This is a genomic window from Acinetobacter sp. yr461, from assembly GCF_900110445.1.
GTDB classification, from domain to species: domain Bacteria; phylum Pseudomonadota; class Gammaproteobacteria; order Pseudomonadales; family Moraxellaceae; genus Acinetobacter; species Acinetobacter calcoaceticus.
In genome coordinates this window covers 1-57671 of the sequence record NZ_FODU01000017.1, presented here as the reverse complement: position 1 = coordinate 57671, position 57671 = coordinate 1, and the positions used below count along the sequence as shown (strand labels likewise).

General features: G+C 39.3%; 53 protein-coding genes, 4 tRNA genes and 1 pseudogene (1 of these 58 running past the window's edge). 16 read left to right on the top strand and 42 right to left on the bottom strand.

From position 1 onward, the window contains the following. From BMW38_RS16885 to BMW38_RS16875, 3 genes and pseudogenes are all read right to left on the bottom strand, one after another. The coding region annotated (locus tag BMW38_RS16885) for an ABC transporter transmembrane domain-containing protein (RefSeq protein WP_092710210.1) crosses the window boundary (this coding region is incomplete at its 3' end): on the bottom strand, positions 1–1162 show 1162 of its 1418 nt. 256 nt of the annotated region lie to the left of the window's left edge. Then, positions 1159–2691 carry a TolC family outer membrane protein gene (locus tag BMW38_RS16880; RefSeq protein ID WP_199991526.1) on the bottom strand — a complete coding sequence of 511 codons (1533 nt, stop codon included), beginning with the start codon at positions 2689–2691 and terminating at the stop codon, positions 1159–1161. The genes BMW38_RS16880 and BMW38_RS16885, both read right to left, overlap by 4 nt. Positions 2692–3302: 611 nt before the next feature. Further along, a pseudogene (locus BMW38_RS16875) lies at positions 3303–4195 on the bottom strand (PhzF family isomerase). A gap of 224 nt (positions 4196–4419) precedes the next feature. Here BMW38_RS16875 and BMW38_RS16870 point away from each other — a divergent pair. Further along, complete coding sequence (locus BMW38_RS16870) at positions 4420–5280, top strand: LysR family transcriptional regulator (protein WP_092710207.1); 861 nt, start codon at positions 4420–4422, stop codon at positions 5278–5280. Between the two features lie 25 nt (positions 5281–5305). Here BMW38_RS16870 and BMW38_RS16865 read toward each other — a convergent pair whose 3' ends face one another. Then, complete coding sequence (locus BMW38_RS16865) at positions 5306–5905, bottom strand: TetR/AcrR family transcriptional regulator (RefSeq protein WP_092710205.1); 600 nt, start codon at positions 5903–5905, stop codon at positions 5306–5308. A gap of 121 nt (positions 5906–6026) precedes the next feature. On the opposite strand from BMW38_RS16865, the gene BMW38_RS16860 reads away from it, so the two are divergent. Next, the gene (locus tag BMW38_RS16860) at positions 6027–6356 is read left to right on the top strand and encodes a darcynin family protein (protein WP_092710203.1); all 330 of its coding nucleotides are present in this window, start codon (positions 6027–6029) and stop codon (positions 6354–6356) included. A 250-nt stretch (positions 6357–6606) separates the two neighbouring features. Here the strand turns inward: BMW38_RS16860 and BMW38_RS16855 are convergent, their stop codons facing one another. From BMW38_RS16855 to BMW38_RS16820, 7 genes are all read right to left on the bottom strand, one after another. After that, on the bottom strand, positions 6607–7674 hold the full coding sequence (locus BMW38_RS16855) for a hypothetical protein (RefSeq protein ID WP_092710200.1): 1068 nt from the start codon (positions 7672–7674) through the stop codon (positions 6607–6609). A 103-nt stretch (positions 7675–7777) separates the two neighbouring features. Beyond that, on the bottom strand, positions 7778–9292 hold the full coding sequence (locus BMW38_RS16850) for an SIR2 family protein (protein WP_092710198.1): 1515 nt from the start codon (positions 9290–9292) through the stop codon (positions 7778–7780). Between the two features lie 290 nt (positions 9293–9582). Continuing rightward, positions 9583–10134, bottom strand: coding sequence for a TetR/AcrR family transcriptional regulator (locus tag BMW38_RS16845; protein WP_213031190.1), 552 nt, complete (start codon positions 10132–10134; stop codon positions 9583–9585). Positions 10135–10815: 681 nt separating this feature from the next. Then, the gene (locus BMW38_RS16835) at positions 10816–11307 is read right to left on the bottom strand and encodes a flavin reductase (protein WP_092710192.1); all 492 of its coding nucleotides are present in this window, start codon (positions 11305–11307) and stop codon (positions 10816–10818) included. 187 nt (positions 11308–11494) lie between these two features. After that, the gene (locus BMW38_RS16830) at positions 11495–12538 is read right to left on the bottom strand and encodes a methionine synthase (protein ID WP_005048816.1); all 1044 of its coding nucleotides are present in this window, start codon (positions 12536–12538) and stop codon (positions 11495–11497) included. Between the two features lie 21 nt (positions 12539–12559). Next, a complete protein-coding gene (locus BMW38_RS16825; protein WP_092710189.1) occupies positions 12560–13546 on the bottom strand; it encodes a DUF1852 domain-containing protein in 987 nt (328 codons plus the stop codon). Positions 13547–13913: 367 nt separating this feature from the next. Then, positions 13914–14786: a LysR family transcriptional regulator gene (locus tag BMW38_RS16820; RefSeq protein ID WP_092710186.1), complete on the bottom strand. Its 873-nt coding sequence runs from the start codon at positions 14784–14786 to the stop codon at positions 13914–13916. 255 nt (positions 14787–15041) lie between these two features. Between BMW38_RS16820 and BMW38_RS16815 the strand changes: the two genes are divergently transcribed. Then, entirely contained in the window at positions 15042–15650 is a 609-nt protein-coding gene (locus tag BMW38_RS16815; RefSeq protein ID WP_092710183.1) for a LysE family translocator, read from the top strand. A gap of 90 nt (positions 15651–15740) precedes the next feature. Here the strand turns inward: BMW38_RS16815 and BMW38_RS16810 are convergent, their stop codons facing one another. Continuing rightward, positions 15741–16766: a fatty acid desaturase gene (locus tag BMW38_RS16810; protein WP_092710217.1), complete on the bottom strand. Its 1026-nt coding sequence runs from the start codon at positions 16764–16766 to the stop codon at positions 15741–15743. A 216-nt stretch (positions 16767–16982) separates the two neighbouring features. Here BMW38_RS16810 and BMW38_RS16805 point away from each other — a divergent pair, with 216 nt between their 5' ends. Beyond that, entirely contained in the window at positions 16983–17990 is a 1008-nt protein-coding gene (locus BMW38_RS16805) for an AraC family transcriptional regulator (protein WP_092710182.1), read from the top strand. A gap of 61 nt (positions 17991–18051) precedes the next feature. Here the strand turns inward: BMW38_RS16805 and BMW38_RS16800 are convergent, their stop codons facing one another. Both BMW38_RS16800 and BMW38_RS16795 read right to left on the bottom strand, forming a co-directional pair. Continuing rightward, entirely contained in the window at positions 18052–19419 is a 1368-nt protein-coding gene (locus BMW38_RS16800) for an amidohydrolase (protein WP_092710179.1), read from the bottom strand. A 33-nt stretch (positions 19420–19452) separates the two neighbouring features. Next, the gene (locus tag BMW38_RS16795; RefSeq protein WP_092710177.1) at positions 19453–20838 is read right to left on the bottom strand and encodes a long-chain fatty acid transporter; all 1386 of its coding nucleotides are present in this window, start codon (positions 20836–20838) and stop codon (positions 19453–19455) included. A gap of 297 nt (positions 20839–21135) precedes the next feature. Between BMW38_RS16795 and BMW38_RS16790 the strand changes: the two genes are divergently transcribed. From BMW38_RS16790 to tcuB, 6 genes are all read left to right on the top strand, one after another. Then, positions 21136–22065 (top strand): LysR family transcriptional regulator, encoded by a 930-nt coding sequence (locus BMW38_RS16790; protein WP_092710174.1) that lies wholly within the window; start codon positions 21136–21138, stop codon positions 22063–22065. Positions 22066–22343: 278 nt separating this feature from the next. Next, the gene (locus tag BMW38_RS16780; RefSeq protein ID WP_045437610.1) at positions 22344–23654 is read left to right on the top strand and encodes an MFS transporter; all 1311 of its coding nucleotides are present in this window, start codon (positions 22344–22346) and stop codon (positions 23652–23654) included. A gap of 86 nt (positions 23655–23740) precedes the next feature. Beyond that, positions 23741–24535: a substrate-binding domain-containing protein gene (locus BMW38_RS16775; protein WP_017392363.1), complete on the top strand. Its 795-nt coding sequence runs from the start codon at positions 23741–23743 to the stop codon at positions 24533–24535. A gap of 131 nt (positions 24536–24666) precedes the next feature. Beyond that, positions 24667–25596, top strand: a complete 930-nt coding sequence (locus tag BMW38_RS16770; protein ID WP_092710171.1) for a LysR family transcriptional regulator — start codon at positions 24667–24669, stop codon at positions 25594–25596. Positions 25597–25699: 103 nt separating this feature from the next. Further along, the gene (gene tcuA, locus BMW38_RS16765) at positions 25700–27106 is read left to right on the top strand and encodes an FAD-dependent tricarballylate dehydrogenase TcuA (RefSeq protein ID WP_092710168.1); all 1407 of its coding nucleotides are present in this window, start codon (positions 25700–25702) and stop codon (positions 27104–27106) included. Next, positions 27096–28229: a tricarballylate utilization 4Fe-4S protein TcuB gene (gene tcuB, locus BMW38_RS16760; RefSeq protein WP_092710166.1), complete on the top strand. Its 1134-nt coding sequence runs from the start codon at positions 27096–27098 to the stop codon at positions 28227–28229. Before tcuA ends, tcuB begins: the two co-directional genes overlap by 11 nt. A gap of 78 nt (positions 28230–28307) precedes the next feature. On the opposite strand, the gene BMW38_RS16755 is transcribed toward tcuB, so the two are convergent. Continuing rightward, complete coding sequence (locus BMW38_RS16755) at positions 28308–28841, bottom strand: HPP family protein (protein ID WP_033846700.1); 534 nt, start codon at positions 28839–28841, stop codon at positions 28308–28310. 99 nt (positions 28842–28940) lie between these two features. Here BMW38_RS16755 and BMW38_RS16750 point away from each other — a divergent pair, with 99 nt between their 5' ends. Further along, positions 28941–29489 carry a TetR/AcrR family transcriptional regulator gene (locus BMW38_RS16750; protein WP_092710163.1) on the top strand — a complete coding sequence of 183 codons (549 nt, stop codon included), beginning with the start codon at positions 28941–28943 and terminating at the stop codon, positions 29487–29489. A 14-nt stretch (positions 29490–29503) separates the two neighbouring features. After that, the gene (locus tag BMW38_RS16745) at positions 29504–30163 is read left to right on the top strand and encodes a VOC family protein (RefSeq protein WP_092710161.1); all 660 of its coding nucleotides are present in this window, start codon (positions 29504–29506) and stop codon (positions 30161–30163) included. Between the two features lie 85 nt (positions 30164–30248). Here BMW38_RS16745 and BMW38_RS16740 read toward each other — a convergent pair whose 3' ends face one another. From BMW38_RS16740 to BMW38_RS16730, 3 genes are all read right to left on the bottom strand, one after another. Further along, positions 30249–31478, bottom strand: coding sequence for a CaiB/BaiF CoA transferase family protein (locus BMW38_RS16740; protein WP_092710158.1), 1230 nt, complete (start codon positions 31476–31478; stop codon positions 30249–30251). Positions 31479–31530: 52 nt separating this feature from the next. Then, positions 31531–32853, bottom strand: a complete 1323-nt coding sequence (locus tag BMW38_RS16735) for an MFS transporter (RefSeq protein ID WP_092710156.1) — start codon at positions 32851–32853, stop codon at positions 31531–31533. 227 nt (positions 32854–33080) lie between these two features. Beyond that, complete coding sequence (locus BMW38_RS16730) at positions 33081–34301, bottom strand: acyl-CoA dehydrogenase (RefSeq protein WP_092710154.1); 1221 nt, start codon at positions 34299–34301, stop codon at positions 33081–33083. 246 nt (positions 34302–34547) lie between these two features. Between BMW38_RS16730 and BMW38_RS16725 the strand changes: the two genes are divergently transcribed. After that, positions 34548–35498, top strand: a complete 951-nt coding sequence (locus tag BMW38_RS16725; RefSeq protein ID WP_092710151.1) for a LysR substrate-binding domain-containing protein — start codon at positions 34548–34550, stop codon at positions 35496–35498. Positions 35499–35593: 95 nt separating this feature from the next. Here the strand turns inward: BMW38_RS16725 and BMW38_RS16720 are convergent, their stop codons facing one another. Further along, positions 35594–36769: a zinc-binding dehydrogenase gene (locus tag BMW38_RS16720; RefSeq protein WP_092710148.1), complete on the bottom strand. Its 1176-nt coding sequence runs from the start codon at positions 36767–36769 to the stop codon at positions 35594–35596. An 11-nt stretch (positions 36770–36780) separates the two neighbouring features. Then, the gene (locus BMW38_RS19730; protein WP_280138567.1) at positions 36781–36906 is read right to left on the bottom strand and encodes a hypothetical protein; all 126 of its coding nucleotides are present in this window, start codon (positions 36904–36906) and stop codon (positions 36781–36783) included. A 265-nt stretch (positions 36907–37171) separates the two neighbouring features. Between BMW38_RS19730 and add the strand changes: the two genes are divergently transcribed. Further along, positions 37172–38167, top strand: coding sequence for an adenosine deaminase (gene add, locus BMW38_RS16715; RefSeq protein WP_092710146.1), 996 nt, complete (start codon positions 37172–37174; stop codon positions 38165–38167). A gap of 194 nt (positions 38168–38361) precedes the next feature. Here the strand turns inward: add and BMW38_RS16710 are convergent. From BMW38_RS16710 to rpe, 14 genes are all read right to left on the bottom strand, one after another. Then, positions 38362–38438 (bottom strand) — tRNA-Pro (locus BMW38_RS16710). Positions 38439–38442: 4 nt separating this feature from the next. Beyond that, positions 38443–38518: transfer RNA gene (locus tag BMW38_RS16705), tRNA-His, on the bottom strand. A gap of 32 nt (positions 38519–38550) precedes the next feature. Continuing rightward, positions 38551–38627 (bottom strand) — tRNA-Arg (locus BMW38_RS16700). Positions 38628–38683: 56 nt separating this feature from the next. Then, positions 38684–38760 (bottom strand) — tRNA-Pro (locus BMW38_RS16695). A 142-nt stretch (positions 38761–38902) separates the two neighbouring features. Continuing rightward, a complete protein-coding gene (gene nadA, locus BMW38_RS16690; RefSeq protein ID WP_092710144.1) occupies positions 38903–39967 on the bottom strand; it encodes a quinolinate synthase NadA in 1065 nt (354 codons plus the stop codon). A gap of 145 nt (positions 39968–40112) precedes the next feature. Continuing rightward, the gene (gene argJ, locus BMW38_RS16685; RefSeq protein ID WP_092710142.1) at positions 40113–41333 is read right to left on the bottom strand and encodes a bifunctional glutamate N-acetyltransferase/amino-acid acetyltransferase ArgJ; all 1221 of its coding nucleotides are present in this window, start codon (positions 41331–41333) and stop codon (positions 40113–40115) included. A 133-nt stretch (positions 41334–41466) separates the two neighbouring features. Further along, positions 41467–41946 carry a methylated-DNA--[protein]-cysteine S-methyltransferase gene (locus BMW38_RS16680; protein WP_092710139.1) on the bottom strand — a complete coding sequence of 160 codons (480 nt, stop codon included), beginning with the start codon at positions 41944–41946 and terminating at the stop codon, positions 41467–41469. A gap of 11 nt (positions 41947–41957) precedes the next feature. After that, on the bottom strand, positions 41958–42278 hold the full coding sequence (locus tag BMW38_RS16675) for a DMT family transporter (RefSeq protein ID WP_092710137.1): 321 nt from the start codon (positions 42276–42278) through the stop codon (positions 41958–41960). A gap of 149 nt (positions 42279–42427) precedes the next feature. Further along, complete coding sequence (locus tag BMW38_RS16670; protein ID WP_213031189.1) at positions 42428–43423, bottom strand: cation transporter; 996 nt, start codon at positions 43421–43423, stop codon at positions 42428–42430. A gap of 28 nt (positions 43424–43451) precedes the next feature. Then, on the bottom strand, positions 43452–44207 hold the full coding sequence (locus BMW38_RS16665) for a copper resistance protein B (RefSeq protein WP_213031188.1): 756 nt from the start codon (positions 44205–44207) through the stop codon (positions 43452–43454). After that, positions 44194–45993: a copper resistance system multicopper oxidase gene (locus BMW38_RS16660; RefSeq protein WP_092710135.1), complete on the bottom strand. Its 1800-nt coding sequence runs from the start codon at positions 45991–45993 to the stop codon at positions 44194–44196. The genes BMW38_RS16665 and BMW38_RS16660 overlap by 14 nt, the downstream gene beginning before the upstream one ends. A gap of 40 nt (positions 45994–46033) precedes the next feature. After that, on the bottom strand, positions 46034–46429 hold the full coding sequence (locus BMW38_RS16655; protein ID WP_003655883.1) for a hypothetical protein: 396 nt from the start codon (positions 46427–46429) through the stop codon (positions 46034–46036). A 104-nt stretch (positions 46430–46533) separates the two neighbouring features. Further along, positions 46534–47355 (bottom strand): Cof-type HAD-IIB family hydrolase, encoded by an 822-nt coding sequence (locus BMW38_RS16650; RefSeq protein WP_092710132.1) that lies wholly within the window; start codon positions 47353–47355, stop codon positions 46534–46536. Positions 47356–47711: 356 nt separating this feature from the next. Further along, positions 47712–48398, bottom strand: a complete 687-nt coding sequence (gene rpe, locus BMW38_RS16645) for a ribulose-phosphate 3-epimerase (RefSeq protein WP_092710129.1) — start codon at positions 48396–48398, stop codon at positions 47712–47714. Positions 48399–48582: 184 nt separating this feature from the next. Here rpe and BMW38_RS16640 point away from each other — a divergent pair, with 184 nt between their 5' ends. Then, positions 48583–48855 carry a DUF2218 domain-containing protein gene (locus BMW38_RS16640; RefSeq protein ID WP_009390654.1) on the top strand — a complete coding sequence of 91 codons (273 nt, stop codon included), beginning with the start codon at positions 48583–48585 and terminating at the stop codon, positions 48853–48855. Here BMW38_RS16640 and fghA read toward each other — a convergent pair whose 3' ends face one another. The 6 genes from fghA to BMW38_RS16610 form a co-directional block, all read right to left on the bottom strand. Continuing rightward, positions 48856–49701 carry an S-formylglutathione hydrolase gene (gene fghA, locus BMW38_RS16635; RefSeq protein ID WP_092710127.1) on the bottom strand — a complete coding sequence of 282 codons (846 nt, stop codon included), beginning with the start codon at positions 49699–49701 and terminating at the stop codon, positions 48856–48858. Further along, positions 49670–51121, bottom strand: a complete 1452-nt coding sequence (locus tag BMW38_RS16630) for a C13 family peptidase (protein ID WP_092710124.1) — start codon at positions 51119–51121, stop codon at positions 49670–49672. The genes fghA and BMW38_RS16630 overlap by 32 nt, the downstream gene beginning before the upstream one ends. Before the next feature lie 136 nt (positions 51122–51257). After that, the gene (locus tag BMW38_RS16625; RefSeq protein WP_092710121.1) at positions 51258–52049 is read right to left on the bottom strand and encodes a class I SAM-dependent methyltransferase; all 792 of its coding nucleotides are present in this window, start codon (positions 52047–52049) and stop codon (positions 51258–51260) included. Positions 52050–52060: 11 nt separating this feature from the next. Then, a complete protein-coding gene (gene tsaB, locus BMW38_RS16620) occupies positions 52061–52726 on the bottom strand; it encodes a tRNA (adenosine(37)-N6)-threonylcarbamoyltransferase complex dimerization subunit type 1 TsaB (RefSeq protein WP_092710119.1) in 666 nt (221 codons plus the stop codon). A gap of 136 nt (positions 52727–52862) precedes the next feature. Beyond that, positions 52863–53390 carry a gamma carbonic anhydrase family protein gene (locus BMW38_RS16615; RefSeq protein WP_092710212.1) on the bottom strand — a complete coding sequence of 176 codons (528 nt, stop codon included), beginning with the start codon at positions 53388–53390 and terminating at the stop codon, positions 52863–52865. Between the two features lie 19 nt (positions 53391–53409). Beyond that, complete coding sequence (locus BMW38_RS16610; RefSeq protein WP_092710116.1) at positions 53410–54039, bottom strand: CoA pyrophosphatase; 630 nt, start codon at positions 54037–54039, stop codon at positions 53410–53412. 114 nt (positions 54040–54153) lie between these two features. On the opposite strand from BMW38_RS16610, the gene BMW38_RS16605 reads away from it, so the two are divergent. Beyond that, entirely contained in the window at positions 54154–54702 is a 549-nt protein-coding gene (locus BMW38_RS16605) for an NUDIX hydrolase (RefSeq protein ID WP_045437523.1), read from the top strand. A gap of 55 nt (positions 54703–54757) precedes the next feature. Here the strand turns inward: BMW38_RS16605 and BMW38_RS16600 are convergent, their stop codons facing one another. After that, positions 54758–56710 carry a putative pilus system protein FilF gene (locus BMW38_RS16600; protein WP_092710113.1) on the bottom strand — a complete coding sequence of 651 codons (1953 nt, stop codon included), beginning with the start codon at positions 56708–56710 and terminating at the stop codon, positions 54758–54760. A gap of 18 nt (positions 56711–56728) precedes the next feature. Next, the coding region (gene filE / locus BMW38_RS16595; protein ID WP_092710110.1) for a putative pilus assembly protein FilE at positions 56729–57671 on the bottom strand (943 nt) is incomplete at its 5' end.

Sequence of the window (57671 nt, the reverse complement as noted above, 5' to 3'; positions counted from 1 at the left end):
GAATCTTTTGGGTCCATGCCATTAAGGTACCGACAATTTTACGTTGTTTCATACCAATATCGGCTGAAACTTCATTCATGTGATTCCATTGGTTTTGGAAACGCGATTCAGCACGTAATAGCTTGATATCTTCAATACCCTGCACCGCTTCAACCAGAATGGCATTCCGGATTGAAGATTCTCTCATGCCTTCTTGTGCCAATTGCGCTAACTTTTTCTGCACCAGAAGACCCGGCAAAATCATAAGCGGCACAACCAGCAACATCACCCAAAACAGCTTTCCGCCAATAATGGCAAAGATGGTCAGGAACAGGAAAAAGAATGGGAAATCGGCAATTGCACTAATGGTGGTAGAAGTCACCAATTCACGAACACCTTCGAGCTCACGAATCTGGGAAATAAAACTACCGGTAGACTTTGAACGATCTTTATTTTTGATACGTAAGGCGTGACCAAATACACGGTCAGAAACAAGTAAATCTGCACGTTTACCAATAATATCGGATAGATAAACTCGGGACACACGTAAGATAAACTCAAAAATAGCAGCAATCAGTACACCACCAGCCAGCACCCATAAGGTTGGAACAGACTGTGATGGCACAACGCGGTCATAGACTTGCATTGAGAAAATAATGGTTGCCAAAGCCAAAATATTGGCAATGAGTGAGGCAAACATAATATCAACGTAGCGTTTCCAGTCTCTTAGTACAATTGACCAGAACCAGCTTGCTTCATAGGGTTTGATATATTCATCAATACGCGCGTCGGGAATAGAGCTTTCAGGACGCAGGATATAGACATTCTTAATGGTATTTTTTAAGACATCTAGGCTTAAATTTTGAGAAAGGCCCTGATCCCCACTAAACTGGATACTGACATTACCTTGGGTATCGGCTTTATCAATAATACCGACCTGTCCGTCATGAAATTCGACCATAACAGGTAGCCGCCACGGATTCAGTAGCTCTAGTGAAAACGGTACTTTACGTAGGTTTAGTCCAACCTGACGTGTCATTAGCTGTAAAACATCATCAAGGTTTTGATTTTGGTTCCAGTCAAGTTGTAAACGGATTCTTTCTTCTGAAGGCTCAATTCGATAATGTTTAGCAATCGTTAAGACCGCCTGTAACCAGGGCTGGTAGTTTATTTTTGTCATCATGGTTGTACTTCGAACCCCTGAATTGAAATATTATTTAGGCCATAGGCTTGGCGCGAACGTCCTGTTGCCGAAATGTACTGAACAATACTGTTGTAGATGTCATAACGTGCAGATTCGAGTTCTGAATTGGCACTATGAATGGCCTGCTCTGCATTCAATAAGTCAACCAATGAGCGTGTACCAAGTTTGTATTGCTCTTGATAAAGTTCACGTGTACGAACCGTAGTGGCTTGACGATTGGTCAGCACCTGCATTTGGCGTTGTTTATTTTCAATTTGCTCACGGCTGGTTCTGATCTGATCGAGAACATCCATATAGACTGAATTGACCTGAGATTTAGCTGCTTCTTCTGCATAGCTTGCCATTTTGACCTGAGAAGAAACGGCCCCACCTTGATAAAACTGACTGGTTGCTTCAAGCATGACCGAGCTATATAAGCCGTCATCTTTATCATTGTTTGGATTTCTGCCATTAATGGCCTGACTTAAGGAACCTTTGACGGACAAGGTTGGATAACGTGTTAAACGAGTCTGTTCTTTTTGTGCTTTAGCCACTTCAACCCCAGCTTGAGCCGCGATCATTTTTGGAATGGTATTAAACTCAGGCTCACTATAGAGACCAGACTGCTTTACCAAATCATCAGGAATGACCCACGCCTTATTAAAAACATCTACTCCGATCAGAGTTCTTAAATGTTGCTGGTACTGGCGTAATAAAGATTGTTGAGCAATGAGTGTCGACTGTGCAGATTCTAAATATGTTTGTGCCTGAACTGGGTCAGCTTGGCTACTAATACCGGCATTTGCACGTAAATTGGCAATTTCCTGAATACGCTGAATCCCGGCAATTTGCTGCTCAGCAATTTTATTTAATTGAAGGTAACGCTGAATATTGACAATCGACTGAGCCACATCGAGTGCAATATCATCAATGCTGACCAGCACATTGGCCTGCTCGACTTGTACTTTGGCTTGCTGAACCGATACACCTGATTTGACTTTGCCAAAATCAAAAAGCATTTGAGTCGCAGATAATGTGAGTAACTGTCTTCCCCGCTCACCACTACTCAAATCACCTGTGGTTATTCCACCTGAAAGCTGGGGATAATAGCCCGCCTTAGCAAAATCAATACCCGCGTTTTGACCAGCTAAAGTGGAAATGGCTTGAGAAATATTAGGATTTCGTTGAACTGCATATTGAATCGCATCAATTAAACTGACTTGATTATTCCACATGGCAGTTGAAGTCGGTAAATAGCTCCCATCATTTCCTAGCCGTTGAAATTGGCTCTGATCAAACCCTAAATTGCTTAATTTTTGGAAATCGACAGATCGGTAGCTTTCATCGGGCGTGGGTTTAAAGAGTTGAGAAACTTTTTTTGTTAAGCTTTTTCCCGAGTTAACAGACGCGGTCTCTGCCTTTGTAATTGATATTGATACACTAGAAGCAATACAAAAATATAAAAAAAACTTCGTACCTGATTTGATTATAAGTTGGAAATCATTGTGGGAAAAAGGCAATTTACTCATTAGAAGATCTAATCTCTTGAAATATTGTAAAACAATCCAAAACTCAGTAAAAAATTATCAAAAATATTAAATTCCATACTTTAAATAAATAATTTTCAGAATAATTTTCTTTGCAAAAAAATAAAGTAAAAAATGATTAGTTTTCAGCACTAGCAACTAAATATTTAATTTTCTTATAATTTAAATTATAAAATTAAGTTTTAAACATACATATTTAAAACCAATTAAATACCTACAAAAAATCTATAAAACTCAAAAATTAGAATAAATAATTCTCATAAAAAAAACCTACCTCTTGGGGAAGCGGCAGGCTATAAACTTTTAAATATGTACATTCAAAAATATATTATTTATTTAAATTCATCAATAATGATTAATTTAAAATAAAATTAAAACATATGATTAAAAACATATTAAATGAATAAAATATTTTCTATTTTTTACAACACAATACGTATGCTCTAGCAGCAATTATTTTATATCTAAATATTTATAAAAATATGTGTTCTTTAAATCAAATCCAAATAACCCAATAAAGTCTTTTCAACTCGCTGCTGTAAATAGAAGAACTGCTTTAAAACTAGCAAGATGTCATAACTTCTTAAATATAATCAATCTTTTCCCGAGTACAAAACTGAGCCAACTAAAACCGCTTGTCCTGCAATGCTAACGTGTAATATTGAATCTGTTTTCTCAACTGTCACTAGAACCCGCCCCGGTTTTTGTATTGCGAGGCCTTGATACCCCCAATAGCTAACTTTCTGGTCACATTCGATTAAATCGTGGTGAACAAGGTATGCTCCTGCTGGACCATTTGCATTACCAGTTACAGGATCTTCATTAATACCGATTGCGGGTGCGAACATTCGACCATACGTAATAGGTTCTTGCTTAGTACCTTCCAAGACAAATGGGAAAAAACCATTGCAACCTATTTCAGCACTAATAGCTTTCAGTTTTCATTGTTTGGAATTAATCCATCAAGCTTACTTCTGCTCAACATTGGCACCATCACCTTGGAATGCCCCGTCGTGACAACTTGTATTGGCAAGTCAGCAAAATCACTTTCACTCACACCCAGCGCATTTGCAAGTTCAGTCCTTTGATTCGCACTAAAAGGTGGTAAAAACTCTACGCGACCTTGAGTCATTTTCACCAATAATTCTTCTGGACTTCCAAATATTGAAACGGGTAAATGACCTGCCCCCGTTTTTGCGATTAATGGATAGTCTGATTGGTGGCCTGTAGTTGCACGTAAAAAATGAGTAGCAATCGTCGCATGTCCACAGATCGGGACTTCATTTGTAGGCGTAAAATATCGAACATGTATGTCATGGCTTTGATCTTTAGCTGACAAAACAAAGGCTGTTTCTGAATACCCTGCGAATGCAGCAATATCTTGCATCTCTTGAGTTTTAAGATGATCAGCATCTAGAACAACCCCTGCTCGATTTCCTGTATTTGGTTGGGTCGTAAATGCATCAACCACATAAATGGTCGTCATGGCACAACTCCTTTGTTATTAACATTGTGATCTTAGAAATAGCTCCCGCCATAACCAGAAAATCTTATTTAGTTGCAGCAACACATATCACAGCTCTAAAAAGTTTATAGTCGACTCATATAATGAGTTTTGAGTCCCTGTAGTGGTTGTTTGAATTGTATAAATCTAAACACTGGGGATACTATAGTTTTTATTGCAAACGCATTTTTTAAATATGGAAAGGTATGAACTGGGACGATACTAAAATTTTGTTAGCTATAGGGCGAACTGGCGGATTAAGCCGCAGTGCAAAATTGCTTGGTATTAGTGTTTCTACCGTACATCGCAGAGCTGCTGAACTGGAGAAAAGTCTCAATGCGATTCTTTTTTCTCGAGACAGTGATGGCTATACACTCACCCACGTTGGAAAACATTTTTTTGCTTTGGCTGAAAAAGCAGAAGAGCATTTAATAGCGATGGAGCGTTACAACGATCAAGGACAGCAATCACTGTTCCGCATTGCTTTACCTGAGTTAATCGGGCAACAGTTGCTCCAATCAAAGCTAACGGCATTACAACTGAAGCATCCAGATTTACAATTAGAAATCTCAACGAGTGTCGTTCCTGTTGATTTTTCCCGACGGGAAGCTGACATTATTCTTCGACTTGTTCGTCCAGAAAGCGGGCGTTACATTATTCGGCGACTTGGACAACTGGAGTATGGACTTTATGGTAGTAAAGATTATCTCGCCAGTTTCACAGAACATACTGAAATGGATGATTTATTGAATCATCGTATAATCGGTTGGGACCGAAGCCTTCAATATACTTTCTTAGCACAATGGATGCGTGAACTCACCCAAGATGCAGCCCCTGCTTTGTCTTTTGATAACATGCACTCGCAATTATTAGCAGCGCTTGAAGGACAAGGAATTACAGCCCTGCCTTGTTTTGTTGCAAAGGCTTCGGGTTTAGTACCCATACTACCTGAGCAAACTTTAAAACAAGATGTGTGGTTAATGCGTCATTTAGATACTAAGGATAGTGACTATTCAACGTTGATTAGTGAAACGATTGAAAAAGAGCTTCAAGAATATTTGTTGTGATAAACATTAGCTTTTATTCTAATCTTTAAGTTAAATCCAAATAACCAAATACAGCTTTTTCAACGCGCTGCTGTAAATAATTTAAATCATTTTCCCCTGCTATGCCTGCCGCGTTGATCATTCCTTTACTTAGAGCAATCACATCTTGTGCGGCTGTCTGTGCATGTGAAACGCCAGAACGTTTAAACAGGTCAGAAATTATGGTTTCAAGTTCGTGTTGAAGCTCATTTTCCTCAGTGTCTTTACCAATGATTTCAGACGCAAACTCTAGAGTTCGTGCCAACTGCGGACGGCTCAATTGATGTTGCACAGCAGCTTGGATGATGAGTTTTAGTTTTTCTTTTAAGTCTGTGGCATCACTTTGCTGTATGGCATCAACTATACGTTTTGCAAGCTCAGCGCGCTCACGTCGAATTAACTCGACTATTAAAGCATCTTTAGATGGAAAGTATTGATATAGGCTACCAATACTTACGCCAGCAAGCTCAGCCACGGCATTTGTGTTAAATCCAGCAAAGCCTAACGACTCTAAAATGCGAGCAGCCGCCTCTAAAATAGCTTCAAATGTAGCCACTGAGCGTGCTTGACGCGGGCGTTTACGTGGGTCTGGAAGTGTTTCTGACATGAGCCGAAATACGAGTATTTAATGTGAGTAATCACTCATATACTGACTGAGTCATTTTGATATGACAAGTAAATGCTGCCTTTTCATTTGAACTAAAACTCGACTCAGTCATGGAGTGGTTATGTCTAGAACCTATACTTTTTTTATTCATTTAAGAGCTTTGCCCGCTTGGTTGGCTGTAGCCCGTGAAAAACGGGCTGAGTTTAGTGCACAGAAGCTTGAGCCTATTTTTAAGAAGTACCCGACTGTAAAAGTTCGATGGTATGACGTTGAAGCATTTAGTGCTAAAGCGAGTGATATTGCTGTGTTTGAGACGACATCTTTGCAAGATTATTATTTTGTGATTGATGCGATTCGAGACTCTGAGTTTTGTACAGTGCCCTACTTTGAGTTTGTAGAGATTATTCCTGCAATTGAAGATGGATATGTGGAGTATGGAAGTTCTTTATAGAGGTTAAGAATAATCTTTTACTTTACATGACCAGCAGATGAGCTGGTCGTGAGCTTAAGCTCTATAAAAATCTTTTTTAATATACAGCTAAATGACTAACAAACTAATGGTGCGTTAAACTAGAAAGTTTAAACTTATAGCAAAAATTATAGCTGAAATTTCTTTGAATCAAAAACCACCTCATAATAGATGATTTTTATTTTTTAAATTTACATAATCCATCACATGATAAATGAGAAACATTATTAAACTAATATTTTTGAGTTTCTCTGTATTCCTTTAACGCTGATTCCATTACCGCAATGCGATTAATTAGCTTTTGATTTTCCTCTTTCACAGATCGCACCTCCTCATCCACATTTTGCTTATTTAATGTGTGAATTTCATTTAAAAGAGTAGATTGCCATTTATCTCCTGATTTATTGTTTTGATAATCCTGATAAACGGATGCTCCAGCTAATAGAGTTGAAATAATTAATGAACCCACTGCAAACCATAACTGTATTTTAGTAGTATTTTTTGCCTCTTTATCTCTTTGATCCAACCTTTCCAATAATGTGGCCGCGGCATTAGCAAGTTCCTGAAGCGTTTTTGCCGACTGAGCTGTCATTTGTCCTGTAAGATGGATCATTTCTCGATCTTGAGCATATTCTTTAGCTCGTATTTTTGCATGTTCAACTAATTTTGAATCTACTTTTAATGTTTCCGTTTTAAGTTCTGAAAACAAAGGCATAGATGGCGAAGCAGTTTTTTTTAATTGCTCGTACTGTTGCCATGATTTACCAAGCTCCAAACTACTTTTACGAACTTGGTCAAAAATTCCCTGCGTTGAAGTGAGGGCTTGAGCATATACTTGATGAAATTGCTTTTGAGCCCTTTTAACTTCTTCTTTAAGTAGCCTATCTAGAAACTCTGTATAACTTTCACCTTCAACACGAACAAATCCATTTTCGGTTTCCGAACTTTCGTGTAGCGGTTTAAATTGACTGGATAACGCATAAACCTCTGAAACTAAATCTATTTCTTTATCAGACAATTGTGCTACCTGATCAGTATTTATTTTCGCTTCACTTTTATCAGATGATAGACTTGAAATTATTGGCAAGAATGTACGAATTCTGTCTATCGCAAATTCCTCATCAATATTCTGATATTTTTCAATAGCTCCAAGTGTTAAAGGAAATAAAAAAATCTTTCCAATATTCGTATCAACATTACTGACGGGCATTCTCGAGAGAGCTTTAACCTTATCAAGGGTTAAGGTGTTTTTAGATTTTTCAGCATTTAAACTTGAGCCATCTTTTTTATTTTTTGACATTCTTTTCTAAACTCTCAAAATATTCCAACCTGCCTAATAATACATAGCAAAGACTATATAAATAATTGTAGTGTTTATTAGTCAACTACTACTTTATATTTACCTAATATCGGGTAACTTCTTCAATTATAAATGGAATATCTTCATAATCTTCATACCATATAATTGTTACACCTAGTTCTCTCATGAGCTCCTCATTAAGATTATGATGTCGTTGCAAAAATTTTTCTGCTCCCTCAATATTTTTGACAACAGGAGTTGTAGTGCTTTTTTTATTATCATAAGCAAAGTTTTCTATTGTTAAACGCTTCATAAAAGCATAATGTTTGCTTTTTTCAATATTCCTTGCAGATATATCTAACAATCTACGAAGATTTGGGTCAGTCATAGAAAGGCCAACCATTAAACAGTTATTCTCTCGAAGGCTATTTAATTGAACCAAATTAGACCAATGATATGTATCTGAATAGATTTGGTGATAACCTTCTTCTGAAAAAACTAAAGTTGAGTTATCAAGTCCGTCATATGTATCTAGATCTTCGGGTAAAAAACCATGCACATGATACACAGGTAATTCATCAGGATCGTAGCTTTCCCGATCAGAATAGATACAACTATGAAGTATATTATTAGCAGTTAATTGTCTTTCCAAAAGATCATCAAAATTATAAGTTATTACTGATCTTACTTTTGCTCCTGTCCTACGAGGTATACACATTGAAGCAATTGCCTTAATTAATCTTGAGTTTATATCAAAATCTAAATCACGAAGTTTATAAAGATTTTTTGTAATAGCCTCTTTGAATTCACGTGCTTCTGTCGAACTTTTTACAAGACCTTTTCGTAAATATCTAGCTGCCATTAAAGCAGATGGTTCATCTACAGCATTCAATCGATCTACTAATTCACTAATATCATCATCCGATACATCAACATCACTATCAAATTCTTGCGTTAAATAAGTTACAAATAATGAGCCCAATAATTTATTCCAATCAGGCATTCCTGCACTACTTGATACACCAGCGCCCAAGAAAAGTGAGAAGTGCCCCTTTTGATAGGATTCTTTTAAATTATTAACAATCTTTTCTCTTTCATATTTCCAATCAAGCGCTGGTTTGCTAACAGCTGACTCTAACCTTAAAGCAAATAGATTATTTGCTATTTCATTTACCTTAGCCCTATGTTTACTCGCAATTTTATTTATTTCATCTGGCCCCCAAATATGTATTTTGAATGGCATTGATATCGGTTCAAAATGCATAAAAATTTTTTTACGTACTTTTTCAGGTATAGGTTTCGCAGAAATTATAATTAAATCCGTTAAACCAACTTCATCAATTCTTGAAGAAATTTGATAGCAAAGCTTATCTACCATTAAAGGAATAGATTGTTTAGCTAGATTGAACTTTATTTCTATTAATGTTGGACCAAAAAAATCATCAAAACCTGCAGGAGCTAAACCATCACCTGCAGAATTATGCCCCAGATTTATAATGAATTTTTTGTTTTGCTTTTCAATATGATACTTCAATAAATGAAGAATAAAGGTTTCAAATGAGTAATAACTTCTAGGACCACCCTCATCAATTTTTTCAATTATATTATCTATGAGCACTTAATTATTTCCACCAAATAGAATGAAACTCAATTTTTACCTATTGGTAATATAGCAAAAATACATCAATTACACTTAAAATCAATTTTTAAAATAAAGAATATATTAATAATTATTTAATATTGCTAATTACCTCTCTAAAGCAAAATAGTACCACTTTTATCAATAATAATATTATAAAAAATTTCCTAAAACTTCATCGCTATTAGGACTTTAATTATTGAGAATAACAGCTAAAATACTATATGAATATTTACTAAAAATTTCTAATTATTCCTCTAAAAATATTACTACCCCCTCCCCCAAAACTTCTCCAACACCACATCCCTTTCATCCACACGATTTGAACTTAAAACCTGTAGCATCAAGCCATCAATTAAGTTTAGAACCATATTAGCATCGGGATTAAATCCATTGGTTTCCAGACTAAAGACCAGATCAAAAAGCTCTCGAAGTAGCCATTTTCGATATTCAACGGCCATGCGGTAAGCCGTTGGATAAAGCTGTTTTATTTCAAAAATGGCCTTAAACAAAAGGTGGTAAAGGCTGTTTACATCGACATGTAAACGCACAATTTCTTTGAGTTTATCGCTTGGTTTTGAGTAACGGTGTGAGTAGACAATTGCCAGAACTTCTTCTTTCAGTCGGCTTTTTTGAAAGCTTATGCATGTTTCAACCAAACGCTCTTTTGAGTGAAAGTAGTTATAAAGCGTGGCTTTCGGAATTTTAGTTTCTTTGGCAATCAGGTCTACGCCCGTGTTGTGAAATCCATAGAGATTAAATAGATCTACTGCGCTATGAATAACTTTTAATTTTTTGGAAGATATTTCTAAAGTTGGCATAGTTTTACCGTTATAAATTCTTGTTGTTTCTAAATGAGATAAAAAGCCTGTGCCCTTTCTGGGAGAAAAAAAAGCACAGCAAAGCCATAAGACAGTGCTTGGCACATCTCAAGTTTTGTTATTGCTAAGTTTTAAGTAAAAAAGACTTAAAGCCTGAAAACCTTATGGCGTTCAAGCTGCTTTAAATTTTTAAGCTGTGTCGTTATAACCTTTGGCACTCAAGGCCAAGAAATAATAGATGTGCATAGCCAACTCCTGATTTTGGAAGTTCTGCCAAAGCATTCATTTGGAATTATGGTGGCAGAACGAAAGAGGGTTGACAGACTGGTTTTCGAGAACCCAGCACGCACAAGGCGTCCCCCTTCCGTCCTACCGCTACAAAAAGGGAGACGAGTGGGTATACATCAAAAAAACAAGTTTTTTCAATGTACTCGAAAAATCAGCCTGTCAAAGCCGGCTGGCAATGTAGGCCAGCAGGCAAAGGATAATCCGAGAGTTGGTAGGTGTCAATGTAGCTTTTATGACAAGTATTTAAATTTATTATTATTTTTCATTAGATTAACTTAATTATTATTTTAGATATTATATTTAATTGTATTTTTAAATTAAAATGAAGCGATCCATGCTTATTCATTTCTATCTTTTAACTTTTAATGTGAGAGTACAAAGTGGAAAGTCGATTTAGACAGTTTCCGTCTGCCCCACTTGGTGATAAGCGCGGTTAAAATAAACCAAACTTTGGTCATGCTGGCTTTGTTTAATCGCAACAATCGGACAAATCAGAATCGTGTGTGTGCCCACTTGTTGAATTTGCTCAATCTCGCAATCGAAACTGACCAAAGCATCGTCCAAAACAGGTGAACCTGTTTCTAACTCAATCCATTCGCCATGTTTAAAGCGTTCTTCTGGCGTGAGTTTAGATGAAAACGCTTTTGAAATATGTTCGTGGTGTGCGCCTAAAACATTCACAGTTAAGATTTTGTTATCTAGGAAATGTGCATGTGAGCTCGCAGATTGGTTCATACAGACCAATAATGTCGGAGGTGTGTCGGTCACACTACAAACAGCAGAGGCAGTAAATCCAAAACGGCCAGACATGCCTGCCGTAGTCACAACACTAACCGCACTTGTGAGTAAAGACATTGCATTTCTAAAGTCTGTTGCTTGAACCATGACATTATTCCTAAATTGAACCGTACCTTGTCCTGAGTGTTTGCTATACCGCCCAACTCCATCAGGAAGGTACTTGATCGACATGCGTTCTGAGTAGAACGACATGTAGTAAGTAAAATGAGGGTTACTTGTTTGATTATCAACTCACATCAAAAAAGTAACCCTTTATACCACTTATTGGTAAATATTAAGCAGAGAGTTCAAAACCCGTAAGTTCTCTACGAACGATTTCTGCACCTGCACTTAAAGCATTTAACTTGCCACGTGCCACTTCACGAGAAAGAGGTGCCATGCCACAGTTTGTGCAAGGATAAAGTTTGTCGGCATCTACAAACTGAAGTGCTTTACGAAGTGTATTGGCAACTTCTTCTGGTGTTTCAATCTGGTTAGATGCAACATCAATTGCGCCGACCATGACTTTTTTACCGCGAATAAGTTCAAGTAAATCGATAGGCACATGTGAGTTGTGACATTCTAACGAAATGATATCGATGTTAGATTTTTGCAGTTTCGGGAAAGCTTCTTCGTATTGGCGCCATTCCGAACCGAGTGTCTTTTTCCAGTCAGTGTTGGCTTTAATACCGTAACCGTAGCAAATGTGGACCGCAGTTTCACATTTTAGACCTTCAATTGCACGCTCTAAAGTCGCAACACCCCAGTCATTTACTTCGTCAAAGAATACGTTAAATGCAGGTTCGTCAAACTGAATAATGTCTACACCAGCAGCTTCTAACTCACGCGCTTCTTGGTTCAAAATTTTAGCAAATTCCCAAGCAAGTTTTTCACGGCTCTTGTAGTGACCATCGTAAAGCGTATCAATCATGGTCATTGGGCCAGGTAGCGCCCACTTAATTGGTTGATTAGTTTGCTGACGTAAGAACTTGGCATCTTCAACAAACACAGGCTTTTGACGAGACACAGCACCCACAACAGACGGTACGCTTGCATCGTAACGGTCACGAATACGAACGGTTTCACGCTTCTCAAAATCTACGCCATTTAAGTGTTCAATAAATGTGGTCACAAAGTGTTGGCGGGTTTGTTCGCCATCGCTCACAATGTCGATGCCAGCAAGTTGTTGTTCGTGCAACGCCAAACGTAACGCGTCTTTTTTACCTTCAATCAGGCCTTCGTTTTCGAGTTTCCAAGGCGACCAAAGCTTTTCAGGTTCTGCAAGCCAAGACGGTTTAGGTAAGCTGCCAGCAGTTGAAGTTGGTAATAATTTTTTCATGATCAATGACCCGTATGTTGATTAATTAGGAGCGTAATTAGCAGACCACTGCTCAAGAATCGCTTGGTATGGTTTGATAAATTGCTCTTCAACAAACTTCCCCTGCTCAATAGCCAAACGGCTACGTTCTTCTCGGTCATACACAATTCGAGTAAGTGAGTAATCTTCATTCTTCAAACTTGGCTGATAAGATTTTCCAGCAACTGAATTTGCGTTGTAAATTTCAGGGCGGTAAATCTTTTGGAACGATTCCATGGTGCTGATAGTGCTGATCAACTCAAGGTTGGTGTAATCACTCAGCAAATCACCCGTAAAATAGAACGCCAAAGGTGCAGCACTGTTTTTCGGCATGAAATAGCGAACTTTTAAGCCCATTTTTTGGAAATATTCATCAGTTAATGAATAGTCTTCTTGCTTATATTCCACACCCAAAACTGGATGTTCATTTTCAGTGCGGTGGTACACTTTAGTGGTTGAAACACTTAAGCAAATCACTGGCGCTTTTTTAAAGTTTGCTCTGTAAGTCTCAGAGTTAATAAAGCTCTTAAACAAATTACCGTGCAATTCGCCAAATTTCTCTGGAGTGCTAAAAGTAGACTGATTTTTATTGTGGTCTAACAAAAGCACACTAAAGTCATAGTCACGTACATAAGACGAGAAGTTATTGCCTACAATGCCTTCAATGCGTTCATTAGTCTTTTTATCAACAATATTGGTTTTCAATATTTCGATTAAAGGAAGCGCACTGTTATGGCTTGCAGCATCAACATTCATTTCAACTGAAATGATTTCAAGCTCAACGCCATAGCGATCGCCTTTAGGGTTGTCCCAATGAGCTAAAGTATTAAAACGATTGTCGATCATCTGTAATGTGTTGCGCAGATTCTCTTGACGGCTCATCCCTCTTGCTAAGTTAGCAAAGTTGGTTGTAATACGCGTATTGTCTGCTGGACGATAGTTTTCATCGAAACAAATACTCTTAATCGTAAATGTAAATTCTTTACTCATTTTGATCAGTACCCTAATTTCTGAGATAAACCTAAAAATATTTCGAACTCTTTTTAAACTTTCCAGCCTTGTCAGATTTGTGCCTTATGGTCTTATCAAAACTGAATGACTAGAACGCTTCAGAGCGTGAATAGATTTATACCGCAATCACAACATGAATAAAAATGATTTAGTCTCATTCAAAACTGAGTTAAATTCATGTTTAGGGTTTAATAAATAAGTATGAAGTTAAATATTTTTCATCTTGAGGAATTTTAGATAGCAAAAAATTCAATATACGGCGCTCGCAAACCACCTTTACAAACTCAAATATTTATTATTACTTTCAATAATTTAAATAATATAACTTTAGATGAAATGCCTAGACTTAAAGTAATTTATGCTGACTCTCATTCATCTCTGCTTTTAGCCATTCTAAAAATATGGTTTTACGTGAATCTTCCTCAAAAGCACTGTGAGAAAGTAAAAAATAGGCTGAACCGTCTTGTACAACTGGTGAATTTTTTTGCAGTAAGTTCCACTCAAGCTCTTTTTCAATCATATAAATTGAGATGACCGTTGCGCCGAGTCCAGCTAAACAGCCTTCTAAACATAGATAAAAATGTTCAAGTTCAACTTTGGTGTAGCCTTTTAAGCTCTGCTTTAACTCAGCAATGCGGCTAACGCTTTTGAAAAAATTCGGTCTAGAGGTCGAGATGAGTACATCTTCGGTTTCAGATGACTTTGTTGCTTGAATCATTGCGATATATTCGTTGGCAATTTTCTCGCTATAGATATGCTCTCCCCATTCAAAATCATTTCTGCGAATCGCGATATCAATATTATCTTTTTCAAAGTCGACTACTCCGCCTGCTGTGAGTAACACCACCTCAAAATCATGACCGAGCTTTTTAAACTTCGATAACCGTGGAATAAGCCATTTCATGGAAAGCGTCGGTTCACACGACAAAACCAGTTGTTTGTTATGAGCTTTAGGCTGGCTTAGCCCTATTAAACACTCATCGAGTTGACCAAAAACTTGATGGCAACAACTCAATAAAATTTCACCCTGCTCAGTCATCACAAGTGTTTTATTTTTTCGATCGAACAAAGCCGTATTTAAAGCTTCTTCTAAATTATAAATCTGTTTACTGACTGCACTTTGCGTCACAAATAATTTCTTTGCAGCTAAAGTGACGCTGCCATACTTCGCCACAAAATAGAAAAATTTTAATGAATTCAGCGATATTCTTTCAATCATTCCAAAAACTCATAAGTGGTTAGTCATTTTTATCGATTTTTATTTTTAGGTTTCTGTTCAAAATAAAAATCATCTTTATTAAACCCCATTTTAGATGATGAAAAACATATTGAATATCGATATCTATCTTCACGAACGTATAAATACAATTTCTTATTCTGAAAGAATAGCTGCTTTAAGCAAAAGATCCTCCTTCTTTAATACATTCCAAAAAGTACAGACCAATCCCCTCGTTTTCAGTGAGGGCACAAGATAATGGCAGAGTTTATTGCAGTTATTCTAATTACGATTTTAGCAGTGGTAAGCCCCGGCGCTGACTTCGCGATTGTCACTAAAAATAGTTATCTATACGGTAGAAAAATAGGTGTTTTCACTTCACTCGGAATATCGCTTGGCGTGTTGGTGCATGTGACCTATACACTTGTGGCTGTTGCGTTTGTGATGACTTATATGCCGCAAATTTTGAATATTTTTAAATATATTGGTGCACTTTACCTGATCTATATTGGCTATAAAACCTTTACTCAAAAACCTGTTTTAGACAATGCTGCTTTAACCGCTATAGGTACTTTTCAAGCTCTAAAGTATGGCTTTTTTACTAATGCCCTCAACCCGAAAACCACGCTATTCGTGATCAGTACTTATACCCAAATTGTGAGTTTAACTACGCCTAAATCGATTCTTTTGGCTTATGGCTTTTTTATGTCATTTGCACATTTTGTATGGTTTTCACTAGTGGCTGTGCTGTTTTCATCAATGCTGTTGAGACAGAAAATGTTAGCCAAGCAAGTGCAAATTAATAAGGTGATTGGTTCAATTTTATGTGCTTTAGGTGTGATTCTTCTTTTTACTCAGTTTCAGTAGAGCCACTTCATTTTTAAGAAACTGTAGAGTATGGAGACTGAGTCCTGTGTACAGAACTCAGTCCATTCAAGCGAGCTAAGAATCTATTTGTTAAGTATTCGATTCAGATAAATTATTTACATTCCAACGATTTGCTCTTTTAAATGTTCCGACATCGTTAAATCGAACACCCATATCACGCATGACTTTATGGGCAACAGGCGCAGTCATTTGTCGAATGTAGAATGGTTCTTTCACCACAAAATGATGAATAGCATGCGTCGAACCAAAGTTAAAGCAAAAGAGTTGGAACGGCATCATCCACCACGGTGTTAACACTTGCGTTTGTTGAATCACATTGCCCAATTCAACATCACCGTAGTAATGCATATTGCTGGTCACAAAGTGCAGGCAGAAAGTACGCAGCACATTCGGTGCAATCCACACCACAGTCAGAATATTAATCACATGCATAACATTTAGGGTTGTAGCTGACCATGCTATCGGTGCATTTGCCAAGCTTGAAACCATATCAACTGCATGGAAGCCTAAGAAGATATACCAATGAGACCAATGAATAATGCCAAGTGGAAAATAAGCTAAGAACGCACGTTTAAAAATAACTTTTCTAACAGTCCAATTGCTTGCAGCAATAATGCGTAGCAAAACTGCAAAGCCATTATCACCGATGGCGATGAGTCGGCGTATGCTCCACTGCTCTCCATTGGTTAGCGCTCTTTCTTCTAAATCGACTTCAGTGCCTGAATTTTTATGGTGATTAAAATGAAGCTCACGGCGTTTCCACGGGTTAATCGTGCTTGGGCGAGCTAACCACACTAAGCCCATCATAAGGTGATGTGCCCATGGTTTTTTTCTAAAATACATCCAGTGAATGAGGTCGTGTTCTAACTCGTGGGTAAGAGATGCAAAAAACGCAATAATCGGAATTGCGAACCACGCTGAAAGCTGATGATTGATATAGAGTACGGCCGTAGCAATCATTCCAACGAGGGAAACAAATAGAATCATCGCCCCTATTGCATTTTGATGGTTCAAAATGGGATGGCGCTTGCGTAAAGCTACTCCTTCCGCTGTGACCACTTTTTTAATGTGTTCCGTTTTTTCGCTATCGCTCATTCCAGCAGGATTTTTATATATGTTGGTCATCCGTTATTCCTCAGTTTTCTCATGCCCCTACTTTATTTATATCTATGTTTGTACGCTTAGCTCGAAACGCCAATCTATTGGCTATGGATGCCAAAATAAAAATATTCAAAACAAACAAAAGTTTTTTTAGTTTTGAATCTTTTATAATGTTCACAGGAATATGAGTCACAAGTTATAGGACATAACATGCCACAGACAGCAACGGCACTGGCTAGCTGGGTTAAAGCGATTCAAAAAGCGCTTGAGAAAGCAGGTGTGGATAGCCAACCTTTATTAAAACAAGCAGGTTTAGATGTTCAGGCATTAAACGATCCAGATGCGCGCTATTCATTAAAACAAACTGCGAATTTATGGAAATTAGCCGTTCAAGCGACTCAAGACTCGTGCTTTGGCCTTAAAGTTGCCAGCCAAGTCAACCAAAATACATTTCATGTGTTGGGGCATTCACTCATTACCAGCACCACACTAAAAGAAATGTTTTTAAGAATTATTCGTTACTTCCGTATAGTGACTGACATTCCTGAACTTGAATTTTATGGAGATGACAAAAATCATTATTTCGTTATTCATGTTCCCGACGAAGTTCAACCCGAATCTATCGATGCATTTATCTCTGTTTTTATTCGTTCAAGCCGTGCGTTACAAGGTTCTGTTTTTTCGCCCTTACGCATTGAACTGAGACGTTCAGAGCCACAAGATTTAGAAACTTTTCAGAGTATTTTAAAAGCCCCGATTGTATTTAATGCACCCAAAGACATGATTGTGTTTGACACAGCCACCATAGAGCAGCCTTTAGATGGTGGGAATCCACACCTCACCCAAGAATATGATGAGATTATTAATCGTTATCTCGCTCGGTTTGATAAAGAAAATATATTGGCTCGTGTGAAAGTAAAACTCATTGAAAAATTATCTACAGGTGACTTTCAACAGCAAGACGTTGCGAAAAGTTTAGGCTTAAGTATACGTAGTCTGCAACGCAAGCTTTCGGCAGAAAATACCTCTTATAGCGAGCTACTCGACAATACACGGCACGAACTGGCTTTGTCTTATATCAAAAATTCAAGCCACAATATTACCGAAATTGCCTATATTCTTGGCTTTACCGATGTGAGTAGTTTTACCCGCGCTTTTCGACGCTGGACAGATTTATCACCACTACACTATCGGGAAAAACATCTGTCTTGTTCTTAAGTTTCTAAAAATTTTAGATAAAAAAAGATGCCTCCATGTGCATCTTTTTTTTATGAGCATCTTATTTTTTATTTAACAGTTCGAGCATAGAGACTGTGGTGACTTTAGCCCCGACCGGCAAGGCTTTTAAATCTACAACATAGTTCGGACTATGCGGAATATAAGGCACAGGTTTGCCTTGTTTTACTGCATTGGCAAACACAACAGGATCTGCCACACCAATGAACATAAAGTTAAACGGAATGTCTTTTTGGTCACCTAAGAGATGATGAACATCTTCAGAACCCATAACGGCGGGATAATCAGTTAGAACATGTTTGTCGCCTAGCAAAGCTTTTAGTGGTCCATTTAAACGCGCAGAGAATTCTTTATTATTGACTACAGGCGTACTTGAACCTTTAAAGGTAAAAGTAGGCAATTGGTCTTTACCCATGCCCTGCATTTCGGCAGCACCTTCGCTCATGGATTTAATATTATTTAACATGGTTTCGCGTACTTTTGGGTCAAACCAACGCAAGTTCATTTTGACCAGTGCAGTAGAAGGAATCACGTTATTCGAATTTCCAGCTTGGATTGAGCCAATCGATAAAACTGCTGCTTGTTGAGGGTCGACTGCGTTCCCCATAATAGTTTGATATTGAGTTACTGCATTTGCCGCCATACTAATTGGATTTTTGGTTAGCATTGGTAATGACCCATGCCCACCCACGCCTTTAAATAAAATATCGAGCTGGTCGGTTCCCGCCATACGTGGTCCCGGTGCATTAATGACGACTCCAACAGGTGCTGGTGTAGTATGCACTGCAAAGAAATAATCAGGTTTTGGTAAATTATATTTGGTCCACAAACCATCAGTCACCATGGCTTTAGCACCCGTTATAGGCTCTTCAGCAGGTTGTGCGACTAAAATAATAGTTCCGCTCCATTCCTTTTTCAAAGCCACTAAGGTTTTTGCCATACTCAGCATCCATGTCACATGCGCATCATGACCACACATGTGTGCAACAGGCGTTTCGGTTCCATCATCGAGTTTAACCCGTACTTTACTTGCATAAGGTAAGCCAGTCGCTTCTTGAACAGTATTGGCATCCATGTCGGCACGGTACATGACCGTTGGCCCATCACCGTTTTTTAAAATTCCAACCACGCCTGTTTTTGCTATTCCAGTTTTAACATCAAACCCTAATGACTTAAGCTCTTTGGCAACAATGGCAGAGGTACGCGTTTCCATAAACCCAAGTTCAGGGTGCTCATGAATATCTTTATAAACTTTACTTAACCATTCTGTTTGTCCATCAATAATCGTTAACGCTTTTTGTGAGACAGTAGGTAAATTAGATGGGGTTACTTCGGCATGAAGGACAGTTCCATAACCTGCAATCAAAGTCGATAACCCTAAAAATATGCCGTTTTTGATGATTTTATTCATGTAATTAAAACCTTATAAATGAATGATTTAATTTTAAAATTTATATCCTATTTTTAAGCCATAGCTTATAGAGTGATTATCCTTAAACTCACCCACATAATAGTCACTACCTGCCTGTGCGCCAAGCTGAGCTTTTGCATCGCCTAACCAGTAATATTTCACACCACCAGAAATAAAGTATTGCGATGTTGGACTGTATTGGGCTCCGACTCCTAAGTTGTAATATCCCTTGGTTGGGCCACCCGTTGAAACTTTATCACCCGCACCAGAGTCCCATCCCACTGACACAGAGCCTAACCATTTAGGTGAAAAACGTTGCCCTAGTCCTAAATTTAAAGCCCACTGGTCATCATCATAACGAACCAAATTAAACCCTTCTGGACGGCTTGGTGTTGATAATCCCCCAATAACTTTTGAAATTTCACCAAAACGGTAAGGTTGTAGTGCCAAATCACTCCAATTTACCCAGCGCAAGCTCCCAAACAATAAAGTTCCTTGGCGTAAACCTGTTTGAAATTCTAAATTCACTGAGTTTGGAGATTTAAATTTGGTTGTGCCAGAGCCTTCGCTATTGGGTAACTCTGAAATAATATGATTTAAATAGTTTTTCTTTTGTTCGGTCATCTGCCCGATAGAAATCATATAGTCGAGATGTTGGCTAACTAAATCGCGTCCTTGCTGAGTCGTTAACATATCAATTAACGGCGCATTTTCAGTTGCGTTTACTTTGTGGGTAATGGCTGAACGATAGGTAAGCGAAACTTTAACGGCCTTTTCAGGAATTTGATAAGCCAGTCCAGCTAACCACCCCCAATCGCCCACAGTTTTAGTTTGAAAGTCATAGCCATTATAAAGACTAAATACATTGCCTCTTAAATTGACCTGACTTTTGAAGGTTTGATAAACCGGTCCTGCAAAAATATTCCAGTTTTTAGTAGGCTGATATCCGGCAATGAAGCTAAAACTTTGAATATCAAATTCCGATTTGGCATTTCCTGTGGGAACTTGACCAGAAGTAGCATTTGCAAGGCTTGTAGTTGTAATACTAGGAAGCATAACTGTATCTTTCGGCGTTGCGACAAAGCCATTTAGTCCTGAATATTCGGTGTCAGCACCAAAAGGCTGATCGTAAAGCAACCCAAATGAATACTGCGGTGCTAACTGTAATTTTAAAGCCGCAGTCGGTCGATAATCTGTATTGGCAATATCAGAAATTGACTGATGGGAAGGGTTAGTACCAGATTCCACTCCTTTTAAATCAGTATCTGTCACACCTAGACTTGCTTCAAAGTAATTTCCCGGTTGTAAAAATGCTGATACGGATTGGCCCGTTTTATCAAATGCCGCAGCATGTAATGCACTTGTACAAATTGAAGCGATTCCCAATACTAATGTTCTATTTCTTACTACAAAAATCATGGATCCATCCTGGATTTTTTTATTTTGATTGTTCACTTTATTTAGATTTTGAGTGATGCGCTTAGCCCCAAACGCCAAATCGTTGACTGTGGATGCCATATTAAAAATTATAAGATTGCCTCTCTGAAATGAGATAAGTCCCTTTGAACTCAAGATTAAAGACAATGATGATTTAAAACTTTCAGATAATTTTTTAAGAAACTTTTGTATTTATTGCTGTTAATATTAAAGCGCATGATAGATTTCCCAATCCTTCATATCTCTATAAATCAAGGATGATGAGCGAATACATTTATTATGGAAATCAAGCAAATAAAATATTTTTTGACGGTGGTTGAAGCAGGCAGTATTGGTAAAGCTGCTCAAAAACTCGATGTCGGTGCGTCAGCAATCAGTCAACAAATTAGCAAGCTAGAGCAAGAGCTAAGCATTCGCCTATTACAGCGTAATGCTTTTGGTGTGACCCCAACTCCCGCAGGCCTCGCCTTTTTAAAACATTCTCAACTGATTTTACGGCAGATTAACTTTGCGGTAGATGCTGCTCATTCGGCACGGCTTTCAGGCCACGTGAGTCTTGGTTTTCCACCCACCATTACCGCGTTGATTGGCATCCCTTTAATGAAATTAATGTCTGAACGCTATCCAGACATTCGCCTAGAAATTGTGGAAACACTGTCAGGTAACCTGATTCAGTCGATTAATTCGCGTCAGCTTGATATCGCTATTATTTTTACAAATGAAATTGACAAGCAATGGTCCATACAACCGCTGGTACGCGAGCAAATGTATTTAATGGCACGAAAAGAAGTGCTCGAAAAATACGGTCTTGCTGAGTGCATCCAAAGCGGCATTATTCGGTCTCAACAAATTGGCGATATTCCTTTAGTGTTGCCACGTCAGCGCCACAGCTTAAGAAAACTGCTTGAGCACAAGATTGGACAACTCAATGTCGTCTATGAAATTGATGGCCTGCACTTGCTGATGGATAGCCTGATTCACCTCGACCTTGCCAGCGTTCGTCCCGGAAGTGCTTGTCTGCAAGAGTACAAACACAAGCTTCAACTACTTAAGCTCATTGATCCTGAAGTTGAGCGAATCAATTACTTAGTCAGCCTTGCCGAAGAGGAATTATCACCTGCTGCACTCGCTGCAAAATCGGCAATTAAAGCGTGTGTGAAAGAATTGATTCAAAACCAAATTTGGCCATGTTCTGAAATTATTTTATAAAGGGTCATTAGTTTTATTAAAGACCTAATTAATTTTGCCCTCTCACTCCCTCCTGCTTTTTAAGATTACATTTTCATCTGAATGATAAGTGAATTTCTGTTTATCGAATTATAGATGTGTAGTTTGAACTGGAAACAAGGCATCACATTTTCTACAAAGGACACCTTTAAATCTTATCTCTAACCCATTTGCTATTTAGGTTTATTGAATGAGTCGATTTAAGGCCCTCTATTGAAGATCGTGAATGTTTCCATTTTGTCAGGCCAAGGAGGTCTCCAATGGATGTCGTGAATAACCGTAGGGCTACTTTTAAAAAAATATTAAATGTAACGAGTGGCAACTTTTTAGAACAGTACGATTTTTTTCTTTTTGGTTTCTATGCCACTTATATCGCAGCAAAATTTTTCCACTCTGAAAATGAATATGTCTCTTTAATGATGACATTTACCGTATTTGCTGCGGGCTTTCTTATGCGTCCTCTCGGCGCTATTTTCTTGGGCGCTTATGTCGACAGAGTTGGGCGACGTAAAGGTCTTATTGTGACCTTGAGCCTTATGGCAATCGGAACTATCTTAATTACCTTTGTGCCGGGTTATGAGACCATTGGTATTATTGCGCCAATTTTGGTGGTGATTGGGCGACTATTACAAGGCTTCTCGGCAGGTGTTGAATCTGGCGGTGTATCCATTTATCTAGCTGAAATTGCAACAGATAAAAACCGTGGATTTATTACCAGCTGGCAGTCTGGCAGCCAACAAATTGCGGTTGTGTTTGCAGCATTACTTGGCTACTGGCTCAACACCATTTTAACTCATGCTCAAGTGGGTGAATGGGGCTGGCGTATTCCGTTCTTAATTGGTTGTTTAATTATTCCTTTAATCTTCTTGTTCCGCCGTACATTAGAGGAAACTGAAGACTTTAAAGCTCAAAAAACTCATCCATCGACCAAAGAAATTTTCAGCACGCTTGCGAGCAACTGGCGCATCGTACTTGCGGGCATGATGATGAGTGCCATGACCACAACAACGTTCTATTTCATTACGGTTTACACCACGGTGTATGCAAAACGTACTTTAGAAATGTCGGTAACAGATAGCCTTTTAGCGACTGTGTTTGTTGGTTTGTCGAACTTCTTCTGGTTGCCAATGGGTGGCTTACTATCAGACAAAATTGGTCGTCGTCCTGTTTTAGTCGGCATTACGACACTTGCCATCTTCACCACTTACCCAGTTTTAAGCTGGTTGGTGAGTGACATTAGTTTCACCAATCTGATTATTACGCTTGCTTACTTCTCGTTCTTTTTTGGTCTATACAACGGCACCATGGTCGCAACCCTCGCGGAAGTGATGCCAAAGCGTGTACGTACAGTCGGCTTCTCTTTAGCTTTTAGTCTTGCAGCAGCTATTTTTGGTGGCATGACTCCAATTGCATGTACATATCTCGTTGAGCATACAGGTAACGCAAGTACACCAGCATTCTGGCTGATGTTAGCAGCGGTATGTAGCCTGATCTCAAGTTTATATCTATGCCGTGGTTCTCAACAGAAAAATACTGACGCAATTGCTGAACCTGTGAAGGTTAGCGCTTAAAACAACAACTTAACCTGAAATTTTAATGAACAGTACGGCGCATGTTGCTGCCGTACTGTGCTCTCCTATCATTAAAGCGAGATACTATGAAAAAGTCCCCTATCTTCATGACCATTTGCCTAGCTGGTGCAGGCTTAGGCTCGACCCTTGCTAACGCAGATACACTCGAAGTGATTAGCTCAGGCGGTTTTTATTCATCTATGGAAAAACTCATTCCAATATTTGAAAAGCAAACTGGCCATAACGTTCATCTCTCGTCTGGTTCATCAATGGGTGCATCGCCAACTGCAATCCCAAATCGACTCGATCGCGGTGAACATTTTGATGTGGTGGTGTTGGCTGCTCCTGAACTAAACAAACTCGCAGAAAAGGGCTATGTAGACCCAAATTCACAAAGTGCTTTGGTTAATTCAAGCATTGGCATGGCTGTTCCAAAAGGGGCGCCAAAACCAGACATTAGCTCTGCGGCAAAATTCGAAAAAGTTTTATTAAATGCTAAGCACATTGGCTATTCAGCAAGTGCGAGCGGCACGCATCTTGAAAAAGATGTTTTCCCAAGCTTCCCGCCTGTGGAATACAAAGTGATTTCTGGTAAAGCTGAAAAAGTAGTAGGTGATCGTGTTGCTAAACGTATTGCCGAAGGTCAGTTTGATATTGGTTTCCAGCAAATTAGTGAAATCAAACCTTTTACTGGTCAATATGGTCAGGTTGATTTAGTAGGTCCAATTCCTGCGCCTTATCAGAAAGTCACCGTGTTTGCGGCTGGCATTGGTAAAAACTCTGAACATGAAAAAGTTGCAAAAGAACTCATCAAATTTGTGAAGTCACCACAAGCAACACAAATTATTGAAGAACAGGGTCTTGAGCAGGTTAAACAATAAAAGCTCTAAAAGGCAACATCTTGAGGTGATGTTGCCTTTACTCTGTTGGTGGTTTACTCAGTGTAATAGAACAAAATGTATAACGATAAACCAGTGTAGAATAATCAATAAAGGTCAATGTAGTATTTGCCGTGGAACTCAAACAATTAAAGTATTTTATTGCAGTGATCGAGTCAGGAAGCTTGGGTAAAGCTGCAAAAAATCTCGATATTGGAACGTCTGCATTAAGTCAGCAAATCTCAAAATTAGAAAGCGAACTTTCTATTCGCCTTTTACAACGTACCGCTTTGGGCACAGTTCCCACCCCTGCCGGTTTAGCTTTTTTTCAACAGGTTCAACTGGCGCTTAGGCATCTAGACCATGCCGTAGATTCTGCTCATTCTTCACGTTTAAGCGGTCACGTCACCGTAGGTTTTTCACCGAGTGTTGCAGCGGTTATTGGTACGCATTTTCTAAAACTCATGAGAAATCGCTATCCCGACATTAAAGTACGTTTAATTGAAGGCTTATCTGGTGATCTCAAAGCCTTGGTTAATGCAAGACAGCTCGATGTTGCAATCATCTTTAGTGACGATGTTGACCCTCAGTGGGCGATACAGCCTTTAGTCAAAGAACAGATGTTTTTAATCTCGCCAAAAGAAGTGCTGAGCCAGTACCACCTTGAAAACTGTATCGACACTCAAACCATTACCCATCCACAACTAAAAGAACTTCCACTGATTTTACCGAGCCAACGGCATGGGCTGCGTTTGTTGCTCGAACAAAAAATTCATCAGCTTAAAGTGGCCTATGAAATTGATGGGCTACATTTGCTAATGGAAAGCATTAGCCAACTTGAAATGGCAACCATCCAACCTGCAGGTGCAGCATTAAACTCTCGGCAAGACTTATGTTTACTGCGCGTTGTAGAACCTGCAATTGAACGGATAAACTATTTAATTAGTTTATCTGAAGAAGAAATTTCGCCTGCCACTTTAGCCACTAAAGTGGTGATTCGTGCCTGTGTAACCAACCTGATTAATGAAAAACGCTGGCCGGGTGCGGAGCTCATAAACACTTAAGCCATTAGTGTTTATTTTTACTAAACACCCATTCAAGCTTAGCCTCTCACTTCACCCTCTCTTTTAAAGCTACATTAGCCCTAGCTGAGAAAGGGAGAAATCCATGCATGATGTGATTGTAATTGGTGGTGGGAATGCCGCACTGTGTGCCGCGCTCACGGCAAAAGAAAGTGGCGCGTCTGTGCTAGTAATAGAAGCAGCACCTAAAGAATGGCGTGGTGGTAACTCACAACACACTCGTAACCTTCGCTGCATGCATGATGCTCCTCAAGATGTATTGGTCGATGCCTACCCAGAAGAAGAATATTGGCAGGACCTACTTAAAGTAACTGCCGGAAAAACCAATGAGCACTTAGCTCGTCTGGTCATTCGTAGCACAGCGACCTGCCGTGACTGGATGCGTAAACATGGTGTGAATTTTCAGCCACCACTCTCGGGTGCTCTGCATGTTGCACGTACCAACGCCTTTTTTATGGGTGGCGGTAAAGCCCTTATAAATGCCTACTATCGTAGTGCCCAAGAACTTGGCATCGAAATTTTATACAACACAAAAATTAAAGATCTAAAGTTAAACCAAGGACATTTTGAAGCCGCAATTGCTGAAGATGGTCGTGTGTTTAAAGCAAAAAGCTGTGTATTGGCCGCAGGTGGTTTTGAGTCAAATCTGGAATGGTTAAGAGAAGCATGGGGACAAAATGAAAACGACGAATGGCCTGCCGATAATTTCATTATTCGTGGTACTCGCTTTAATCAAGGCAACTTACTCAAATTTATGATAGATCAAGGCGCCGATATTATTGGTGACCCATCACAATCGCATTGCGTCGCTGTAGATGCACGAGCACCGTTATATGATGGCGGCATCTGCACCCGTATTGACTGCGTTTCATTGGGTATTGTAGTGAATAACAAAGCCGAGCGTTTTTACGATGAAGGCGAAGACTTCTGGCCAAAACGTTATGCGATTTGGGGCCGTCTTGTTGCCAAACAACCACAGCAAATTGCCTATTCGATTATTGATTCAAAAGCCATTGGTCGCTTTATGCCACCTGTGTTTGCCGGTGTAAAAGCAAATAGCATTCAAGAACTGGCCGAAAAAATCGGGCTAGATGCAAAAACCTTCTGTCATACGGTAGAAGAATTTAACCAAGCCTGCGTACAAGGCACCTTTAACCACACGGTTTTAGATGACTGCACCACCGAAAATATTGTGCCCAACAAAACCCATTGGTCCGTTCCGCTTGATCGCCCACCGTTCTATGCCTATGCGCTTAAACCCGGCATTACCTTTACCTATTTAGGTTTAAAAGTCGAAGACGATGCTGCTGTACGTTTTAATAATAAAGCCAGTCGCAACCTGTTTGTCGCAGGTGAAATGATGGCAGGTAACGTACTCGGTCAAGGTTATACCGCAGGGGTCGGCATGTCGATTGGCACGACCTTTGGACGCATTGCCGGAAAAAATGCAGCCCACTATGCACTTTCACAAGGAGTTGAACATGAATGCTAGTACCAAAGCCCTGATTCCAGTTGTTCAGCTCTCTGACCATGAACAGGAAGTTCAAAGGGCCTTACAGATTTGTAATGCTTGTCGCTACTGTGAGTCATTTTGTGCTGTATTTGCGGCCATGACCAAGCGTCTTGAGTTTAACCAAGCCGATATTCATTACCTCGCAAACTTGTGCCATAACTGTGGCGCTTGTTTACATGCTTGCCAATATGCCCCGCCGCATGAGTTTGGTGTAAATATTCCACAAGCAATGGCACAAGTACGTTTAGAAACTTACCAAGAGTTTGCGACCCCTCAGCCTTTAGGCAGACTTTATAAGTCTGTCGGGATTCCTTTTGTCTCGGCGTTAACACTTATTTTCTTTTTATGCATGTTAGCTGTGGTGTGGCACAAAGGCACCGACCTATTTGCAGGCTACCAAGGTAATTTCTATGCGATTTTCCCGCATAACTTTTTAGCTCTACTTTTTGGAGCGACCTTTACAGTGGCGATTGTTCTGCTCGGCATTGGAATTAGTAAGTTCTGGCGACAAACATCTAAAGTCATTCATGGCAAAGTTGAAAAACCTGATCTTGTTCAAGCTACTCAAAATGTATTAACACTTAAATATTTAGATGGTGGGCATGGCAAAGGATGTAATGAGCAAGATGACCGTTACACACAAATCCGTCGCGTGTTCCATCACCTGACGTTTTATGGCTTTATGCTCTGCTTTGCAGCCACAGGTGTAGCGACTTTATATCACTACTTTCTTGACATACATGCACCTTATCCTTTCTTTAGCTTGCCTGTAATTTTAGGTACTTTGGGTGGGCTTGGCTTAGTGATTGGGCCATCTGGCTTGCTCTATTTAAACCTTAAACGCCATCCATTACATGGTGACCGTGAGCAAAAACCTGTAGACCGAGGCTTTATTTTACTTCTACTGATAGTCAGCGCTTCAGGATTAGCCCTTATGGCTTTTCGTAATTCTCCGTACATGGCACTTTTATTGATTTTCCATTTAGCTACGGTTATGACGTTCTTTATTACCATGCCTTTTGGAAAGTTCGCACATGGTTTTTACCGCAGTGCTTCTCTACTCAAATTTGCCATCGAAGAACGTATTTCTAAAAAATCATAATTTTACTCAAAAGTATTCACTATCTTGGCATAGTGAATACTTTTATTATTTTTCAGCTCAAAATACTTCATGCCTTCCCTACTTTTTACTATTTAAAATTCCCAAGCCATACATCGGCCACTTGGTGCTCGCTTTAATATTATTAATCAGCATCGCCACCAAAACTAAAGAAACGGCGCCAACCAAAACAGGAAAAATTAAGAAACTCCACTGGTAATGTATGCTGCTCGCGGTGAGCAAAATAACCAAAGGATTGGCACCCGCAGGTGGATGAACACACTTAAACACTTGCATAAGTGCAATGGCACAGCCCACTGAAAATGCAATTGTAAAAATAGAAACACCCACAAATTTTAGAAAAAACAAACCCACAAAAGCCGAGATAAGATGCCCAAATATAATATTTCTCGGCTGTGCTAAAGGTGATTGCGACACGGTATAGAGCAAAACACAGGTCGCACCAAACGGCGCCATGATAAAAATATTGTGTGTGAGCTTACTCAACCACAGAAGTATAAAAATACTGACTGTACCCCCAATAAGACTTCTTAAAATATCAATTTTATTGGGCGATGGAGCCAGTTTTTCTTTGCCATAAAAGATCGAGAACATAGGTTTTATTCCTCAAACAAAAAGTTGCTTTTTAAAAAGCATATAGATAAAATCCTAAATAGTACAGATCTGTACTATTTTATTTTTTGGAAAAGACACATGTCAAAATCTGCCTTAAAAATATTAGATACAGCCGAGAAGTTATTTAACGAAAATAGTTTTGTCGGGGTTGGCGTCGACCTGATTCGCGATGAATCCGGTTGTTCCAAAACCACCATGTACACGTACTATAAAAATAAAAATCAACTGGTTCAGTCTGTACTGATTGCTCGTGATGAACGGTTTAAGCAAAGTCTTTTAGGCTATGTGGGAGATGCAACGGGGTTAGAAGCCATCAATAAAATTCTTGATTGGCATACCAATTGGTTTAGGCAAGATTTTTTTAAAGGCTGTTTATTTGTAAGAGCAGTCGCTGAATCTAACCAAGATGATCAAGACATTATTTCTATTTCTAAAGCCCATAAACAATGGATTAAAGTACTGATTGCACAAAACTGCAATATACCCAATGGTGAAGCTTTATCTGAGCTGATCTATACGGTGATTGAAGGCCTCATTAGCCGCTTTTTAGTCGATGGCTTCGATGAGGCCCTTGCAATAAATATGAAAAATTCTATTAATCAATTATTTAATATTCATCAACATTAGCATGAGAACTTAAAATGGAAGTGGACCATATTTTTATTTGTGTACAATCAGGCGCTCCCGAAGCTGAAACTTTAAAAAAATTTGGTCTAACAGAAGGCTCATCCAATAAGCATCCGGGTCAAGGTACAGAAAACAGACGCTTTTTCTTTAAAAATAGCTTTATCGAATTAATCTTTTTAAATAACCCAGAAGAAGCTTCAAGTGATCTAACCAATCCAACCCTGCTCTTTGAGCGCCTAAGTGCGAAAGACAATATCGCATCCCCTTTTGGTATTTGTTTTCGCCCTAAAAATAGAGATGATAACGGCGCAAAATTTCCTCATTGGGTTTACAAGCCAAGCTATTTACCAGCCAGCTTAGAAGTAAATGTTGCTAAAGATTCTGTGGTATCTGAGCCAATGTGGTTCTTCCTTTCATTTGCTTCACGACCAGACCTTGCTGCGAAAGAAAAACAACAACCACTTGTTCATAGCAAAGATTTATCAGAAATAACTTCTATCAAAGTTTCTATTCCAAACCTCGAACAGCACCCTACTTCGTTACTCTTCAATACGCTTGATAGTTTTGAAGTGACAAATGGATCAGAGCATTTAATGGAAATCAGTTTTGATCATGAACCTCAAGGAATGATTCATGATTTCAGACCAGAGTTGCCACTTATTTTTAAATATTAAGGCTCTTATTTTCCAATAAAAAACTGTGATTTATTGCAAATCACAGTTTTCATTAAAATTGAATCACATTAAAAACGGCAATAACTTAAGCAATTTTCCCATCAATAATGCCTTTCTCTTTTAACGTAGCCAGCTCCTCTGCTGTTTTAAATCTCGATAAGATTTGAGCAGTATGTTCACCAAGCTCTGGCGGTGCATGATGATATTCAACCGGAGTATCAGACAGCTTCATTGGTGAGCCAATCGTTTGGAAGTTTTCATTTAAACGATGGGGAATATTGACCACCAAATTACGATGCACAATTTGTGGTTCATCCAAAGCATCTTCAATAGAGTTGATAACACCTACAGGTACTTTTAAAGCATGAATCATCTCAACCCATTCTTTGGCAGTTTTCTGCAAAAAGTACTCCGACAATAAAGGAATCAGTTCATTTCGATACTTTACACGGTCTTGATTACGCACAAATTTTTCATTTTCGAGTAACTCTGGATAACCAATCGCAACACACAAATCTTTAAACTGTTTGTCGTTACCGCAAGCAATAATAAATTCTTTATCTTTAGCCTTAAAAGTTTGATACGGCACAATACTCGGGTGTTGATTACCCATGCGCTGTGGTGCTTTACCTGAGGCTAAATAGTTCATTCCTTGATTTGCCAGTGCCGCAACCTGCACATCAAGTAGTGACATATCAATATATTGACCACGCCCTGTGTGCGAACGTGCAATTAAGGCCGCTTGAATGGCAATGGTTGAATACAATCCAGTTTGAATGTCTACCACAGCCACACCAACCTTTTGTGCACCCCCGCCAGCCACATCATCAGGTTCACCGGTAATGCTCATTAAGCCAGACATACCCTGAATAATAAAGTCATAACCGGGTTCTTCCGCACGCGGACCATCTTGCCCAAAACCGGTAATCGAGCAATAAACAAGATTGGGGTTGAGCTCACTTAATGAGGCATAGTCCAAACCATATTTAGCCAAAGATCCTGTCTTGTAGTTTTCAATTACAACATCGGCAGTCTTAGCAATTTCATAAATTAAAGCCTGACCTTCTGATGTTGTAATGTCCACCGCAACAGAATATTTATTACGGTTGGTACACTGAAAATAGCCAGATTCACGGGTCATGTTTCCGTCTTGATCGGGCATCCATGGCGGCCCCCACATGCGAGTGTCATCACCAACTCGAGGACGTTCAATTTTAATCACTTCTGCGCCAAGGTCTGCCAAGATTTGCCCACACCATGGCCCCGCAAGCACACGACTTAAATCTAAAACTCGAATTCCTTGTAATGCACCCATAACGATACCCTTATCTTTTTAGAAGGTACTCAACGCACCTTCTTGTCATTGTTTATGATTGTTTTTGCGGATCGTACTGACGATCTTTAATAAATAAGCCCGGCAATACACCCGCAACAAAATATGCAGCGCCCATCACAATAAAGGCCATGGTAAACGTACCACCCGATGCCAAGAAACCAATCGTGGCTGGTGCAATCGCGGCCCCAACACGACCAATGTTATAGGCACCGCCAATAGCTGTTCCGCGCACATCAGTTGAAAAACTTTCAGCCATATACGTCGCGTTCACACCGTATGGAATGCCATATAAGAAGCCAAAGGTGATCAATAAATACAAAATATTGTCAGGCGTATTAAAGAAAATAATGATTGGCAAGAACACAGCGCTGGCAATTGTTCCAAACACAAAAACAGCACGGCGGTTAAATTTATCAGCAAGATAACCCGCTAAAATTTTGCCTAGAATCATTGCGGTATATGAACCCACCATATAACTGGTTAAGTTTTTAAAGTTCATATGCACTTCTGTTTCTAAATAACTTGGCATCCAGTTGTTAATGCCGTAATAACCAAACTGCAAGAAGAATGCTGTAGTCATCCACAACAAAAACATTTTACGGTGCTTAAAGTTATTAAAAATTTGCTTATAGATGCTGCTACTTTTGGGTTTCTCAGTCGCTACAATTTCTTGAGGCTGTCTGTTGCCTTGCAAGCTTTCAATTTTGGTGAGCTGCCAAGATTTTGGTTCTGGCACAAATCGTTGTAGAAAAATATTAACAAAAGCAGGCACCACGGTCAGAAAGAACAAAACACGCCAGCCATGATCGGGAATAATTGCACCAGCTAACAGCGTCGCAGCAATATAACCCACTGTTTGGCCAGTCTGTAACGTGCCCAATACGGTTGTACGGTAAGTTGTCGGCACATATTCAGCCATTAAGGTATTACAGGCCATATAGAGTGCTCCGATTCCTAAAGCACCAATAAAGCGTAAAGCCATAAATTGTTCAAAGCTTTGCGTAAAACCCAATAAACAGGTTGCTACTGAAAAGAAGGTCACTGAGTTGGCAATGGTCCGTACACGACCAAACTTGTCACATGCCCAGCCACCTAAAATACCGCCAACGCCCATACCTGCCAAGGAAGCACTACCCAATGCACCTGCTTGAAAGGTACTTAAACCAAACTCTGCCTTTAAACTGGTCAAGCTATAAGACAGCAGCATAATATCAATGCCATCGACCACCATCGCAAAATAGGCAAATAACAACGCCCATTTCCATGTATGAGGTCCGATCTTTTCATATGTTCCAAGATTACTTGGAAATGTATTTCTTAACTCTTTAGATATTACTTGAACGTCATTGTTCATCTTTAGTTCCTCATTTTCCCAAATGAGTCATCGGTAGCCTACTTATGTTTTCTGTATGACTTAATCTTCTATACTTTTCATCATCTTATATTCAATTTTAAGTACACAGAGGGACATCTTCACATGAGTATCCTTACGATGAATCTTGTCATTATCCATAAATTTTTGCGTAAAAATCCCTAAAGGCGCTCTCGAAAGAACACCTCTATCTTTTAAAAATGAATGAGTTAGTTACTAAATGCTGCGATGCCTGTTTGTGCACGACCTAAAATCAAGGCATGAACGTCATGTGTACCTTCATAGGTATTTACGACTTCAAGATTGACCAAATGGCGTGCTACGCCAAACTCATCACTAATACCGTTTCCACCCATCATGTCACGCGCCATGCGAGCAATATCAAGCGCCTTTCCACAGTTGTTACGCTTAATTAAAGATGTGCCTTCAACTGACGCAATACCTTCATCTTTCATGCGTCCGAAACGTAAAGCTATTTGCAAACCTAATGCAATTTCAGTTTGCATATCTGCCAGTTTCTTTTGAATCAACTGATTGGCAGCCAAGGGACGACCAAACTGTTTTCGGTCCATTGTATATCGATGTGCGGTATGCCAACAGAACTCGGCAGCGCCCATTGCGCCCCATGCAATGCCATAACGGGCACTATTTAGGCAAGTGAACGGACCACGTAATCCTCGAACTTCAGGGAATGCATTTTCTTCAGGCACAAAAACGTTATCCATCACAATTTCACCCGTAATCGATGCACGTAAACCGACCTTGCCATGAATGGCAGGCGCAGATAGCCCTTCCCAGCCCTTTTCTAAAATGAAGCCTCGAATATCACCAACATTACCTTCAGCAGAAACTTCTTTTGCCCAGACGACAAATACATCGGCAATCGGACTGTTGGTAATCCACATTTTTGCGCCACTTAAACGGTAACCACCGTCAACTTTTTTAGCACGGGTAATCATACTGCCCGGGTCTGAGCCATGGTCTGGTTCGGTCAAACCAAAACAGCCAATGTATTCACCAGTTGCCAGTTTAGGCAAATACTTCTGCTTTTGTTCTTCGGTACCAAATTCATGAATCGGAACCATCACCAATGAGCTTTGTACACTCGCCATAGAGCGATAGCCCGAATCGACATATTCAATTTCACGTGCGACCAAACCATAACTCACATAGTTCAAACCTGCACCGCCATATTGCTCAGGAATGGTTGGCCCCAATAAGCCAAGCTCTCCCATTTCACGAAAAATAGACGGATCTGTTGTTTCATGACGGAATTGTTCAAGTACACGTGGTTGCAGGCGTTCTTGGCAATAGGCATGGGCCGCATCACGAATCATGCGTTCATCTTCGGTAAGCTGTTGCTCAATTAAAAATGGGTCTTGCCAGTTAAATTGAACTTTTGCTTTTTTTGTTGTCACCATGTGATTCATCGCATCCTCTGCTTGATTTGATCTTCTTTATTTAACTCGATGTTATGCGTGAAAAATGCAGTAATCAAACGATAAATGTTCATGCAGATATGCAACTTACGCATATTTAAAATAAGACGTATCAAATTTAGATATTTAATTGGTTGTATTTCATTAAAAATGGCTTATTTTTAGACTAAACTCTGCTATCTGCATTTAGGTCATATGCTGTTTTGAAATATGACGACAAATAAAAGGATTCTATTTATGCGAAGAAGTATCCCGTCAATTCAGGGCCTGACTTGCTTTGAAAGTGCAGCAAAACATCTAAGTTATACCTATGCTGCGCAAGAGTTATGTATTACCCAAAGTGCAGTCTCGCGCCAAATTCAGCAGTTAGAAGATTTCTTGGGAGTTGAATTATTTATACGTACTCGGCATGGCGTCGAGCTAACTATTGCGGGCCAACAATATTTTAAAAGCATTAAACCCTACTTGTTAGGGCTAGAGAAATGTACAGCCGATGTCATTTCTCATAAAGGTTTAGGTGGAACATTAAAGTTAGGTGTTGTTCCCACATTTGCAACGCGCTGGTTATTACCCAAGCTCCATCTTTTAAATCAAAAATACCCTGAAATTACGGTTCATTTAGAAACCAGTACCAAGCCATTTTTATTCAATGACAATATTTTTGACGCTGCTATTTTTGCAGGTACGCAGCAGCAAATTGACCACTGGCCTGGCATACAAGCGCATTATTTAATGGATGAAGAAATTGTACCTGTTTGCTCACCAGCGCTGATCGAAAAGTATTTTCCAGATGCAGTGATGATCAATGAAAATACCTATGATTTAAGCTCCGAAGATTTACTAAAAATTCCCCTGCTGCAACAAACCACTCGGCCTAGCATTTGGCAAGAATGGTTTCTGACTCATCACATGCAACATCCAAAACCCTTTGATGGACAACGCCATGAGTTATTTTCAATGCTTGCGGTTGCCGCCAGTCATGACATGGGAATGGCTCTAATTCCACAAATGTTGATTGAATCTGAACTACAAAAAAAAGAACTGGTGATTGTTTCTAATAAAAAACTAAAAGGCAGCCGAAAGTATTATCTCATTCATTCGAGCCAAGACATAACTCCAACTATTCAGAAATTTGTTGACTGGATTTACCACGAATTAGAGCAGCTAAAAAGCAACACATCTCTATAGCTATTATTGAACAGCCAATATTGCGATTTATACTCATAAAAAGATTGTGATTGATGAGATCACAACCTTTTTAGTTAAGCGTAAATAGCTCTGAATTAATGACTCATCAATTGAATATCAGAACCACGACGTGTCGGGTCAATCAAAATTTTGGCATGCTGTTCAGGGTCTCGTAACGCTTCAAATGCACTCGTAACACCCTCTAAACCGACAACACCGGTAATCAATGGTGAACAGTTCACTTTACCTTCTGCAATCATATGCAGGGCATCTCGAAACTCAAGCGGCGTATAGCCCAACACAAACTGAATTTCTAACTCTTTATTAATCGCAAGTGCAGGTTCTATTTTGTCACTTTGCATGCACACACCTACCCCAACAATTCGGGAAAACAAAGGTGCACCTTCAATAATTTGCTGTAAAACACCCGGTACGCCCACACACTCAAAAATAACAGGACGTTTTGGCAAAGCGCCTAACTTATCAATCATGCGCCACCCATGCCACCACGGTAAGCGTGTCGCTTGTAACTTATCAAACAGCCCCATGCCCATATTAATTGCATCAGAAACATTACCAAGCAAACCAAACTCTTTCCAGTTGGCAAATGGCGATGTCTCTTTCGGATCTACCACAATATCGGCACCACATTGCTCAGCAAGCTTACGGCGGTTTGGCGAAAAGTCACTAGCAACCACTGTTTTAACCCCAGCCGCTTTAAGCATTAAAATAACACCTAACCCGACAGGTCCACAGCCAATCACAATAGCAGGTTCACTAGTTTTCACACGGCTACGGCGAACAGCATGCAATGCAACCGCCATAGGTTCAGTCATGGCAGCACTATCTGCATTTAAGCCATTCGGTACTTCAAACATCAGGCTCGATTGAGCAAGTACCTGCTCGGCATAACCACCTGAAGCATTTGGAGAAAGCCCTGTAGATAAATAACCATGCTGGTCTACATTCAAAAGAGGCATCGCACAAACGAGTGTATCGGCTTTAAATTTATGACGAGTTTTTGGACCATAATCCAAAACTTTGCCACAAAACTCATGTCCCAGTACGAATGGATCGGTAGATTTTGCTAAACCATTAAACCCGACACGTGCGGCTAAATCATGCATGTGGTCGCAGTGATGTTGCATATGCAAATCAGAGCCACAAATCCCGCATCGAACCACTTCTAATAACACCTGTCCTTTTGTAGGAGTTAATTTCGGTTGGTCCACTACTTCTAATTTTGCTTGATGACAAAGTACCGACTTCATTTGAACGCTTCCTATTTCTTCTTTTCATTTACTTGCCAGAAATAGATTTCTACAGATAAATTAATCGCCTTATCAGTTTGGTCTTTAGCAAGCCTTTGCTCATCTTTACAAGTAATAGGCGAAATACCAATGACCATTCTTTAGCCAATCTATTCTTAAAGAGTCAACAAAAGATAGGCTTAGCGAGATTAAAAACAATAAAAATCTTAGTGCTTGTATCTTACACAGACTGCGTTATCTTCTTAGGCCAGAACAATGTCATCAAAATTAAAACTTAAACGAATATCTTAAGTTCAAAAAACTCCACTAAACCACTTTTCACAAAAACATAGCAAATCCAAACTTTTATCAGTGACCCTAAACAGGCATGATGAATTGATATGAACAGATAAGAAGAAAACTATGATTACAAAAACACTTCCCCTTACAGATATTCATCGCCACCTTGATGGCAACATCCGTATTCAAACCATTTTAGAGTTAGGGCAACAATACCATTTAGATTTGCCTGCCTACGACATTGAATCTTTACGCCCACACGTACAAGTGATTGACAACCAACCCGACTTATTAAGTTTTTTATCTAAACTGGATTGGGGCGTAAAAGTATTAGCGAGTTTAGATGCCTGCAAACGTATTGCTTTTGAAAATATGCAAGATGCAGCACAGCAAGGCCTAAATTATGTAGAACTACGTTTTTCACCGGGTTATATGGGCATGACTCATCAACTACCACTTGAAGGCGTTGTTGAAGCGGTTATTGCTGGTGTAAAAGAAGGCAGTCAGACTTACGGGGTAAAAGCGAATTTAATTGGGATTATGAGCCGTACTTTTGGTCAAGAAGCCTGCGAAAAAGAATTAAATGCTCTACTTGCCCATAAAAATGATATTAAAGCGTTGGATCTTGCTGGAGATGAGATTGGTTTTCCGGGCAATTTATTTATTGATCACTTTAAAAAAGCACGTGATGCAGGTTGGCATATTACGGTACATGCAGGCGAAGCTGCCGGCCCAGAAAGTATTTGGCAAGCTATTGAAGAATTAGGTGCCGAACGAATTGGACATGGCGTTAAAGCAGTTCAAGATTTAAAACTTTTAGATTATTTGGCTAAACATAAGATTGGTATTGAATCTTGTCTCACTTCAAACATTCAAACCAACACAGTACCCTCACTAGCACAGCATCCATTAAAGACTTTTTTAGAACATGGTGTGCTTGCCACTATTAATACAGATGACCCTGCTGTAGAAGGCATTGAGATACAACATGAATATTTAAGTGCTGCCCCATTGGCAGGATTAACCCCTGAACAAATTTATACAGCTCAAGAAAATGGACTTAAAATCGCATTTTTATCAGATAAAGAAAAAGATGAGTTAAGACAAAAATATCAGTAACAGAGAACAGAGAACAGAGAACAGAGAACAGAGAACAGAGGTTATATGTATTAAAAAATACGAGTTCAAATATTGGATTGCGTTTAAATTAAAATTTTTAAATAGAAAACAAAAAAATTCCTTCTATCTATAAGATAAGAAGAAATTCTTTTTAATATTTGGGATATTTTATAAAGCTTGAAAGCTTTTAAATATGGTCGGAGCAGTAGGATTCGAACCTACGACCCCCTGGTCCCAAACCAGGTGCACTACCAGGCTGTGCTATGCTCCGAAATTGGGGTGAATGACGGGATTCGAACCCGCGACAACTGGAATCACAATCCAGGGCTCTACCAACTGAGCTACATCCACCATCAAATAGTTCTATGTACCAAGCTACCGAGTGGCGCGCCTGACAGGATTCGAACCTGTGACCATCCGCTTAGAAGGCGGATGCTCTATCCAACTGAGCTACAGGCGCTTAACCGATGATGCTTATCATGCGATACTTCGCCGATCTTAAAATATTATTTTAAGTGGTCGGAGCAGTAGGATTCGAACCTACGACCCCCTGGTCCCAAACCAGGTGCACTACCAGGCTGTGCTATGCTCCGATCTATCTCAGCTTTTGCTGTATCGCACATCGTGCGGTACGGTGTGCATTCTAGGCGCGACGCCCTCAGACGTCAACACCTATTGTCAAAAAAAGTTAAAAATCCTTATCAAATGTATATTTAACAAGCATTTTGAGGATTTTTAACGCTTTAACGATGCACTAAAGGCTAACATTCGATCTAAAGGCATTTTGGCACGTTCAGCAAGTGCTGGATCTACGTGTATTTCCTGATCGCCCTTTTGTAAAACTTCTAAAATTCCATCGAGTTCATTCATTGCCATCCATGGACAGTGTGCACATGAACGACAAGTTGCACCCTCACCTGCTGTTGGCGCCTCAACTAAAATCTTATTTGGTACAGCTTGCTGCATTTTGTAGAAAATACCACGGTCAGTTGCCACAATGAGTCTTTCATTTGGCAAAGTCTGCGCAGCTTTAATCAATTGAGAAGTACTACCTACCGCATCTGCAATGTCTACAACCGACTCTGGAGACTCAGGATGTACCAATACAGCAGCATCTGGATATAGTGCTTTCATGTTGGCAATGCCACGTGCACGGAATTCTTCATGCACAATACATGCACCATCCCAAAGCAACATATCAGCACCGGTTTTCTTTTGAATGTAACGGCCTAAGTGCTGATCTGGTGCCCAGATAATTTTTTCACCCAAGCTATCAAGATGTTCAACAATTTCAACTGCACAGCTTGAAGTCACCACCCAGTCTGCTCGTGCTTTAACAGCAGCAGATGTATTGGCATAGACAACTACGGTGTAGTCAGGGTGCTGATCACAAAAGGCAGTGAACTCATCAACCGGACAACCTAAATCGAGTGAACACGTAGCTTCGAGTGTCGGCATTAAAATTGTTTTTTCAGGAGACAGAATTTTTGCTGTTTCTCCCATAAATTTAACACCTGCCACAACCAGTGTAGAGGCGGCATGATCTCGTCCGAAACGGGCCATTTCTAAAGAGTCAGAAACACATCCACCTGTTTTTTCGGCAAGCTCCTGTACTTCAGGGTCGCAATAGTAGTGTGCAACAAGGACAGCATCACGTTTTTTGAGCTCTGCTTCGATCTGAGCAAACTTTTGTTGTTTTGCTTCTTCACTTAAGCTGTTGTCTTTTGGCTCACCTAAACGGTCTAAATGCGCTTGTACAATGTTTTTTGCATCGTTGGCAATTAAAGTCGCATCACTCATAAAAACGTCTTCTCTATCCTTCATGCTGGCATACCTGCTCGCATATAACGTTACTGCTTAAATGATTACTAACTTGAATCATTTAATATCAAAAGATGGGGCTAATAAAAAAGCCTCTTTGTCGAGGCTTGATTATAACTGATATTTAAGAACGGTAATCAGCATTAATTTTGACATAGTCGTAAGATAAGTCACAGGTATATACCGTGTCTTTGGCCTGACCGCGTCCTAAATCAACTCGAATGGTAATTTCTGTTTGTGCCATAACACGCGCACCCGCCTCTTCGGTATAGTCCTCGGCAGCTCCACCATCCTTACAGATTTGTACGTCATCTAGCCATACCTGAATTTTAGATACGTCTAAGTCTTTCACTCCAGCATAGCCAATTGCCGCCAAAATACGGCCCCAGTTCGGGTCAGATGCAAAAAGTGCAGTTTTGACGAGTGGTGAATGTGCAATGCTATAAGCAATATCACAACATTCTTGTGTGTTGCCACCGCCTTCTACAGCAACAGTAATAAACTTCGTTGCACCTTCGCCGTCACGTACAATTAACTGTGCTAAACGATTCATAACACGAGCCAGTACTTCTAACACCTGAGCGTAGCGTGCATCGTTAATTGAAGTAATTTCAGCTCCACCTGCCTGACCTGTTGCCACAAAAATACAAGAGTCATTGGTTGAGGTATCACCATCAATCGTAATACGGTTAAATGAATGCTCAACCGTTGTCTTTAATAAGCTTTGTACTAAATCACGGCTAATAGGTGCGTCTGTAGCTACAAAGCTCAACATGGTTGCCATGTTTGGACGAATCATGCCAGCGCCTTTACTAATACCTGTCATAGTATAAGTAATGCCATCTATCTCGAATTGTTCAGATGCACCTTTTGGTACTGTATCTGTGGTCATAATGCCAGACGCTGCATCATACCAAGCAGCCTCTTGCAAAGTATTTAATGCAGGTCGAAGTCCAGCAAGTAAACGCTCCATTGGAAGCTGCTCACCAATTACACCTGTAGAAAACGGTAAAATTTCTGAGCTGTTTACCCCAGCAATCTCAGCTAATTTTGCGCAAGTATCTTGAGCATTTTTCAAGCCTGTAGGTCCAGTACCTGCATTGGCATTACCCGTATTAATCACTAAATAGCGAGGATTACCTTGGGTAAGATGGGCTTTAGAGACATGAACAGGTGCAGCACAAAATGCATTTTGGGTAAATACACCTGCAACATTTGAACCTTCTGCAAACTCAAAAATAACTAAATCTCGTCGGTTTGGGTAACGTACATATGCTTCTGTTGAGCCAATTTTTACACCTTTTACCACATGCATTTGTGGCATTGTTACGTCACCGACAGCCATTTTTAGAACATCCAGAGTTTGTTATGAATAAGATTAATATTTCAAAAAAGCGATGCAATGAAGCACCTTCTTCATGAAATATCATTTTTGACAGCTTAGTAGAAAAGTCTAAAAAAATCGAGCGCAAAACGGCTCATTGTTGCTCTAGCTTTAATAAAATATCTTTCTTATCAAGACCACCAGCAAAACCAACTAATGCCCCACCCGCACCGATAACCCGATGGCACGGCGCAATAATCGAAATCGGATTTTTCCCATTTGCAGCGCCCACTGCTCGTACAGCTTTTTCATTACCAATTTGAATTGCGATTTCTTTATAACTTCTTGTTTCCCCATAAGGGATGGTGAGTAACGCAGCCCATACCTGTTTTTGAAATGCGGTTCCTTCGAAATCTAGTGGCAAAGAAAACTCACATCGCTTGCCTTCAAAATATTCTTCTAATTGTTGCTCAGTCTTTAATAAAACTGGATGTTCAACTTGTTCGACCAGCTCAGCCAGCCGAACACGTTTTGGATTTTCATTTTCCCAGAGTACTGCCACTAAAGCATTTTCATTCGCAACCAGCTTTAATTGCCCAACAGGCGAATTGATATACTTATAAGACAGCAACATAGTTTATTCTCTTAGGACGGCGACGAAATTTTCATTAAAACCAAACCTGACACAATCAGTACAGCGGCAATCATTCGCATAGCTCCAATTGGTTCATTGAGAAAAAATATACCAACTAAAAATGATCCAATTGCGCCAATTCCTGTCCAAACCGTATAGGCAGTGCCAAGAGGTAAAGTTTTCATTGAAATTGAAAGTAGAATTACACTCAAAATCATAAAAACTACAGTAATAATACTAGGGGTTAAGCGTGTAAAACCTTCGGACATTTTCATAGAATATGCCCAAATGATTTCAAATACACCTGCTAAAATTAAAATAGCCCAAGCCATAACATTCACTAATTTTTATATTGTCAGGTCGTCCTGACATGATGACCCATTATGGGGGAGGTCGTTCCTCCTTTATGTGAAGGCTCAGTTTACTTTAAAATAAAAAATGAAGGCAAACCCTATCTAAAGCTAGCCTGTCTTAGAAAATCTTATTGGTTTTTTAACTGTAAAATTTTTCGGGCACTATTTAAAACAAATAAAACAATAATCAGCCCAATAATTAAATCAGGATAAGGAGAACCTGTAATGGCAACTAATATTCCCGCAACAATAACACCTAAGTTTACAATGACATCATTTGCAGAAAAGATATAACTTGCTTTCATGTGTGCCCCACTCTCTTTATGGTCACTCATTAAATAAAGACAACTAATATTGGCTGCAAGCGCTAATCCACCAATTAAAATCATTAAAATTGAAACAGGTTCACTGCCATATATAAAGCGACGCAGCACATCAATTAACACAATGATGGCTAAGCCGAACTGCAACCAACCAGATAAATGTGCAGCCTTTAATTGAGCATTAAGATTTTTACCTACCACAAATAAGGCAATGCCATAAATTGCAGCATCGGCAAACATATCAAGCGAATCGGCGATTAACCCTGTCGATGAAGCAATAATGCCTGCCATAAACTCAATGACAAACATGACCCCATTAATGAGTAACAACCATTGTAAAACTTGCTTTTGTGCTGCATTCATTGAAGAACTGGCTCTAACCTTTTTAGGTTTTTCAACAGGTTCATAATGTGGCTGCGTTTGTTGTAACTCGGCTCCTAATCCTAAACGTTGTAGGCTTTGGGTAATCATTTCAGCTTGAGCACTGTGATAAATCGCCAAATGGCGTGCTGGTAAATCAAAATTAAGTTCCTGAATATCGTCAGCGTAAGAGGCTAAAGCCATCCGTACCATTTGCTCTTCGGCTGCACAATCCATGTGAGGAATATGATAATAACTCACCCATTGGCTCTTCTTAGCCCCGCGTTCACTAGGCGTAGAATACTCCTGAGAAGGCATGCTTGAGCACCCGCAGCTAGAACTACTTTTACTTAAATGTATTTGATTCTCTTGTTTTTCTAAAGCCATCTGTGCACCATAACTGACACAAAAAACAATGCCATTAGTATAAACCAATGGCATGTCGTTAAGCTTACTTTTTGTTCTGCAATTAGAATTTTAGTGTTAACCCTGCTCCATAATACCAACCATGTTCAGAGTCGGTTCCAGTTTGCCAAGCAGTTTGTTTTAAGCCTTTTTCATAGCCATAACCGACATCAACAAATGGCATGACCTTTTTGTTGATTTCATAACGGGTTTGAAAACCAGCTTGTAAACTCGATAGACCTGTTTTACTGGCATAGCGAGATTCATCTTGCAAAACAACGTCTGCTTTTAAATAAGGTTTACCAATCAACTTTTGGGTAAAGAGTAAGTCTCTTTCCGTCTCTAAGCTTAACTTCCATAGCTGGTCTTCACCGGCATAGAGATAGGCATCGGTTTCAAAAAAGTAAGGTGCCATGCCATGTAAACCCACTACACCTGTCCAGCGATCTTGATTTTTGTCTTCCCGCTGTAAACGTTCGTAGTTCACCCCAGCCTGTACATCCCAATAATCAGCTACATTTCGACTGTAAAGTAATGAGCCACCGTAATTAGTATCTTCTGACTCAGCCTTTTCAACATGAGCTTTGATAAATAGTTTGTTTTCATCAGTTCCCACCCAACTTTCTAATTCAGAAGAAAAACTACCTTCTCCCTCTTCATTTTGAGTCCAGCCTGTATCAATCGTAGTCGCCTGATAAACCTGACCACCATGTTCGCGTAAATGATCATGTGTTAAAGGTTCTTGAGCAAAACTAAATACAGATACGCTCGAGAAAGCACTGCAACATATCATTTGAGAAAATAACTTAGTGATGCGCATGACTAGCTCCTTTCTCATTTTCAGATTGAACAGGTGCTTGAGATGCATCTACTGCTCCATCATTCACTTGAGCCACAATCAACTTATTCATCATTCCGGCACTCATGTGATAGAGCAAATGGCAATGGATCGCCCATTCTCCTAAGGCATCGGCTGTCAATAACGCAGTAACGGTCTTTCCTGGTGGAACAATAACGGTATGTTTATTAGGTAAGTTTTCAGCTTGCTGACCATTTTCTAATTGCATAAACATGCCATGTAAATGCATTGGATGGGCCATCATGCTGTCATTCACAAACTTCAAGCGAATACGTTCACCATATTTAACTTGTAATGGCTCAGTTTCGCTAAATTTCTTGCCATTAATGGTCCAGATATAACGCTCCATGTTTCCGCCTAAACGAATGACTAATTCTCGTTCCGGCGCACGGGTGTCTGGTTGAGGTGTTAAAGACTGCAAATCACTATACTGCAATTCTTTCATACCGGCTGGTGTTGAAGCATTTGCCCAGCCATAAACTGGCTCATCTTTTTTAGTCGTACTTTCAGATTGAGCTGGCATTTCATGATTCATATTCATCATAGCGTGATCATGCTCACTAGATGGCTTTGCCTGCATATCGTGTTTCATTTCAGGCATAGCAGACATGTCATGTTGCATGTTCATCTGATGGCCAGCATGTTCATCACTCGCTCCATCACCATGACTCATGCCCATATCATCCATGGTCAATAAAGATCGCGGACGTGGCTGTGGCATTTGAATTGGACCAACCACCTGAGTATTTTCATCATGCAAAGTACCAATAGCAAAACCACTACGGTCAATTGACTCTGCTTCAATCTGATAGCTTGCCTGTTTAGGTTCAACAATCACATCATAGGTTTCGGCTGTGCCAATACGAAACTCATCAATTGCAACAGGTTTTACTGGCTGCCCATCTGCACTCACGACTGTCATTTTCAAGTTTGGAATTCTGACATCAAAAAATGACATTGCCGATGCGTTAATAAATCGTAATCGAACCTTATCTCCCGCCTTAAAATCCCCTGTCCAGTTTTGCTGCGGTGTCTTACCGTTGACTAAGAAGGTATAACCCGTCACATCAGACATATCGGTTTTTAACATCCGCATCTGGTTCCACATCGAACGATCTTGCCAAGTTGCTTTTAAGCCTTGAGCTTTAACCTGCTTCCAGACATCAGATACGGTTTCACGGCGATTTTGATAATACTCAGCAGATTTTTTCAAATTCTTCATAATGCTATCGCTAGAAGAGTTATGAAAATCTGAAAGCATCACAACATAATCACGGTCAGTTTTTTCATGTGCTGCAACTGGTGTTCTCCCTTTCGGATAAATCACGAGTGGGCCATATAAACCGTCTTGCTCTTGGCCTTTACTATGGGCGTGATACCAATAGGTGCCGTTTTGTTTCACCTTAAAGCGGTAAACAAAATCTCCGTTTGGAGCAATTCCTTTAAAACCATTGAAACCCGGTACGCCATCCATTAACCCTGGCAGTAACAACCCATGCCAGTGCAAAGACGTATCCTGATTCTTTAATTGGTTATGAACATGAATAACAGCCTCATCTCCTTCCTCAAACTCAAGGAGTGGTGCTGTAAACTTGCCATTTACCGTAATTCGTTTGAGCGGCTGACCGGTAACATTGACCTGTTGTTCATTAATATTAAGGTGATATTCCTTAATTGCCGCGAGGGACCATGGTGAAACCAATAGCCCAAATACAGCGACTAAGCTGCTAATTGTTTTATGAGACATTGCTGTAATCCTTTTTAATTAAAAAATAAGTAAGAAAGGATTAAGCTTTAGGAGGACGTAAAATTTCTTGCCAGTATCCGGCTAAATGCTGAGCCTGATAAATACTGCTAAATTGAGACGATATGGGAACAAATTGTGATTCAAGGTCTGGGACCGCTTGTTGCAGAGCCAGATTCACGATTTGGCAATGTACGGGGTTACAGTCCTTACAATGCTCACCGTGCGAATGAAGAGACTGCGTCATGGTTTGATGACATACAGTCTGATCATCTGCTTGAACATGTACAGAGTGATGAGTCATTTTTTCACTATGACACGGCATCGTGTGAAGATCATGCTGCATAGGCGTCTGAGCAATAGACACACCACTCCACCCAATGACCAAAGTCATTAGGAACACAAACCAAGCATACTTGCGTAAGTGTTGTAGGGCCATTGTCGTTTATTGCCTTATGCAATTTATATATCTTAGGTGCATTAGCATAACTAAGTTTTAAAAGAGATACAATTTTTCCATCTTAACTGTTTGTTTTAAATTAATTAAACAAATGGTGATTGATGCTGAAGCACTAAATCAATCACTTGCAATGCACCCTCTTGCTCATTACTCACAGTCGTATACGGTGCTACTGCTTTTAAAGCTTCTACTGCATTTTCAACCGCAAACCCATAACCCACTGCTTTAATCATCTGGATATCATTATTATTGTCACCAATTGCAACCACTTGATCAGGTTCAACCTGCCATTTTTCTAATAGAAGCTTCAAACCATGTGCTTTATGCTGGTCAGGAAGAATAAGATCGATAAAGTCAAAACCACTTGAAACGGGAACTAATAATTGATCTGCAACAAAACTTTGCTGCTGAAGATCTTGAAAAATAGCAAAACTTTCGTTTTTCTGAGCAATAAAAGTAATTTTGCACACCAAATCTTTTAATGCATAAAAATCCTCTACAACTATTAGCTTTTCAAAGTATCGAGCGACCTTAGCATAGTCATCGGCTTGCATAGACTTGTGTACATAAGCGCTCTGCTTTCCGCAGATCACCATTTTAGATATATAGGTTGAATCAATTGCTTTTAATGTCTCAATAAATTGTTGCTGACTTAAATGAGCAAAAGCTATTTCTTGCCCTGCATCTAAAACATGTGCGCCATTTTCTGCAATAAAAGCAATTTCATGACTAATTTCTGGAAAGTAGGTAACAAGCTTTGCGAGTTGGTTACCACTGGCAACCACAAAATGAATATTATTTTGTTTGAGTTGTTCGTACTGTTTTAAAAAACGTGCTTTGTTGTACTGCTTCTTAGAATTAAGAAAAGTCCCATCCATATCTACCGCTAAAATTTTTATCGTCATTAATTATCTAGATCTCTTACTAAAATCTTATTAAACCAAATTTAGCTTTATTTTTCATGACACTTTTACAGTTTTACATCTATATATCTATTAAAAGACCTACACACAGTATTATCGTTTTTTGCACAGGTTATTTTTTAGTAAAGCTTAATAAAAAACCAGCTAATAAAATATCCAACCCGCATAAAAAAAGAACGCCAAAACGTTCTTTTTTCACACATTCAGCCTAGAGAATAAGCAGTTGATCTAATTTTGTTTATTTTACCAACATCTTATCCATATGGTTATCAACACAGTTATCCATACAGTTATAAACAAAGTTATCCACAAGCTTCCCCTTGATTAAGCATACTTTTTTAAGCGTCTACACTACCTACTTTCGCAAGTTCTGCACGCATTTGATCAATTACAACTTTATAATCTGGTTGACCAAAAATGGCTGAACCAGCTACAAACATATCTGCACCAGCTTCTGCAATTTCACGAATATTTGCAGGACCAACACCACCGTCTACCTCTAAACGAATATCACGACCACTCGCATCAATAATTTTACGAGCTTCACGCAATTTTTCTAAGGTCATTGGAATGAACTTTTGCCCACCAAAGCCAGGGTTCACACTCATGATTAAAATTTGGTCAACTTTATCAAGCACATAATCTAAATAGTGTAATGGCGTTGCAGGGTTAAATACTAAACCGGCTTTTGCCCCACCTGATTTAATCAGCTGTAATGAACGGTCAATGTGATGAGAGGCTTCTGGGTGAAACGTAATAATATCAGCACCAGCTTCCAGAAAGTCTCCAATAATGCGGTCAACCGGAGACACCATTAAATGCACATCAACAGGCGCTGTAATCCCGTAACTTTTTAAAGCCTTACAAATGCCAGCACCAAAAGTTAAATTTGGAACATAGTGGTTATCCATTACATCAAAATGCACTACATCTGCACCTGCGGCTAACACTTTGTCTACATCTTCGCCTAAACGAGCAAAATCGGCAGATAAAATAGAAGGAGCAATCAAATAAGGCTTGGACATAAGTGGATGACCTGGCTAAGAGTTTAAGGAGAGGCTTAAAATTATAACAAAAAACCGTCTACTTGGCCTGCTCTTCCTTGCTCAAATCGCAACATTTCAAACTTGCAACGTAACGTTGCAACATTAGAATGCTAAGCGCTAAATGAATTTGTTAAGGTACATTAAAGTAATGTGAGGATTGATAATGAAAAGCACAACTCATCTATTAACAAATGATGGTAAACGTATTGCAAAACGTCTAGTTAATCATTGGAAACACAAATTTGAAGTACAAGAGACTGAACAAGATTTTAAAATTTTAATGCCTACAGCAACCATTACGCTTGCCCCTGCAACAGAGCAGTTAAACGTTGCTATTGATAGCCAGCTAGATGACCATGACCACTTAGAAAAAGTCGTGCTTGATCATCTAAACCGCATGGCTCAACAAGAATTTCAGGTGGAATGGCAACATTAATTAGCCATTTACCTTTTCTAACTGGATTGCATGAAACTGTAAATGCTCATCCATAAAGGTTTGAATAAAGTAATAGCCATGATCATAGCCAGCATGTTGTCTTAAAGTTAAAGGTTGTCCTGCTTTTAAACATGCTTGCTTAAATTTTTCAGGGTGAAGTTGTTCATAAAATTGGTCATCCAATCCCTGATCAACCAAAATTTCATCAAACACTGCACCATTTTTCAAGACTAAAGCTGTGGCATCATGAGCAAGCCAGCTTTCGCGATCTGCACCTAAATAATAACTAAAGGCTTTGTCTCCCCATGCACATTCAGTTGGTGCACAGATCGGTGCAAAAGCAGATACAGACTTGAACTTTTCAGGATATTTAAAAGCCAAAGTTAATGCGCCATGGCCACCCATTGAGTGCCCAAAGATACCAACTTGTTGAGCGTTTACAGGAAAGCTTTTCAAAATGAGTGGATATAACTCATCAATCAAATAGCTTTCCATTTGATAATGCTCAGACCAAGGTGTTTGCGTTGCATTAATATAGAAACCTGCGCCTTGACCTAAATCCCAATTATCCCCTGCAGCAACCTGCTCTCCACGAGGAGAAGTGTCCGGTGTAATCAGTATTAGGCTTAATTGTGCCGCCATATGTTGTGCATGTGCTTTTATGGCAAAGGTTTCTTCAGTACAAGTTAAACCTGCTAAATAAAACAAGGTTGAACAAGCTTTACCTTCTAATGCAGCTGGTGGAAAATACACCCCAAACTTAGCTGGCCCTTTTAATAACTGAGATTCAAATTGGTAAACACGTTGCTCACCTTCAAAGCAGCGGTTTGTTTGCAGGAGTTGCATCGTTTTTGGCCTCTGTTTTTGTTTGAGCAATATCTACACTACCAGTATTTTGCTGAGGAAATAGATACTTTTCCAATTGAGGTAGCATAAGTTCCATATTTTTACCAATCATCCACTGAGGCTCTGAAGGTTCTACACCTTGAGCCACTTCCCATTTGGTTACAGTTTGCTTAGCTGTGTTAAACGAATCTTTCATCGAAGATTGCTCTCGCATAGCCAAATCAAAGAAAGCTCGACCAAAATAAGTATAGTCAGCTTCGTTATTACATCCAAAAGAAGTTTTATCAGCAGCAGATGCAGTAATAATTAAAGTATCAGGAGACTGTAAAGCAGGAATAAAGCTTCCTGAATAACAGGCAGAAATAACAATTACACGCCAGCGAATACCGGATTTATCAAGTGTTTCACGCAACCATTTAGGGTCTACTTGCCCCAGATCTAATGGTGCATTTTCAATTTCGAAGTGATTCTGTTCACCGTGTGAAGTCATATATAGAAATAGGACATCACTATCGCGGTTCATTTGCTGCCCCATACGGCGTAGGGCTAACTCTATACTGGTTTTAGAGGCAATCGGAATTTCTGTACGGGTGTCTGGATTATTGACCAACATCATCGAACGACCCACAGTAGCAAAGCGTGTATCAAACTGTTCTTTAATACGGACTACTTCCGATTTAAAAACATCTTGGTAGCTATCACCTGCCACGCCTAAAAAATACCAATGACTTTTTGCCTGCTCACCATATTGGACTTGCTCTAAAGAATCATTCAGCAGCTTACTTTGTGCATAAAAAGCATCTTCAGCAAATGTTGGAGCCGAATCTTCGACCTTCCAAATCGGTTGATCTTTTACAGAAAGTTGCCACACTACCATTGTTGCAATAGTCGCAACCATGACAAGTGCACGTTCCCACCAAGGCCACTTGAGCTCACGTGAGAAAACCCAAATAACGGCTAAGCTTTGCCATACGAACAAAGCAACAAATAGGCTTGGTAAAATTCCGTTATAAATAGCATCGGGAATAAAGTTGAGATAACCGTTAGAGCCCAAATACTGAATTAAACATTGAATTAATAAAATATTGGTATCTAGAACCAGCCAAAGTAAAGCAGGCACTAGCATTAAACGAGGTTGATTGGTGCGCTGTGATAAGAAAATACCAACAATTAAGGCAATAAACGGCCAAAGTGCATAACCAATTAAACCTTGTGAATTGAAATCACCGATTTGACCGGCCACAAGCCAGCTATAAAGAGAGTTAGTACATCCCCCTAAAATTCCCCAGACAATGAGCTGAAGAATAGATGGATGTACAATTTGTAAAGAACGTCTTGATCCCAAAAACAGCCACATTCCGGCAATTTGGTTGCTTTTAAAATCATGCCAAAAGTTAATGGAGGGTTTAAGATCAATCATAAAAGGTTTTCAAAAATTTCGTTTTTGTCAGGCATCTTAAGTGTATGCCTGCTAAGAATTTTAGCAATCATGCTTTTGAACTATATCACATATATTTGTGCATTATTCAAGCAATAAAACCTAACCTTACATAAGCCTACTGAAAATACGCATCAAAACGACAAGCATCTCCTTGCCATTGATGAGCTGGCTCCTGATTTGCCAAGAAAATAGCATGGCGTGGCCGTTTAACCACTACACGTTTAGCAACTTTCTGTGCCAAAACCAGCAAATTATCTCCTAAATCCATCTCACCATCTTCGGGTAAAAGTAGATGTAAAAGCTGCATCTGTTTTTTAACTTGAGCTTGTTTTTTGATTGCTTGATGATTCTGATCACGCTGTGGAAACATCGGGTCTAGATAAACCACATCAATCATTTGAGCTGTTTGCTGTAACTGTTGTAAATAACTTGCAGAGTCAGCAAAGATCAGTTGAATCCGATCCATAAACTGGCTTAAAAAGCTATCTTGTTCAGCTTGAGCTTTTGCATCTTCAAGTAAGGTAAATAAAATCGGATGGCGCTCAACCAATTGTATTTGTGCGCCAAGATAAGCCATGAGCAAACTATCATGGCCTAAACCAGCCGTAGCATCGATTAAGACAGGTTTTTCACCTAACTGACAAGCCCGAGCAATCATTTCTGATTTAAGACTTGCACGTTTTAAACGGGAAATTTCGGCTTTCCAGTCGGGCTGCATTTTCATGCCATTTGCAGATAACCATAGCCCGTTTTCATCTGCACAAAGTGCCAACTCAGGATTTAAACGCAAAAAACGTGCATTCAGCTTTTCAACTGGCTGCAATTCTACAGTCACACCTCTAGAACAAAGTACAGCTTGGTAGTGCTGTGCTTGTTCTTGAAAATCTACTTCAAAATATATGTGCATGAGTAGTGCCTTTATTTTGCTTTACCCTGATCTGCTATTTTTTTCCATGCATCATCACGCAAATAAACAGGTAAAGCATGTTCAGCATCAACCCACTGCTTTTGCGCTGCATAAACACGTGCAATAGAAGCAATGTCTTGTGCTGTTGCAGTGATTGTTTGATGCTCTGCATCAGCTTGAAGGAGCTTTGCACCCGAACCAATTAAGCAATGTTTTGCATAAGCAGTCGCTGGCTCGTAGCCCATTAATTTTTCTTCATCAATACATTGCATAATTCCATGCTCGTCTAGAATAAAACTTGCAATATAAACTTCATTCATACGAGCATCGAGAACCGCAGTCACCTGTTCTAAACCTTCAAGTCGGTATGCCGCTTGAGCTAAAGCTTGCAAACTCGAAACGGGAATAACGGGTAAATCTTGTGACCATGCCAAAGCCTGAGTCACAGCTGCATTAATTCGGACGCCACTAAAAGAACCCGGCCCACGGCTAAAGGCAATTGCATCCAGACCAGCAACCTCAAGACCTGTTTGTTGTAGCCCCTGCTCAATCATCGGCAAAATGGTCTGGGTTTGTGCTTTCGCCCGCGTATCGAGTTGAAAAAACAGTTCTTGGGTTTCATCGACTAATGAGATAGAACACTGCTCATTTGCAGTTTCCAACGCCAGCAATTTCATGCACAACCTTAGTATTAAATCAGATTAAAAACGGGAGTTATGATACCCCACTCGGCTCTGATAGGCGAGTTGTTCTCTGTCTAAATAAAAATGCCAAGATTTAACTTGGCATAAAAAATATATTGCTAAAAAAGAGTTAAAAGTGAAATTCTTTTAAATCACTATAACTTTTAAAATGTTCAGCATAATGCAATGCACTCAACCGTATTTTTGCCGCACCGTCCTCATCTAAAGTCTTAACAATTTTGCCGGGCGATCCCATCACCACTGAGTTATCTGGAATGACTTTCCCTTCAGGAATTAAGGCATTGGCTCCGATAATACAATTTTTGCCAATCACAGCTCGATTTAAAATCACGGCATTCATACCAATCAAGCTGTTATCACCAATCGTGCAGCCATGTAGCATAACTTTATGCCCGACTGTGACATATTCACCAATATTTAGCTCTAGCCCAGCATCGGTATGTAAGACAGAATTTTCTTGAATATTAGAAAAATCACCAATTCGCACTACACAGTTATCAGCACGAACTACTGCACCAAACCAAATACTGACCTGACGGCCTAGTTCCACCTGCCCAATAAGTGTTGCAGTTGGAGCAACCCAGCCATCCCATGGTTCATATAATGCTTTTGGGTGCTGTCCTTGATAGCTATACATCATAATTTATCAATCCTGATCATTTATTCTTATGTGAAAATTTTGGCATACCAAATGTTGGTGAGTTGAGTAAAAATGGCCACTCTTTCTGATAACCCAATCCATATTTAAACAGAGCAACTAACATACGAGCAGTTAAACCCCAAATAATTTCATTATCAATCTGTAAACTCGGAAAGTATAAAGATTGATGGGCATAACGTACTTCGTAAGGCATGGGTCTTGTATCAATTAATTCTTGCAAAGGCACAAAAAAAATTCGATCTATTTCAGTAGGCTGAGGTATTAATTGAACCTCTGGGGGAATAAGCCCAACAATGGGTTTTACAGACAACCCGCTTCGTGCACGTTGCATTGGCAAATCACCTAACAACTGCACATCAAAAGGATTTAAAGCGGTCTCTTCCTGAGCTTCTCTTAGCGCTACAACGATATTACTGGTATCACTGGGATCACGTTTTCCACCCGGAAAAGAAACTTCCCCCGCATGGTTGTTCATATGTATTGAACGGCGTGTAAGCAGTACCTTAGGATCATTTTCATTTGTAATAGCAATCAGTACTGCTGCTTGTGCTTCTTGTATGCGGGTGGAAAAGCGCAATCTTTGCTGTAACTTATGTGTTAGCAAGTGCTCTTCCATACCATTCACCTATTATTCTGTCTCTCTTTGCATCATATCTGAAAAATAAACTTAAGACATAGAGTTGATGCGTAAGTCTAAAAATTCAGTTATGCTGAGGCATCTCTATACTCGATGATAATTATGAGTTTCTGTGTAGCGTGTGGGCATAAAACCGAACAAAAAATTCCTTTAGGTGATCATAAAGTACGCCGTGTTTGTACTCATTGTGGCAATATTCATTATGAAAATCCCAAAGTAATCTGCGGTGCCTTAGCGTTATGGGAAGACAAAGTATTACTCTGTCGTCGTGCGATTGAACCTCGTTATGGTTTATGGACTTTACCTGCTGGTTATATGGAATTGTTCGAGACCATGGAACAAGGTGCAGCACGCGAAACTCGTGAAGAAGCAGAAGCCGAGATTGAAATAGAGCAACTGTATTGTATGTACAATATTCCTCGTATTGGTCAAATTTATGTGCTGTTTAAAGCACAGCTGAAAGATGGAATTTTTGGTGCAGGCGAAGAAAGTATCGAGAGTCGCCTGTTTGAAGAACATGAAATTCCATGGGGCGAACTTGCCTTTCCTAGCGTTGAACATACACTAAGACATTATTTTGAAGACCGTAAACAACAAGTTTTTCCAACGCATCTTGAAACTTTGGGTACTCGTTTAGACCATACTGGCTAATCAATTAGATAATAAAAAAGACCGCTTTCGCGGTCTTTTTTATTTGTTTAATATTTTAAGATTTAGTTTTAATTGCTTTACATGCGGGAATAGACTGATCCGCTAGTTTGATTGTTACTGTACCTAACATACGTTGAGCCAAAGCTTTATCCGCAGCGGTTGGAGCAGGCACATCCTTAAGCTTATTATAACTTGCTTGAACTGCGGCATGCTGATTATACCAAGCAGTATCAGTATCGAAATCAATACTCGTACTATCTACCTTATTCGCCAACAAGTTAAATAAGTTTAGTTTTGCTGGACCAGGTGAAGGACCTACAAAAGTTAGCCCAACCATCACACCATCAATATTCTCAAATTTTGGATTAGATAAAATCATACGCACGTAAACAGACTGTTCGCTATTTGAAGAATCATCAACTGTCGCAGCTGTAGTACCAATCCGATATTGTTGGACTCCATTACTATCCACTAAACTATTTTCAGACACTGTGGCGCATTGGCCTGACATGTCATTTGTTGTGGAATTAGGTTTGATATCAGTACGAATATCACCATTTTCATCAATAACAATACCTAAATTTACAGGTTGAATTGTCTTATCTGAAAAATTAAATGTCAGTGTTGCATGTAGAGGAAAAATATAAGTTTCTCCTAATTTTACATTACCCGATGTTTTAAAAACTGTTCTTTCTAGGTAACTAATAGGACTACTTTTAATTATACTCAATATCCCATTATAGCTATCACCATCAACGTTTTGACGCCAGAGACCATAATGTTGCGGATTACCTGTACTGAGTTTTGTTAAGTATTTATAGAATGGTTCTGTCCCCGCCAATCCATAGTCATTAAAGAATTTACCTTGATAAATCTGTAAATCTTCATTCGGATTATCAGAGGAACTTAAACGAAGTGGAGTCGTTGGCTGAACCTCACGGCTAACAGGATTTAACCAAGCATTCTGTGCGTTTACATTTAATTTAGCTGGTTTAACTTTTGATGTTAACAAATAAGGATTTTGTACTTTGTTATCTATTACAACGGCGCTTCCTTTCCACTGTAAACCATATCCTAATGTATAACCTTGTCGGTCTGATAATAAATAAAGCTCATCTGATGAATGGCGTAAATTAGTAGTATTATTAAAACATTCTTCCTGTGTAGTTCTATTACAACCTCTGAAAACTTGATAATTTTGTAATATCGGTGATGAACTACTAAATAAATTTAATGATTGAAAAACGCCAGCATTACTTAAATTCGTCGTTTGTACGACTAACTTATAAGCTTCATCATCAGAGATTTGCCCTACATCCAGCCATGGTTTCAAAATACTTGCATAAGCACCATTTTTTAATTCTGTAGCGGTTACGCTCTGAGAAATTTTAGTAAGTTGATCTTTCTTTGTATCTGTAAGTTGTGTCGGTTGTATATCCCCAATCAGGTTATCACCATTTTCCACACCAATACTTTGGAAGATTTTTATTAAAGCAATCGCCACTTTAATTGTTTCATCATTTTTATCTAATGTTGCTGGAGTTTTACCAGTAATACCACTTGCCAAATCCAGCACTCTTAAATATATCGGATTGCTCTGTTTAGTATTACCATTAATGGCAGTAAATTTTCCAATCGTATCAAGATTAACGTTTCCTAAGAAAACCTTTTTATTATCTTTACTCTGAACATAAAAACGTGCTGTATCGCCTACTTTGCACGATCCAATTACTGCGTTTCCGGAAAATTTAGTAGCGTAATGAAAATTTGTTGCCGAACTACAATCGAAATTAATACCACCTATCGGGTAATCTAAAGCGAATTGCAAACAAGTTGAATCTTCTGCACCAATATCACTCGTTGTCGGTGTACAACTGCCTGAAGATAAGTTTCCATTATTACTACCAGAATTCGGATCTTCACTAATATTGGAACTACCGCCACCACAACCATTTAGCATGATCGCTAATGTGGTTAGTGCAAAAGGCCATAAAACTTTTTTATTCATTAGATACCCTACTTATTTTTAACGTAATACGGAAATTTGAATTTGTCCCTGATTTGTTAACTCTTTTTCTCCAACATCCACCGCAGAGGATAAAGGCGTCATCATCATGTAATGTGCTGAAGGTGGTACTTTCAAAACGCCTTGAATTGATGAATGTTGTAACATCGTTGAAGGATAAGATTTACTCTTAAACCCACTGACTCCTTCTAAAATGCAACCCTTATTATCTAAAAAGATTACTAGAGGCCAGTAATAAAGAGGCTTCTCATTACTAGCAGCAAATGACATAAGTTTTAAATGCTGAACAGAAGGATTTAGCTGTACTACTTCATATTCAAATTTTTCTTTCAATGGCTTACGGGGCCATAAACTTACTTCTTTATTTATGCTAAGCGTCTTAATTGATTTGTTATAACCTTTAATAAAACATTTGTCTTGTTCAAAAGCTGCTTCTAACTCTTGCGAAGATAACCGCATATATGTTGGGGCCAATACAACAGTAGATTCGTCATCTTTAGCCTGCCGATTAAAAAGCTGATCTAAAGTTGAACGACTCACACCTTTTTTACGCTCTATTGACTCAGTTCTTCCTAAGCCATCAGGCATAAGATAAAAACGCTTTTTACCTTCAAGATTAAATTCTTGATCTTCAAGATACTCATTATTTACATATTCTATATTATCAATCGTTGTAAATTTAGACTTATCCTGTGAAGAGACAGCTGATGGGGCTGCCTGTGATGTGCTTTTTATTGGCGGTGGAACTAAAATAAGCTTTTTCTTCCACTCATCATTAGGGGCTGATTGAAGCTTTTCATTTTCGAGAGGTTTAGTTTTCTCTGCAGATGTTTTTAATTCGCTAACAGCGACCTTAGCTTCGTCAGTATTTTTCTGAGTTTTTTGCGGTGCAGTCGGTACAGTCGGTGCAGTCGGTGCAGTCGGTGCAGTCGGTGCAGTCGGT

Excerpts from the sequence above, each read along its gene's own strand:
- BMW38_RS16725 (WP_092710151.1), top strand. The coding sequence starts at position 34,548 with ATGCGAAGAAGTATCCCGTCAATTCAGGGCCTGACTTGCTTTGAAAGT.
- argJ (WP_092710142.1), bottom strand. The coding sequence starts at position 41,333 with ATGGCTGTCGGTGACGTAACAATGCCACAAATGCATGTGGTAAAAGGT.
- rpe (WP_092710129.1), bottom strand. The coding sequence starts at position 48,398 with ATGTCCAAGCCTTATTTGATTGCTCCTTCTATTTTATCTGCCGATTTT.
- BMW38_RS16680 (WP_092710139.1), bottom strand. The coding sequence starts at position 41,946 with ATGTTGCTGTCTTATAAGTATATCAATTCGCCTGTTGGGCAATTAAAG.
- BMW38_RS16860 (WP_092710203.1), top strand. The coding sequence starts at position 6,027 with ATGTCTAGAACCTATACTTTTTTTATTCATTTAAGAGCTTTGCCCGCT.
- BMW38_RS16720 (WP_092710148.1), bottom strand. The coding sequence starts at position 36,769 with ATGAAGTCGGTACTTTGTCATCAAGCAAAATTAGAAGTAGTGGACCAA.
- BMW38_RS16660 (WP_092710135.1), bottom strand. The coding sequence starts at position 45,993 with ATGTCTCATAAAACAATTAGCAGCTTAGTCGCTGTATTTGGGCTATTG.
- BMW38_RS16855 (WP_092710200.1), bottom strand. The coding sequence starts at position 7,674 with ATGTCAAAAAATAAAAAAGATGGCTCAAGTTTAAATGCTGAAAAATCT.
- BMW38_RS16830 (WP_005048816.1), bottom strand. The coding sequence starts at position 12,538 with ATGAAAAAATTATTACCAACTTCAACTGCTGGCAGCTTACCTAAACCG.
- BMW38_RS16735 (WP_092710156.1), bottom strand. The coding sequence starts at position 32,853 with ATGAACAATGACGTTCAAGTAATATCTAAAGAGTTAAGAAATACATTT.
- BMW38_RS16755 (WP_033846700.1), bottom strand. The coding sequence starts at position 28,841 with ATGTTCTCGATCTTTTATGGCAAAGAAAAACTGGCTCCATCGCCCAAT.
- BMW38_RS16865 (WP_092710205.1), bottom strand. The coding sequence starts at position 5,905 with ATGTCAGAAACACTTCCAGACCCACGTAAACGCCCGCGTCAAGCACGC.
- tsaB (WP_092710119.1), bottom strand. The coding sequence starts at position 52,726 with ATGAAATTGCTGGCGTTGGAAACTGCAAATGAGCAGTGTTCTATCTCA.
- BMW38_RS16835 (WP_092710192.1), bottom strand. The coding sequence starts at position 11,307 with ATGGTTCAAGCAACAGACTTTAGAAATGCAATGTCTTTACTCACAAGT.
- BMW38_RS16750 (WP_092710163.1), top strand. The coding sequence starts at position 28,941 with ATGTCAAAATCTGCCTTAAAAATATTAGATACAGCCGAGAAGTTATTT.
- BMW38_RS16630 (WP_092710124.1), bottom strand. The coding sequence starts at position 51,121 with ATGATTGATCTTAAACCCTCCATTAACTTTTGGCATGATTTTAAAAGC.
- BMW38_RS16605 (WP_045437523.1), top strand. The coding sequence starts at position 54,154 with ATGAGTTTCTGTGTAGCGTGTGGGCATAAAACCGAACAAAAAATTCCT.
- BMW38_RS16825 (WP_092710189.1), bottom strand. The coding sequence starts at position 13,546 with ATGAGTAAAGAATTTACATTTACGATTAAGAGTATTTGTTTCGATGAA.
- BMW38_RS16615 (WP_092710212.1), bottom strand. The coding sequence starts at position 53,390 with ATGTATAGCTATCAAGGACAGCACCCAAAAGCATTATATGAACCATGG.
- BMW38_RS19730 (WP_280138567.1), bottom strand. The coding sequence starts at position 36,906 with ATGGTCATTGGTATTTCGCCTATTACTTGTAAAGATGAGCAAAGGCTT.
- BMW38_RS16815 (WP_092710183.1), top strand. The coding sequence starts at position 15,042 with ATGGCAGAGTTTATTGCAGTTATTCTAATTACGATTTTAGCAGTGGTA.
- BMW38_RS16665 (WP_213031188.1), bottom strand. The coding sequence starts at position 44,207 with ATGCGCATCACTAAGTTATTTTCTCAAATGATATGTTGCAGTGCTTTC.
- BMW38_RS16675 (WP_092710137.1), bottom strand. The coding sequence starts at position 42,278 with ATGGCTTGGGCTATTTTAATTTTAGCAGGTGTATTTGAAATCATTTGG.
- BMW38_RS16745 (WP_092710161.1), top strand. The coding sequence starts at position 29,504 with ATGGAAGTGGACCATATTTTTATTTGTGTACAATCAGGCGCTCCCGAA.
- nadA (WP_092710144.1), bottom strand. The coding sequence starts at position 39,967 with ATGAGTGATGCGACTTTAATTGCCAACGATGCAAAAAACATTGTACAA.
- BMW38_RS16820 (WP_092710186.1), bottom strand. The coding sequence starts at position 14,786 with ATGATTGAAAGAATATCGCTGAATTCATTAAAATTTTTCTATTTTGTG.
- BMW38_RS16650 (WP_092710132.1), bottom strand. The coding sequence starts at position 47,355 with ATGACGATAAAAATTTTAGCGGTAGATATGGATGGGACTTTTCTTAAT.
- BMW38_RS16730 (WP_092710154.1), bottom strand. The coding sequence starts at position 34,301 with ATGAATCACATGGTGACAACAAAAAAAGCAAAAGTTCAATTTAACTGG.
- tcuA (WP_092710168.1), top strand. The coding sequence starts at position 25,700 with ATGCATGATGTGATTGTAATTGGTGGTGGGAATGCCGCACTGTGTGCC.
- BMW38_RS16775 (WP_017392363.1), top strand. The coding sequence starts at position 23,741 with ATGAAAAAGTCCCCTATCTTCATGACCATTTGCCTAGCTGGTGCAGGC.
- BMW38_RS16655 (WP_003655883.1), bottom strand. The coding sequence starts at position 46,429 with ATGGCCCTACAACACTTACGCAAGTATGCTTGGTTTGTGTTCCTAATG.
- BMW38_RS16625 (WP_092710121.1), bottom strand. The coding sequence starts at position 52,049 with ATGCACATATATTTTGAAGTAGATTTTCAAGAACAAGCACAGCACTAC.
- BMW38_RS16790 (WP_092710174.1), top strand. The coding sequence starts at position 21,136 with ATGGAAATCAAGCAAATAAAATATTTTTTGACGGTGGTTGAAGCAGGC.
- BMW38_RS16870 (WP_092710207.1), top strand. The coding sequence starts at position 4,420 with ATGAACTGGGACGATACTAAAATTTTGTTAGCTATAGGGCGAACTGGC.
- add (WP_092710146.1), top strand. The coding sequence starts at position 37,172 with ATGATTACAAAAACACTTCCCCTTACAGATATTCATCGCCACCTTGAT.
- BMW38_RS16600 (WP_092710113.1), bottom strand. The coding sequence starts at position 56,710 with ATGAATAAAAAAGTTTTATGGCCTTTTGCACTAACCACATTAGCGATC.
- BMW38_RS16740 (WP_092710158.1), bottom strand. The coding sequence starts at position 31,478 with ATGGGTGCATTACAAGGAATTCGAGTTTTAGATTTAAGTCGTGTGCTT.
- BMW38_RS16805 (WP_092710182.1), top strand. The coding sequence starts at position 16,983 with ATGCCACAGACAGCAACGGCACTGGCTAGCTGGGTTAAAGCGATTCAA.
- tcuB (WP_092710166.1), top strand. The coding sequence starts at position 27,096 with ATGAATGCTAGTACCAAAGCCCTGATTCCAGTTGTTCAGCTCTCTGAC.
- BMW38_RS16810 (WP_092710217.1), bottom strand. The coding sequence starts at position 16,766 with ATGAGCGATAGCGAAAAAACGGAACACATTAAAAAAGTGGTCACAGCG.
- BMW38_RS16800 (WP_092710179.1), bottom strand. The coding sequence starts at position 19,419 with ATGAATAAAATCATCAAAAACGGCATATTTTTAGGGTTATCGACTTTG.
- BMW38_RS16795 (WP_092710177.1), bottom strand. The coding sequence starts at position 20,838 with ATGATTTTTGTAGTAAGAAATAGAACATTAGTATTGGGAATCGCTTCA.
- BMW38_RS16670 (WP_213031189.1), bottom strand. The coding sequence starts at position 43,423 with ATGCCATTGGTTTATACTAATGGCATTGTTTTTTGTGTCAGTTATGGT.
- BMW38_RS16640 (WP_009390654.1), top strand. The coding sequence starts at position 48,583 with ATGAAAAGCACAACTCATCTATTAACAAATGATGGTAAACGTATTGCA.
- fghA (WP_092710127.1), bottom strand. The coding sequence starts at position 49,701 with ATGCAACTCCTGCAAACAAACCGCTGCTTTGAAGGTGAGCAACGTGTT.
- BMW38_RS16780 (WP_045437610.1), top strand. The coding sequence starts at position 22,344 with ATGGATGTCGTGAATAACCGTAGGGCTACTTTTAAAAAAATATTAAAT.
- BMW38_RS16880 (WP_199991526.1), bottom strand. The coding sequence starts at position 2,691 with ATGAGTAAATTGCCTTTTTCCCACAATGATTTCCAACTTATAATCAAA.
- BMW38_RS16845 (WP_213031190.1), bottom strand. The coding sequence starts at position 10,134 with ATGCCAACTTTAGAAATATCTTCCAAAAAATTAAAAGTTATTCATAGC.